Origin of the sequence: Pseudomonas ulcerans (assembly GCF_036324125.1) — a bacterium.
In the GTDB taxonomy this organism is placed as follows: Bacteria; Pseudomonadota; Gammaproteobacteria; order Pseudomonadales; family Pseudomonadaceae; genus Aquipseudomonas; species Aquipseudomonas ulcerans.
This window is the reverse complement of record NZ_JAZDQN010000012.1, coordinates 57,402-115,072: the sequence shown is the minus strand read 5'-3', so window position 1 is coordinate 115,072 and position 57,671 is coordinate 57,402. Positions and strand designations below refer to the sequence as shown.

The 57,671-nt window shown below is 64.1% G+C and carries 43 protein-coding genes (1 of these 43 only partly in view); 18 read left to right on the top strand and 25 right to left on the bottom strand.

Annotated features, from left to right (window positions below; genetic code table 11):
• The 6 genes from V0R59_RS13690 to V0R59_RS13665 form a co-directional block, all read left to right on the top strand.
• Positions 1–879, top strand: the 3' portion of a protein-coding gene (locus V0R59_RS13690; RefSeq protein ID WP_330074787.1) for an acetyl-CoA C-acyltransferase. The gene continues 324 nt to the left of window position 1, outside the view; the window shows 879 of its 1,203 coding nt (coding positions 325–1,203); the start codon falls outside the window, past its left edge; its stop codon occupies positions 877–879.
• Positions 880–1,190: 311 nt separating this feature from the next.
• Positions 1,191–2,165: a WD40/YVTN/BNR-like repeat-containing protein gene (locus V0R59_RS13685; protein WP_330074786.1), complete on the top strand. Its 975-nt coding sequence runs from the start codon at positions 1,191–1,193 to the stop codon at positions 2,163–2,165.
• Positions 2,166–2,276: 111 nt separating this feature from the next.
• Positions 2,277–3,485: a helix-turn-helix transcriptional regulator gene (locus V0R59_RS13680; protein WP_330074785.1), complete on the top strand. Its 1,209-nt coding sequence runs from the start codon at positions 2,277–2,279 to the stop codon at positions 3,483–3,485.
• 130 nt (positions 3,486–3,615) lie between these two features.
• On the top strand, positions 3,616–5,016 hold the full coding sequence (locus V0R59_RS13675) for a DUF1329 domain-containing protein (RefSeq protein WP_330074784.1): 1,401 nt from the start codon (positions 3,616–3,618) through the stop codon (positions 5,014–5,016).
• 118 nt (positions 5,017–5,134) lie between these two features.
• Entirely contained in the window at positions 5,135–6,175 is a 1,041-nt protein-coding gene (locus V0R59_RS13670; RefSeq protein WP_330074783.1) for a Rieske 2Fe-2S domain-containing protein, read from the top strand.
• Positions 6,176–6,221: 46 nt separating this feature from the next.
• Positions 6,222–6,395 (top strand): hypothetical protein, encoded by a 174-nt coding sequence (locus V0R59_RS13665; protein WP_330074782.1) that lies wholly within the window; start codon positions 6,222–6,224, stop codon positions 6,393–6,395.
• 128 nt (positions 6,396–6,523) lie between these two features.
• Here the strand turns inward: V0R59_RS13665 and V0R59_RS13660 are convergent, their stop codons facing one another.
• The 4 genes from V0R59_RS13660 to V0R59_RS13645 all read right to left on the bottom strand — a co-directional run bounded on the left by V0R59_RS13660 (position 6,524) and on the right by V0R59_RS13645 (position 10,765).
• Positions 6,524–6,982 carry a hypothetical protein gene (locus V0R59_RS13660; protein ID WP_330074781.1) on the bottom strand — a complete coding sequence of 153 codons (459 nt, stop codon included), beginning with the start codon at positions 6,980–6,982 and terminating at the stop codon, positions 6,524–6,526.
• A gap of 266 nt (positions 6,983–7,248) precedes the next feature.
• On the bottom strand, positions 7,249–8,439 hold the full coding sequence (locus V0R59_RS13655) for a hypothetical protein (protein ID WP_330074780.1): 1,191 nt from the start codon (positions 8,437–8,439) through the stop codon (positions 7,249–7,251).
• A 92-nt stretch (positions 8,440–8,531) separates the two neighbouring features.
• Entirely contained in the window at positions 8,532–8,993 is a 462-nt protein-coding gene (locus tag V0R59_RS13650) for a VOC family protein (protein WP_330074779.1), read from the bottom strand.
• Between the two features lie 149 nt (positions 8,994–9,142).
• Positions 9,143–10,765, bottom strand: coding sequence for an NADP-dependent glyceraldehyde-3-phosphate dehydrogenase (locus V0R59_RS13645; protein WP_330074778.1), 1,623 nt, complete (start codon positions 10,763–10,765; stop codon positions 9,143–9,145).
• A 137-nt stretch (positions 10,766–10,902) separates the two neighbouring features.
• Between V0R59_RS13645 and V0R59_RS13640 the strand changes: the two genes are divergently transcribed.
• Positions 10,903–13,149 (top strand): putative bifunctional diguanylate cyclase/phosphodiesterase, encoded by a 2,247-nt coding sequence (locus V0R59_RS13640; protein ID WP_330074777.1) that lies wholly within the window; start codon positions 10,903–10,905, stop codon positions 13,147–13,149.
• Between the two features lie 24 nt (positions 13,150–13,173).
• On the opposite strand, the gene V0R59_RS13635 is transcribed toward V0R59_RS13640, so the two are convergent.
• Complete coding sequence (locus tag V0R59_RS13635; RefSeq protein WP_330074776.1) at positions 13,174–17,271, bottom strand: leucine-rich repeat domain-containing protein; 4,098 nt, start codon at positions 17,269–17,271, stop codon at positions 13,174–13,176.
• Between the two features lie 126 nt (positions 17,272–17,397).
• Between V0R59_RS13635 and V0R59_RS13630 the strand changes: the two genes are divergently transcribed.
• Complete coding sequence (locus V0R59_RS13630) at positions 17,398–17,625, top strand: hypothetical protein (RefSeq protein ID WP_330074775.1); 228 nt, start codon at positions 17,398–17,400, stop codon at positions 17,623–17,625.
• Positions 17,626–17,658: 33 nt separating this feature from the next.
• Here the strand turns inward: V0R59_RS13630 and V0R59_RS13625 are convergent, their stop codons facing one another.
• Both V0R59_RS13625 and cprA read right to left on the bottom strand, forming a co-directional pair.
• On the bottom strand, positions 17,659–17,973 hold the full coding sequence (locus tag V0R59_RS13625; RefSeq protein ID WP_330074774.1) for a DUF7693 family protein: 315 nt from the start codon (positions 17,971–17,973) through the stop codon (positions 17,659–17,661).
• Between the two features lie 112 nt (positions 17,974–18,085).
• Positions 18,086–19,222, bottom strand: coding sequence for a cationic peptide resistance protein CprA (gene cprA / locus V0R59_RS13620; RefSeq protein ID WP_330074773.1), 1,137 nt, complete (start codon positions 19,220–19,222; stop codon positions 18,086–18,088).
• A 345-nt stretch (positions 19,223–19,567) separates the two neighbouring features.
• Here cprA and V0R59_RS13615 point away from each other — a divergent pair, with 345 nt between their 5' ends.
• From V0R59_RS13615 to V0R59_RS13605, 3 genes are all read left to right on the top strand, one after another.
• On the top strand, positions 19,568–20,608 hold the full coding sequence (locus V0R59_RS13615; RefSeq protein WP_330074772.1) for a hypothetical protein: 1,041 nt from the start codon (positions 19,568–19,570) through the stop codon (positions 20,606–20,608).
• Positions 20,609–20,642: 34 nt separating this feature from the next.
• Positions 20,643–21,737, top strand: a complete 1,095-nt coding sequence (locus tag V0R59_RS13610) for a metal-dependent hydrolase (protein WP_330074771.1) — start codon at positions 20,643–20,645, stop codon at positions 21,735–21,737.
• Positions 21,738–21,840: 103 nt separating this feature from the next.
• A complete protein-coding gene (locus V0R59_RS13605; RefSeq protein WP_330074770.1) occupies positions 21,841–29,124 on the top strand; it encodes an RHS repeat-associated core domain-containing protein in 7,284 nt (2,427 codons plus the stop codon).
• Positions 29,125–29,127: 3 nt separating this feature from the next.
• On the opposite strand, the gene V0R59_RS13600 is transcribed toward V0R59_RS13605, so the two are convergent.
• From V0R59_RS13600 to V0R59_RS13550, 11 genes are all read right to left on the bottom strand, one after another.
• Positions 29,128–30,282, bottom strand: coding sequence for an alginate O-acetyltransferase AlgX-related protein (locus V0R59_RS13600; RefSeq protein ID WP_330074769.1), 1,155 nt, complete (start codon positions 30,280–30,282; stop codon positions 29,128–29,130).
• The gene (locus V0R59_RS13595) at positions 30,282–31,697 is read right to left on the bottom strand and encodes an MBOAT family O-acyltransferase (protein ID WP_330074768.1); all 1,416 of its coding nucleotides are present in this window, start codon (positions 31,695–31,697) and stop codon (positions 30,282–30,284) included. The genes V0R59_RS13600 and V0R59_RS13595 overlap by 1 nt, the downstream gene beginning before the upstream one ends.
• Before the next feature lie 18 nt (positions 31,698–31,715).
• The gene (locus tag V0R59_RS13590; RefSeq protein ID WP_330074767.1) at positions 31,716–32,378 is read right to left on the bottom strand and encodes an alginate O-acetyltransferase AlgF; all 663 of its coding nucleotides are present in this window, start codon (positions 32,376–32,378) and stop codon (positions 31,716–31,718) included.
• Positions 32,375–33,034: an SGNH/GDSL hydrolase family protein gene (locus V0R59_RS13585; protein WP_330074766.1), complete on the bottom strand. Its 660-nt coding sequence runs from the start codon at positions 33,032–33,034 to the stop codon at positions 32,375–32,377. Before V0R59_RS13585 ends, V0R59_RS13590 begins: the two co-directional genes overlap by 4 nt.
• Positions 33,035–33,055: 21 nt before the next feature.
• Positions 33,056–37,054, bottom strand: a complete 3,999-nt coding sequence (locus V0R59_RS13580; protein ID WP_330074765.1) for a cellulose biosynthesis protein BcsC — start codon at positions 37,052–37,054, stop codon at positions 33,056–33,058.
• Positions 37,030–38,226 carry a cellulose synthase complex periplasmic endoglucanase BcsZ gene (bcsZ, locus tag V0R59_RS13575; RefSeq protein ID WP_330074764.1) on the bottom strand — a complete coding sequence of 399 codons (1,197 nt, stop codon included), beginning with the start codon at positions 38,224–38,226 and terminating at the stop codon, positions 37,030–37,032. The genes V0R59_RS13580 and bcsZ overlap by 25 nt, the downstream gene beginning before the upstream one ends.
• A gap of 3 nt (positions 38,227–38,229) precedes the next feature.
• The gene (gene bcsB / locus V0R59_RS13570; protein ID WP_330074763.1) at positions 38,230–40,524 is read right to left on the bottom strand and encodes a cellulose biosynthesis cyclic di-GMP-binding regulatory protein BcsB; all 2,295 of its coding nucleotides are present in this window, start codon (positions 40,522–40,524) and stop codon (positions 38,230–38,232) included.
• Positions 40,521–42,746: a UDP-forming cellulose synthase catalytic subunit gene (gene bcsA / locus V0R59_RS13565; protein WP_330074762.1), complete on the bottom strand. Its 2,226-nt coding sequence runs from the start codon at positions 42,744–42,746 to the stop codon at positions 40,521–40,523. Before bcsA ends, bcsB begins: the two co-directional genes overlap by 4 nt.
• Positions 42,743–43,714, bottom strand: a complete 972-nt coding sequence (bcsQ, locus tag V0R59_RS13560; RefSeq protein WP_330074761.1) for a cellulose biosynthesis protein BcsQ — start codon at positions 43,712–43,714, stop codon at positions 42,743–42,745. The genes bcsA and bcsQ overlap by 4 nt, the downstream gene beginning before the upstream one ends.
• 656 nt (positions 43,715–44,370) lie before the next feature.
• The gene (locus V0R59_RS13555; protein ID WP_330074760.1) at positions 44,371–46,362 is read right to left on the bottom strand and encodes a peptidase U32 family protein; all 1,992 of its coding nucleotides are present in this window, start codon (positions 46,360–46,362) and stop codon (positions 44,371–44,373) included.
• Between the two features lie 113 nt (positions 46,363–46,475).
• Positions 46,476–46,856 carry a RidA family protein gene (locus V0R59_RS13550; protein WP_330074759.1) on the bottom strand — a complete coding sequence of 127 codons (381 nt, stop codon included), beginning with the start codon at positions 46,854–46,856 and terminating at the stop codon, positions 46,476–46,478.
• 146 nt (positions 46,857–47,002) lie between these two features.
• Here V0R59_RS13550 and V0R59_RS13545 point away from each other — a divergent pair, with 146 nt between their 5' ends.
• From V0R59_RS13545 to V0R59_RS13535, 3 genes are read left to right on the top strand one after another with little or no spacing between them, the layout of a single operon-like run.
• Positions 47,003–47,245 (top strand): hypothetical protein, encoded by a 243-nt coding sequence (locus V0R59_RS13545; protein ID WP_330074758.1) that lies wholly within the window; start codon positions 47,003–47,005, stop codon positions 47,243–47,245.
• Positions 47,242–48,036 carry an exodeoxyribonuclease III gene (locus tag V0R59_RS13540; RefSeq protein WP_330074757.1) on the top strand — a complete coding sequence of 265 codons (795 nt, stop codon included), beginning with the start codon at positions 47,242–47,244 and terminating at the stop codon, positions 48,034–48,036. The genes V0R59_RS13545 and V0R59_RS13540 overlap by 4 nt, the downstream gene beginning before the upstream one ends.
• Positions 48,037–48,039: 3 nt before the next feature.
• Positions 48,040–48,561 (top strand): cupin domain-containing protein, encoded by a 522-nt coding sequence (locus V0R59_RS13535; RefSeq protein WP_330074756.1) that lies wholly within the window; start codon positions 48,040–48,042, stop codon positions 48,559–48,561.
• A gap of 68 nt (positions 48,562–48,629) precedes the next feature.
• On the opposite strand, the gene V0R59_RS13530 is transcribed toward V0R59_RS13535, so the two are convergent.
• The 4 genes from V0R59_RS13530 to V0R59_RS13515 form a co-directional block, all read right to left on the bottom strand.
• Positions 48,630–49,154: a class I SAM-dependent methyltransferase gene (locus V0R59_RS13530; protein ID WP_330074755.1), complete on the bottom strand. Its 525-nt coding sequence runs from the start codon at positions 49,152–49,154 to the stop codon at positions 48,630–48,632.
• 524 nt (positions 49,155–49,678) lie between these two features.
• Positions 49,679–50,158, bottom strand: coding sequence for a hypothetical protein (locus V0R59_RS13525; protein ID WP_330074754.1), 480 nt, complete (start codon positions 50,156–50,158; stop codon positions 49,679–49,681).
• Positions 50,139–50,783 carry a DUF6036 family nucleotidyltransferase gene (locus tag V0R59_RS13520; protein ID WP_003117289.1) on the bottom strand — a complete coding sequence of 215 codons (645 nt, stop codon included), beginning with the start codon at positions 50,781–50,783 and terminating at the stop codon, positions 50,139–50,141. Before V0R59_RS13520 ends, V0R59_RS13525 begins: the two co-directional genes overlap by 20 nt.
• Before the next feature lie 38 nt (positions 50,784–50,821).
• Positions 50,822–51,820 (bottom strand): DNA-binding protein, encoded by a 999-nt coding sequence (locus tag V0R59_RS13515; protein ID WP_004374698.1) that lies wholly within the window; start codon positions 51,818–51,820, stop codon positions 50,822–50,824.
• A 182-nt stretch (positions 51,821–52,002) separates the two neighbouring features.
• On the opposite strand from V0R59_RS13515, the gene V0R59_RS13510 reads away from it, so the two are divergent.
• Positions 52,003–52,962 (top strand): site-specific integrase, encoded by a 960-nt coding sequence (locus V0R59_RS13510; RefSeq protein ID WP_004374696.1) that lies wholly within the window; start codon positions 52,003–52,005, stop codon positions 52,960–52,962.
• A gap of 28 nt (positions 52,963–52,990) precedes the next feature.
• On the opposite strand, the gene V0R59_RS13505 is transcribed toward V0R59_RS13510, so the two are convergent.
• Positions 52,991–53,278 (bottom strand): hypothetical protein, encoded by a 288-nt coding sequence (locus V0R59_RS13505; RefSeq protein ID WP_016487034.1) that lies wholly within the window; start codon positions 53,276–53,278, stop codon positions 52,991–52,993.
• Between the two features lie 315 nt (positions 53,279–53,593).
• Here V0R59_RS13505 and V0R59_RS13500 point away from each other — a divergent pair, with 315 nt between their 5' ends.
• Complete coding sequence (locus V0R59_RS13500) at positions 53,594–54,208, top strand: DUF6088 family protein (RefSeq protein ID WP_004374692.1); 615 nt, start codon at positions 53,594–53,596, stop codon at positions 54,206–54,208.
• A gap of 36 nt (positions 54,209–54,244) precedes the next feature.
• On the opposite strand, the gene V0R59_RS13495 is transcribed toward V0R59_RS13500, so the two are convergent.
• Complete coding sequence (locus V0R59_RS13495) at positions 54,245–55,621, bottom strand: heavy metal sensor histidine kinase (RefSeq protein WP_004374690.1); 1,377 nt, start codon at positions 55,619–55,621, stop codon at positions 54,245–54,247.
• A gap of 2 nt (positions 55,622–55,623) precedes the next feature.
• Positions 55,624–56,301, bottom strand: a complete 678-nt coding sequence (locus V0R59_RS13490; RefSeq protein ID WP_004374688.1) for a heavy metal response regulator transcription factor — start codon at positions 56,299–56,301, stop codon at positions 55,624–55,626.
• A gap of 206 nt (positions 56,302–56,507) precedes the next feature.
• Here V0R59_RS13490 and V0R59_RS13485 point away from each other — a divergent pair, with 206 nt between their 5' ends.
• Together V0R59_RS13485 and V0R59_RS13480 are read left to right on the top strand one after the other, a co-directional pair.
• Positions 56,508–56,867, top strand: a complete 360-nt coding sequence (locus tag V0R59_RS13485) for a co-regulatory protein PtrA N-terminal domain-containing protein (RefSeq protein ID WP_004374686.1) — start codon at positions 56,508–56,510, stop codon at positions 56,865–56,867.
• A gap of 166 nt (positions 56,868–57,033) precedes the next feature.
• Complete coding sequence (locus V0R59_RS13480; RefSeq protein ID WP_043242880.1) at positions 57,034–57,591, top strand: cupredoxin domain-containing protein; 558 nt, start codon at positions 57,034–57,036, stop codon at positions 57,589–57,591.
• The last annotated feature ends 80 nt before the right edge of the window (positions 57,592–57,671 follow it).

Genomic DNA, 57,671 nt, shown 5'->3' with positions numbered 1-57,671 from the left:
ATGCGCATTGCCATCGGCGGCGGCGTGGAATCGCTGTCGCTGACCCAGACCAAGCACAAGAACAGCTACCGCGCCCAGTCCCGGGCGGTGCTGGAGGTGATGCCGGCGGCCTATATCCCGATGCTGGAGACGGCCGAGATCGTCTCGCGTCGTTATGGCATCAGCCGCGCCGCCCAGGACGAGTACAGCCTGCAAAGCCAGCAGCGCACGGCGGCGGCACAGCGTGCCGGGTTGTTCGACGACGAGATCGTGCCGATCGAGGTCGAGCGCCTGCTCTTCGACAAGGACGGCCAGCCCGCAGGCCATGAGCGGGTGCGGGTGGAACGCGACGAGTGCAACCGCCCCAACACCCGCCTGGAGGACCTGGCAGCGCTCAAGCCGGTGTGGAAGGATGGCAAGTGGGTGGAGCAGGGCGAGTTCATCACCGCCGGCAATGCCTCGCAGTTTTCCGATGGCGCGGCGGCCTGCCTGCTGATGAGCCGGGAGGAAGCCCGGCGCCGCGGACTGACGCCACTGGGGATCTATCGGGGCATTGCCGTGGGTGGTTGCGCACCTGAGGAGATGGGCATCGGCCCGGTGGTGGCGGTGCCCAAGCTGCTCGCGCGGCATGGCCTGCGGGTCAGCGATATCGGCCTGTGGGAGATCAACGAAGCGTTCGCCTGCCAGGTCCTGCATTGCCGTGATGCGCTGGAGATTGCCCCGGAGCGCTTGAACGTCAACGGTGGCGCCATCGCCATCGGCCATCCGTTCGGCATGTCCGGGGCGCGGATGGTCGGGCATGCGTTGCTGGAAGGACGGCGGCGCGGGGTGCGCTTCGTGGTGGTGGCGATGTGCATTGGGGGCGGGATGGGGGCGGCGGGGTTGTTCGAACTGCCTTGATTCTCGCTTGCCAGAGATAGGCACGGGTATCTACACATCTCGGTCGAGTGAAACGCGTACCTTGTGGGAGCGGGTTTACCCGCGATGACTGCAGTGAGCTCACCATAGCAATCGCGGGTAAACCCGCTCCCACAAGGTCCTCGCTGTCCTTGACCGAGATGGATGACAAGGCCGGTCCTTGCACCCTGGCTACCCCATTTGGACGATGCCCTGCATGACCACCCGGTCGGATGATCCTCCGACAACCAAGAACAAGAGGATCACCCGATGAAGCCTGCACCGTGCCCGCATCTCTCGTCCGGGAGCCCGTCATGCGCAATCTGATTGGCTACCTCATGAGCGCCATCGTCATCGCCGCCGTGGCCTTCGCCTTCGCTCCCCGCCAACCGCCGGCACCGGCTTCTACCGGGATCAACGCCGATCGGGTCCAGGTCAACGCTTTGCTGGCCGATGGTCCGCAACTGCTGGGCGTTGGCGAGCGCGGCACGATCCTGCGCAGCGAGGACGGTGGCCTGACCTGGCAGGCCAGCCAGGTCGCCGGCGGGCGCGCGGCGACCTTGACCGCCGTCGCCGCCCTCGGCCCCGGCCTGCTGGTGGCGGTGGGGCACGACGGCTGGATCCTGCGCTCCACCGACGGGGGCCTGAACTGGCAGGAAATCCGCTACGACGCCGAGCTCGGCGAACCACTTCTGGGGGTGTGGAGCAGCGACGGCCGGCATGTGGTGGCCTATGGCAGCTACGGCAAGTACCTGGAGTCCAGCGATGCCGGCGAACACTGGACGGCCCGGGAAATGCCCGGCGACGGCGCTCATTTCAACGGTCTCGACGGTGGCAGCGATGGCCGCCAGATGTTGGTGGGCGAACAGGGCCTGGTGCTGCGCTCCGCCGATGGTGGCCAGCACTGGCAAAGCCTCGACGCCTTCTACAACGGCTCGCTGTTCGGCGTCGTGCGCCTGTCCGCCGAGCGCTGGCTGGCCTACGGCATGCGCGGCCATGTGTTCATCACCCGCGACTTCGGCGACAGCTGGCAGCGCGTCGATGTCGGCAGCAACCAGCCGATCTACGGTCATGCGCTGCTGCCGGGCAACCAGGGCCTGGTTTTGGTGGGCGCCGGCAGCCGCCTGATCCGCCTCGATGCCGCTGGCGCGGTGCAGGACCGTTCGCAGCGCTTCGGCCTCGGCACCCTGACCTCCGCCGTGGTGCTCGGTGCCCGGCACCTGCTGGTCGCCGGCGAACGCGGCGTCTACCAGGGCAACGACAGCGGCGCCCTTGCCGCCGCTCGCTGAAGCCTGCTATCACACCGCGGGGCGCTTGCCTTGCCTGCAACGCCCGCGCACGTCACCACGATAAAAACAATGATGCGGGCTCCGGGAGGCCGGGCCCGTGGGGGACTGACCATGCACACGACGATGCCCAACGCCCGGGTCCTGGAAGAGATGGGGCTGGCGCTGGCCGACTACGAGCACCTGATTGGCACCATCTACGAGGCCGCGCTGGACACCCGGCGCATGACCGAGGCCCTGCAGCAACTGCGGGCGTTGTTCCAGGCCAATTTCGTCACCCTGATCCTGCGGGTCGCCGACGAGCCGTTTCTCTCGCCGATGATGGTCGCCGGCGATATCGAGCTGGGCGAGGGCGGGGTCAACCATTACGCCTACTACGCCAAGTCGACGCTGTTCGACAGACTGCCCACCGACCAGGTGTTCACCATCGACGACCTGATGAGCGAGGCCGAGTGGCTGGGGTCGTCGTTCTACCTGCTGTATTGCGAGCCCTATGGCTGCCACCAGATGCTTGGGGTCGATATCAGCATGCCCGACGGCGGCGTGCTGCGCCTGCGCATCAACCGCCAGCGCGAGCAGGCGCGTTTCGCCGAGGCTGAGCGCGCCATGTGCGCGATGCTCATGCCGCATCTGCGCCGGGCCCTGCACATGCATTCGCTGCTGGACCGCAGCGAGTCCCTGGGCAGCCTGTACAGCCAGACCATCAGCCGCCTGGCAGTGGCCACCATCGTCCTCGACGAGAGCGGCAGCGTGCTGCAGCTCAATCCGGTGGCGCGGGAAATCCTCGACAGCAACGACGGCCTCAAGCTGGTGGGCGGGCGCCTCGAAGCCACCTATCCCAGCGACAACCGCGAGCTCAGCCGCCTGGTGCGCAACGCCTTCACCCGGGCGCGGCAGGGCGAAGGCGACAGCGTGGGGGCCGAGGCCATGTCGGTGTCGCGGCCGTCCGGGCAGGTCAACCTGGGCGTGGTGGTGGAACTGATCCCGTCCCTGGAGCTGCTGGACGGCAAGGGCAAGCCGACGGTGATGGTCTACGTGCGCGATGCGGTGGGCAAGTCGCTGGTCAGCAACGTGGTGACTTCCCAGCTCTACCACCTGACCCCGGCGGAAACCGCGCTGGCCCTGGAACTGGCCAACGGCCTGTCGCTGGAGGAAGCCTCGGAACTGCTGAATATCCGTCGCAACACGGCGCGGGCGCACCTGCGTTCGATCTTCTCCAAGACCGGCGTGCGCCGGCAGACCGAGTTGGTGCGGATCATGCTCAACAGCGTGGTCGCCCTCGGCCAGGCGGGCAGCCTGCCGCTGCCGGCGAGCGCCGTCTGAGGGGACGCCGCCACACCCTGGGGCGGGTGTGGCGGCCGGTAAAAATGCGTTAGTCCGCACGGACGATGCTGGCGCTCCGAGCCCCTGCCGATACTGGGCTCCCGCTATCGGTAATCCAAGGAGAACAACAATGACCGGCAGTATCCTCGCCCCCCGTTGCCTGACCGCGTGGACGCGCCGCGCCACCCTGGCGGCAACCCTGGGCAGCGTCTTCGTCGTCCCGGCCCAGGCCGCCCCTGAAGACGTGGCACGCCTGGGCAGCGAACTGACCTGCCTCGGCGCGGACAAGAGCGGCAATGCAGACGGCAGCATTCCCCCGTATTCGGGCAAGTGGCTGGGCGTGCCGCCCCAGGTGGATTTCAAGGGCACCGGCAACCACCCGGTCGATCCATACCCGGACGAGAAACCGCTGTTCGTGATCACCGCGAGCAACCTGGCGCAGTACGCCGACCAGCTGTCCGACGGCCAGAAAGCCCTGTTCAAGCTCTACCCCGGCACCTTCAAGATGCCGATCTACCCCAGCCACCGGGACTTCCGCTACAACGACGCGGTATGCCAGGCGACCCGGGAAAACGCCGCCATCGCCAAGCTGGTGGACGACGGCGAGGGGGTGGTCGGCAAGACCGGCGGCACGCCGTTCCCGGTACCGCGCAGCGGCCTGGAACTGCTGAAGAACGCCTCGACCTTCACCCTGCGGGCGTGGACCGAGGAATACATCTCCGACAACGCCTACGTGCTCAAGGACGGCAACATCAACTGGGGCCGGGTGCACTCGCGCAACCTGGCGCCGGCGCTGGAGCCGGGCAAGATCGGCGACACCACCGGCAACTCGTCCTTCTACCTCAACGAAACCCTGCTGCCGCAGCGCGACAAGGGCGAGATCAACACCGGCACCGAGTTCTGGAACGACAAGACCGAACCGCGTCAGGCCTGGCGCTACGACCCGGGCACCCGTCGCGTGCGGCAGTCGCCGGGTTATGGCTTCGACATGTCGTTCCCGGGTAGCGGCGGCTCCATCACCGTCGACGAGGTGCGCCTGTTCAACGGCTCGGGCCAGCGCTACGACTGGAAGATCGTCGGCAAGCGCGAGATGTACATCCCCTACAACGCCTACCGCCTGCATTCGCCGAACCTCAAGTACGCCGACCTGCTGACCCCGGGGCATATCAACCCGGATGCCATGCGCTACGAGAAGCACCGGGTCTGGGAGCTGGAGGGCACGCTCAAGCCCGGTTACCGCCACCTGTACGGCAAGCGCAAGCTCTACATCGACGAGGACACCTGGTTCCCCATGCTCGCCGACAACTACGACAACCGTGGCGAGCTGTGGCGCACCTCGATGGTCAACTATTTCTACGCCTATGAAAGCCAGGGCCAGCAGGCCGGGGTAGGGCTGTATCACGACCTCAATGCCGGCAGCTACCTGGCGTTCAACCTGATCAACGAACAGCGCAACGGCTACCAGTTGAACAAGCCCGGCTTCAGTCCGAAGGACTTCGGCCCCGAGGCGGCGCGTCGCTTCGGCCAGTAGCGGCGCAAAGCGCCGGTCTAGTCCAAATGAAGGATGAAGACCGTGCGCTTCCTGCCCAATCATGCCCTCCATGAATTCCCCCCTTTTTCCTGGGGACTAGCCGAGGAACAACAAGAAAATGACCAAGCTCGCAGAAATCTCCCTCGACAGCGCCCAGCGCACCCACCGCTATGCCCGCGGCTGGCACTGCCTGGGTGATGCGGCCGACTACCGTGACGGCAAGCTGCACACCCTGAACATCTTTGGCACCCGCCTGGTGGCCTTTGCCAACAGCGCAGGCGCCATCAGCATCCTCGACGCCTACTGCCCGCACATGGGCGCCGACCTGTCCCAGGGCACCATCGAGAACGACCGCGTGGTCTGCCCGTTCCACCACTGGAAATACGACACTGCTGGCAAGTGCGTTGAAATTCCCTACTGCAAGCGCATCCCGCCGAAAGCCAAGACCCGTGCCTGGCTGACCTGCGAGGAAAACAACCTGCTGTTCATCTGGAACAACCCCGAGGGCCAGCCACCGAAGGACGGCGTGGTCATCCCGCACCTCGACGTGATGGACAGCGACGAGTGGATCCACGAGTGGAACATCGACACCATGCTGATCGAGACCAACCCGCGGGAGCTGGTCGACAACCTGGTGGATGCCCAGCACTTCGGCCCGGTGCACGGCACCCCGACCAAGTTCTTCTCGAACATCTTCGAAGGCCATATCGGCCACCAGATCTTCCACGGCGACTCGGAGCGCCTGGGCGGTGACCTGATCGCAGAGTCCGCCTACTACGGTCCGGCGACCCACTTCACCCACCTCAGCTCGATGTTCGGTGATGTGCGCATCCACGCCATCCTGCTCAACAGCCACGTGCCGGTGGGGCCGAACAGCTTCGAGCTGCGTTTCGGCTGCATGGTCAAGCGCGTGCCGGAGTGGAGCGAGGAGCAGAACCGCGAGGTTGCCAAGGCCTATGTCCATGGCAACCGCGACTCGTTCTACCAGGACGTGGACATCTGGAAGCACAAGATCCGCATCGACAAGCCGGTGCTGGCCGAGAACGACGGGCCGGTGTACCAGCTGCGCGAGTGGTACGAGCAGTTTTTCACCGACGAAGAGCAGGTGCCCGCGAGCATGGCCGAGCGGCGCGAGTTCGTGACCGTGGACGAGCGCTGAGCCCACTGGAGTCCACCATTCAACCCGCATCAGGAGAAAGCCGACAATGAAAACAAAAAGCCTTCTTGCCTATTGCATTCCCTTGTTGATCCTCGTGTCGGTGGTGCTGACGGTGCTGGTTTCGGTGCCGGCAGAGCCGCTGAGCGTCAAGGCCTGCCGGCAGTTGCCGGGGTGTGTGGCGGTGGTGCCGGCGTTTCAGGGGTGGCCGAGCATGCGCTAGCTGCACGCCGGGAGGGTTGCACCTTGTGGGAGCGGGTTCACCCGCGATTACGGTGGTGAATTCACTATCGCAACCGCGGGTGAACCCGCTCCTACAAGTCCCAGAAAGTCAACGAGTCATGTTTTTTTCTACTGGCCACCACCCGATCCGCTACCGGTACCCGTGCCAGAACTACCCGTGCCGGAACCACCCATGCTGCCACCTTCACCGCCCATGCCGGTGCCTGCGCCGGGACTTGAGCCCGTGCCCGATCCCCCGGTACCTGATCCACCCACACCCGAACCACCGCTACCGGTTCCGCTACGCCCGGTCCCGGGCTCCGATCCAGTGCCATTCATCAGCGTCTCTGGCCGTTTGCTGCGGTCTGTACCGTCTGTAGTCGCGCCACCCTGGCGCCCTGGGTCGCTGCCCTGCATCCGCGGATCGGTGCTACCCGGTGCCGGGATCTCCGGCGGCACGCCCGAGCCCATGCCCGGCGTGCCGGGGCTGGTCGGATCAGGATTGGGATTGGTCGGCCCGGTATCGGCCAGTGCATGGCCACCCAGCAGGGCGCTGAAGAGCAGGGCGGCGAGTGCTGTACGCTTCATGATCGAACTCCTTTTTCGCGAGGGGTACCGAGTGTGGTGTTTCGCAAATACGACCATAATTCGCGGCGCTTTTTGCGCTCATGCTGCGTTGTCGCTCCTCGCCGTAGCTAGGCTACGACTCGTCGCGCCGCCTTGCCTGAGCGCAAAAATCACTCGCGGATTATTGGTCGTATTTGCAAAACACCACACTAGGTTGGGTCGCCCCCGCCAGGGCAAGGTGCGATCAGGGTGATGCCTCTGGCGACCAATGGCGCTTCGCTATATGCCTATTCCCGCTCGCGCATGAAGAAGCCCGCCACGTACTTGCGGAAGGTGTCCAGGCTCTTGAAGTCGGCATAGCGGCGGAAGTTCTCCACTTCCGGTTCCGGTCCCAGCGGCTGTTCGGTCAGCGACACCGAGAGCACCCGGTCCTGGTCCGAGCTGAGTACCAGTTCGTCCATCACCTGGCCGCCGATCACCGGGCGGCGCATGGTCACTCGCACGCCCTTGCTGGCCATCCAGTCGATCAGCGACACCAGCATCTTCAGCGGCTCGCGCTCCTCGTCGCGGTACACCGGGAACAGGTGACCGCGGGACAGCACCGGCACGCTGGCGACATGGATCAGCTCATAGAAATGGCTGCCGGCACTGGTGGGCGAGTAGATGGCCAGGGCCAGCAGCGGGCCCGGGGTGCGGCTGCCGCCCCAGAGCAGGTGGTGGCCCTGGAAGTCGAAGCCGTCCTCGCTGCGTTCGTTGTAGACCTTTCGCGCCTTGATCTGGCTGACGCAGTCCAGCAGCAGGCCATGGCGGCGGTGTTTGCCGAACACCGTGGATTCCCGCAGGCGCGCCTTGAGCATCATCATGTGCTTCATGTCCAGGCGGGTTTCCAGGTAGTTGCTGGCCGGCACCCGCTCGATCAGCGGGTAGCGTCCGGCAACGCCGCGCAGTTCGGCGAACTGTCCGGTCAGGTCCTTCTTCAGGTGCGTGGCATAGACGTTGAGGCCGCTGGCCTCGATCCAGGTCAGCAGCAGCGAGAGCAGGCGGTGCTGTTCGCGCTTGTCGCCGCTGCCATTGCCTGCGACGGCGTCCTCGCTGGCGCGGCGGAAATCGCCGATCAGGCGCAGCGGGGCGTCCGGGGCGAGCCAGGCGGCGGGCGGGGTGTCCTGGCTGTCCTGCTCGCCGGCGTCGCGCTCGTCCTTGATGAACGGGCAATCGGCGGCGTGCTCGGCGGTGCCGGGGTTGTTCTTCAGGAACAGGGTGCCGGTGTGGCTGTTGAGGGTGACGTTGAGCACCGGCATGGCTTTCGCCTGGCAGTCGCAGGCCAGCCAGTGACCGGCGGCGCGGACCTTCATCAGCAACTGGTTGGCCTGCAGCAGTCGCGGGCCTTCCAGGGTGCCGCGGTTGAAGCCGCGCAGCAGGTCGTCTTCGGCCGGGGTGAGGCTGCGCACCAGGGCGGCGCTTTTTTCGATGATTCGCATGGATGTCCTTGTTAGTGGCCGCCGTGCAGCCATTCGCGAGCAAGCTCGCTCCCACGGAAAAGCGCGAGCTTGCTCGTGAACCGAGCCGAAAATCAACCGCCGAACAGCTTCGCCGCCCGTGCGCGGATCTCTTCCACCGACAGGTCTTCCTTGTGCGTGGAGATGAACCACAGGTTGCCGAACGGATCCTTCACCGAGCCGCTGCGGTCGCCGTAGAACTGGTCCTGCACGGCGCTGACCTCGGTGGCGCCGGCCTTGAGCGCCTGGGCATGCCGGGCATCGACGTCTTCGACGTACAGGTGCAGGCCCACGGATACGCCGGGCTGCGACTGGCTGGCCACCAGCGCCGCCTGGTCGCAGGGCTCGGCGAGCATGATCGAGGAGTCGCCGATCTTCAGTTCGGCATGGCCGATGCGCCCGTCAGGGCCTTCGAGACGGAACATCTCGACCGCGCCAAACGCCGCCTTGTAGAAATCGATGGCCTTGTGGGCGTCCTTGATGCCCAGGTAGGGGGTGATGCTGTGCGCACCTTCGGGGATGGGTTTTGCTGCCATTTGCGTGTTCCTCCTGTAACCAAGCAACGGACAAACCCGGCGCCGACGCGTCGGGTGTAGACCTGTATATTTGTACAGGAATGGCGAATGCGCAAACCGAATTGCGCATTCGCTGGACAGGCGGGCATCGACAGGGCCCGAACGGCACCTCAGAAGATGTAGTCGGTGGTCAGGAAGCTCGACTCGCGGTTGCGGATGATGTCGCTGATCAGTTCCTTGTTCGCTTCCTGGAAACGGGTCGCCACCAGGGTGCGGATGGAGAAGGTGCGCAGCGCGTCATGCACCGACAGGGTGCCTTCGGCGGAGTTCTTGCGGCCATTGAAGGGGAAGGTGTCGGGACCGCGCTGGCATTGCGCGTTGATATTGATGCGCCCGACCTGGTTGGCGAAGGTGTCCACCAGCAGGCCGATGTCCCTGGAGTTGGTACCGAACAGGCTGAGCTGCTGGCCGAAGTCGGAGTCCAGCACGTAGTCGATCACCGTCTGCAGGTCGCGGTACGGCACAACCGGCACCAGCGGGCCGAACTGCTCCTCGTGGTAGACGCGCATCGCCGGGTTCACCGGGTAGAGCAGGGCAGGGTAGAAGAACGAACCGCGGCTCTGCCCGCCACCGGGGTTGAGCACCTTGGCGCCATGGCCGAGGGCGTCGTCCACCAGGCCGTTGAGGTAGTCGATCTTGCCCGGCTCCGGTAGCGGCGTCAGGCCGACGCCCGGGGTCCAGGGCATGCCCGGCTTGAGGGCGGCCAGCTTTGCCTGGAATTTCTCCAGGAAAGCATCCACCACCTGCTCGTGGACGAAGAGGATCTTCAGGGCGGTGCAGCGCTGGCCGTTGAACGACAGGGCGCCGGTGATCGCTTCGTTGACCGCGTTGTCCAGATCCACCTCGGGCAGCACGATGCCAGGGTTCTTCGCGTCGAGGCCGAGGGCGGCACGCAGGCGGTGCGGGCGCGGGTGCAGCTTCTTCAGGTCGCTGGCGGCCTTGTTGGTGCCGATGAAGGCGAACACATCGACCTTGCCGCTGGCCATCAGCGCACTGACGGTCTCGCGGCCGCGGCCGTAGATGACGTTGATCACCCCGGCCGGGAAGCTGTCGCGGAAGGCTTCCAGCAGCGGACGGATCAGCAGCACGCCGAACTTGGCCGGCTTGAACACCACGGTGTTGCCCATGATCAGCGCCGGGATCAGGGTGGTGAAGGTTTCGTTCAGCGGGTAGTTGTAGGGCCCCATGCACAGCGCCACGCCCAGCGGTGCGCGACGGATCTGGCCGAGGGTGTCCTGTTCCAGCTCGAAGCGGCTGGAGCGGCGATCCAGCTCCTTGAGCGCGCCGATGGTGTCGACGATGTAGTCGCAGGTGCGGTCGAATTCCTTCTCGGCGTCCTTGAGGTTCTTGCCGATTTCCCACATCAGCAGCTTGACCACGGCCTCGCGCTGCTGGCGCATGCGGCCGAGGAAGCCCTCGACATGGCGGATACGCTCTGCCACGCGCATGGTCGGCCAGGCCCCGCGGCCCTTGTCGTAGACATGCACGGCGGCGTCCAGGGCGGTGAGGGCGGTGTCGGCGTCCAGCAGTGGCGCGCTGCCCAGCACCACCTGCTGCTCGCTGCCGTCCGCCTGCTTCAGCCACACCGGACTGCGCACCGTGGCCAGCGGGCCTGCCCAATGGCGCAGCTCGCCATTCACCAGGTAGTCGCGCTGCTCCAGCGGCGCACCCAGGCGATACGCCTCGGGAATCTCTTCGGCAGTGGGAAACAGCGAATCCAGCAAACGATCCATGGCACGACACCTCTTTTTCTTTGAATGGTGAAACGTTTCAGTCGAGCATAACGCCGGCCGACAAAAAAAAGCCAGCATGCCTCAATATTGTTTTGCCATCGCCGATAACCTTGGAAACGGACGCAAGCAGCCGGCGTATGACGACAAGAACCCTTGCCCTGCAACACCCCCCTCGCCACCTACCCACCCGCGTGCGCTCCACCGCTTATCGTCTGCTGCCCATCGGTTTCGCCGTGATCGGCATCGGTTTGTCCGTTGCCCTCGGCCGCCTCGATGTGCAGCGTCAGGAAAGCGAGTTGATCGCCACCGCGAGCATGCGCCTGTCGGGCATTCGTGCCGGATTGGAGGCGCAGATGCGCTCGGCCTTTGGCGAGACCGAAGGAATAGCGCAGTTGCTCAGTGCCGATGGTGACATCTCCACGGCACATTTCCATGACATGGCGCGCCAGGCCATGGAATCGGTGTCCTATATCCGCCATATCTCCCTGGCACCCAACGACGTGATCGCCGATGTCTATCCGCTGCAGCGCAACCAGAGCGTGCTCGGTCTCGACTATCGCGTGCTGCCGTCGCAGTACCCGCTGGTGCGTCGCGCCCGCGACAGCCAGGAAGCGGTGCTGGCCGGTCCGGTGCAGCTGTACCAGGGCGGCAGTGCCCTGGTCTACCGGCGGCCGGTGTTCCTCAAGGGGCACAAGGGCGTGCGCCTGTATTGGGGCAACGTCTCGGTGGTGGCGGATATCGACAGCCTGCTGCGCGCTGCCGGGGTCGCCGAGGATTCCACCTTCCGCCTGGCCTTGCGCGGCGCGGACGGCGAGGGTGCTGCAGGGGCGATGATCTGGGGCGAAGCGGCGCTGTTCGAGGATTCCGCCGTGACCCTCAACGTCGATGTGCCCGGTGGCACCTGGCAACTGGCGGCGATGCCGCGCGGGGGCTGGTCGTCGCTGAGCCTGTTCGGCTCGCCGCTGTTTCTCTTCGCCCTGTGCACCACCGGCCTGTTCAGCCTCTTCGTCGCCCAGCTGAACCGCAGCAACCGCCTGATCAACCAGCGCAACGCCGAACTCAAGCATTCGCAGGCGCAACTGGAGCGCCTGGCCCACTACGACGCCATCACCGGACTGCCCAACCGCGTGCTGTTCCTGCGCCGCCTGGAACAGGCGCTGCAGGCGCCACGGGCGCAGATGGCCGTGCTGTTGCTGGATATCGATGGCTTCAAGCAGGTCAACGACAGCCTCGGGCACGCCTTGGGCGACCTGCTCCTGGAGCAGGCGGCGCAGCGTCTCGGCGCCGGCATCGGCCTGGACGACACGGTCTGCCGCCTGGGCGGTGACGAATTCGCCTTTATCCTCACCCGCGCCGACAACCTGGACTACGTCACCCGGGTGGTGGATGGCCTGCTGCGTGCCTTGCAGCGCCCGTTCGACCTGAAAGGCAATGCGGCCTTGGTCAGCGGCAGCATCGGCATTGCCCTGTGCCCCGAACATGGTGATACCAGCGAAAGCCTGATGCGCCACGCCGACACCGCGATGTACGCGGCCAAGGAGGGCGGGCGCAATGCCTGGCGCCTGTACCACGGCGACATGACCGCGCGCCTGCAACAGCGCCTGGGTCTGGAGCGGGCCCTGCGCCGGGCCCTGGAGCAGCAGGAGTTCGAACTGTGGTACCAGCCGCGCATCGACCTGTTCAGCGGTCGCGTCGAAGGCGCCGAGGCGCTGCTGCGCTGGCGCGATCCGCAGCACGGGCTGGTTTCGCCGGGAGACTTCATTCCCCTGGCCGAGCGCACCGGCTTGATCATTCCCCTGGGCGAGCAGGTGCTGGAGCTGGTGTGCAAGCAGGTTCGCCTGTGGCGCGACCGGGAAATGCTCCCCGGCCCGATCGCCATCAACGTCGCGGCCTTGCAGATCGAGCGCAGCGACTATGTCGCCAGCCTCACCGCCGCGCTGCAGCGACATGGACTGGAGCCGGCGCTGCTGGAAGTGGAAATCACTGAAAGCCTGCTGATGGAAAGCCAGCAGCACGCCTGCGAAGTTCTTGCGCAACTGCAGGCCTTGGGCGTGGCGACGGCGGTGGATGACTTCGGCACCGGCTATTCGTCGCTGGCCTATCTGAAGGCCCTGCCGATCAACCACCTGAAGATCGACCGGGCCTTCATCAAGGACCTGCCCCAGGGCGAGAACGACGTGGCGATCACCCGGGCGATCATCGACCTGGGACATGCCCTGGGCTACCGGATCACCGCCGAGGGCATCGAGACCCATGCCCAGCACCAGTTCCTGCGCAATGCCGGGTGCGACCACGGCCAGGGCTACCTGATCGGCCGGCCGATGCCGGCGGAGCGCTTCGAGCACTGGCTGGCCGGCGAACGCTTCACCGCCGTGCAGTACTGAGCCGCGCGCCGCCGGCGCGATCACTCACCAGCGCAGCGGGTTGCCCTCGGCGATGCCGCGGGTGAGGTCGTCGAGCAGCCGCCCGCGCTCGCGTTCGAGCTGGCGGCGCAGGTGGTTGGCTTCCTCCAGGTACTCGCCTTCGCTCAGCAGGTTCTCGGCATCGAGCAGTTGCGCGTTGGCCTGCTCCCGCAACTGTTCGAACTCGGGGTGGTAGCGCTGCTCCAGGTGCCTGACCCAGAAGCGGATCACCGGTTCGCCGTCATTGCCTTCGGCGAGCAGTGCATCGCGGCCGACGGCGGTGTTGCCGTCGATCAGGCGCAACTGGTGGCGTACCACGCTGGTCCAGTTGCCCTGGAGCTGCGCCGCTTCCCGTTCGACGCCGGCCAGGTTGACCGGCTCCAGAGCCGTCGGTGCGATGTGCATGCGCAACTGCGGGTCGCTGCCCAGGCGTTGCAGGGTCAGGGCGCGCAGTGCCTGCAGTTGTGCCTCGCCCAGGTTCGGCAAACGCGCCACCAGGGCCTCGTCGAGGGCCAGGCAGCGCGCACTGTCCACCGCCACGCGCAGGTAATGCTCGCTCTTGAGTCGCGGTGTAGCGAAGGGTTCGGGCCGTTCCAGGTCGGCGATCTGCTCGAATTGCAGCAGGCTGCCGGCATCGAGCCGACGCACCATGGTGCGCGCTCGCGGACTGGATTCCAGCCACGGCAGCATCGCGCGGAAGCGTCGCCGCGTCGTGCTTGGTGCTGCACCGTAGAGAGGGTCGTCGGCCACCCGGCGCAAGTCGCGGCGGTACTCCACCGGCATCAGCCGGCCGAGGCGTTCCCAGCACGCCAGGGTGGCATCGTCGGCGTCGAGCAACAGCGTGGTGTAGTCATCCTCGGCCACCAGCAGGTCGATGCCGGTGGCCTCGTAGTGCGCTTCGATGCGATTCAGCGAGTCGTTGTCCAGCGGGTTGTATTCCAGGCCCATGGCGCGTTGCACGGGGGGTGTCAGTTGCGCTTCGAGCCCCTCGGGCAGGCGGTTGATCAGGTTGGAGGACAGGTCGAGGTTCTGCAGGTGTGGCAGCTCGCCCAGGTGTTCGGGAATGCGCCGCAAGGAACAGTCGAACAGGTTGACATCGCGCAGGTTCGGCGCTGCGGTGAGGTCCGGCGGGCTTTGCAACGGGTTGCCGGAAAGATTGAGGTGCTCCAGTTGCGGGTATCCGGCCAGGGCCTCCTGGGAAATAGACGACCAGCTGATGGCGTTGTCGGTCAGTTCCAGGTGGCGCAACTGGGCGCCGAGTCCCGCCGGCAGGTGCCTGAGCTCCAGGGCGCTGGCCCATACCGCACGCAGGGGCGGCAACTGGCTGAGCAGCAGGCGGGGGATGTTGCGCAGCGGATTGGAGCTCAGGTTCAGTTCGTCGACATGGGCGAAGGCGTTGCCCAGGTGCGGCAGCATGGCGAAGTCCTGGTCGTCCAGGCCGATCGACGACAGGTCCAGTTCGCCCGGCGTGGCCTGGTTGCGTTGCCAGCAGCGGATCAGGCTGTCCCGCGCCACGGTGCGCAGCGGCGCCGCGGAGGCCCACTGGCCGAGGGTGGTGCGCAGGTAGTCCAGCTGGCGCTCCAGGTTGCGCAACTCGACATGCGCCACCTGGCCGGCGTCGTGCCACTGTTGCAGCGCAGCGCGTGCCTGTTGGTCGCTGAGGCTGGGATACAGGCGCCGATAGCGTGTCAGCAGTCCGTCCGCGGAAGGGCGTGCGGGCGGGTAGTGCGCCGGTGGCACCACATCGAAGCCGCCGAGCAGGCGCCCGTCGTCAGGCCAGCCGTCGGTCTCGCCTGACCAGACCTGCCCACGGGTGTATTCCGGATAACTTTGCGCCTGGCCGACGATCATGTCCTTGAGGGCCACGGGCTCGTCCTGCAGTTCCGGGACCGCCTGCCGTATCGCTTCGAACAGATCCTCCTGCGCGGGTTGTGCCGTGTCTTGCAGTAGTGCGCGGTAGCCGTCGCGAGTCTTGAGGATCAGCCGCGCATCGCCGGCGAAGCGATCGCCGGCACGCGCCAGCAGCGCTCCGGAGGGATCGCCGGTACGCAGGTCGAGGCGACAGTCGGCGGGCCAGCCAGCTTGCCGGGGCAGGCCGAGCAAGGCCAGGCGTTCGCTGTCCGGGCTGGCCCGATCCGGGCGATAGATGCCCTCGAACGCTGCTTGCAGCGGGTCCTCGGCGGGCAACCCGGCACGGAGGCGTTGCAAGGTCGGCAGCAGTCGCGGCGGCAGCGGGGCATGCTTGAGATAAACGTCCAGCAGTTCGTCGCGGCCGATGTCCTCGATACGGCTGGCCAGTTCCAGCTCCGCGTCGCTGTAGTCCGCCACCTTTGCGCCGAGGCGGCGCAGCAGGGTCTGTCGCGGCCATTGCAGCGGATGTTCATGTGCCATGTGCCAGGCGCCTTCGCCGTTGTGTTCGAGGACGGGCTGGAATGCCTCAGGGTCCTGCGGGTGCTGGATGCACCAGCGCTGGCCGTCGGCGTGGGGACGCACCGCGAAATGCCCGTCGTCGAGGCAGACATGACGCTGCTCGCCCGACGCCAATAGGCCGAGAGCGTTGACCCGGGCGTCGGCGGGCGGTTCGACGCGGTAGGGTTGCAGGTCGCCATTCCACAGGCGCGGCGTGCCGTCCGGGCGGATCACCTCGATCAGGTTGCGGGTGAACTTGCCGGCGTAGTGCAAGGCCACGCCCGTGGCCACAGCGGTGGCCAGGCCCAGCGCCACGGCCTTGGCGTGGTCGAGGGCGGCGTCGATATCGCCTTGCTCCCAGGCCTCGACGCCTTCGTAGACGTCGCCAAGGATCTGTGCGGCGAACACCAGCATCATCAGGCTGCCCGCCGCCGGCACGAAGAACGCGGCCACCCCGAGCAGGTCCAGGCCCAGCGACTCCCAGTAATGCAGGCGGCGCTGGCGTGCCGCCTCGTCGACCTCGGCGCTGGGCACGGCCAGGTGCCGGGCCTCATTGAGCAGGCGGCGGTGATGACGATCCTGCAGCCAGGCGAACAGTTCGCTGTCGATGCTGGTTTCGACCCAGTGCAGGTCCGTTTCCGCCGGTGCCTTCCACAGGGTGGAGCGCTCGGCGGGCAGGGTTTGCCCCGTCAGGTTGCGCTGCAGCACGCTGGCGAAGTGTTCGACGCGATCCTGCTGGATGTACCCGAAGAAGCGCTGGCGGAACGCCGGCTGGCACAGCTGGCGCAGCAAGGCCTGCTGGCACGCGACCAGCGTCGGGTAGCGGAGCAGCGCTTGCGGCTCGCCGGGCAGATAGAGGAACACCGCCAGCGAATCGGCATGGGGATGGATCACCAGGGCCTCCAGGACATCGACGCCGAACAGGCTGAAATGCGTGCAACGCAGCGGAGTGTCTTGCGGCGTTGCGTCCAGCAGGCGTTGCACCTGATCGTGATCCGCGTGTGGCTCACGCATGCGCGCCAGCAGCAGGTCCAGTTGCAATTGTTCACGCCGGGCCTGGATCGCCAGGCTGTGCACGTCCTTGCGGCCGAAGATGTCGTTCAGGTGCGCCTGGTAGCGTCGGCCAAGGTCGAGGTCATGGCATTGCTCGGCGAACTGGGCCGCAGTGAAGGGCAGGGAATCGTAGTGGTAGCGAGGGTAGCCGTTGGACCAGGTGACACGGAACTCGCCGAGGATCGCCACGCTCTCCGGCTGCATTTCCTGATCTTTCTCGAAGTTCTGCAGGGCGGCCTCGAACAGCGGTTCAACCCGGTGGTTGAGGTCCGTGGCAACGGTGCCCCAGTTCCAGTCGCGGCTGAAACGCACGAAATGCATCCTGCGCAGGTCGCCGCCGTTGAGGCCGAAACGCTCATGCAGGCGCTTGAGCAGCAACGGCTCGGCGAAGTCGGGAACGGCGCGCAGGTCGGCCATGGCCCTAGCCAGGGCGAAGGTCAACCTGCGGGTTCGCCGTTGTGCCTGGTCGACGGCGTGGCGCAGTTCTGCGGGAGCACCGTGGAACCAGGTGGCGTTGGAGTGATCGTCCAGATGCTGCAGTCGTGCCAGCTGGTCTGGATGCAGATGCTGCAGCCAGCGGGGCAGGCGCTCCTCTACGACGAGGTGGTGGAAGCCAGGTTTTCCGAAGGTGTTTTCGTTCATGTCGGGGCACTCCTTGTGAAGGAGCGCCAGCACATCGCGTCTGCGCGCGGCGGCGGTGGCACATAGTTATCCCGTGCCACGGCTATAGTGACAGGAACCGAAGATTTTCAGCCGAGGAGCGTGTCCATGGCCCTGATCAGCCGCGAAGTCTGGTGGTTCGAACCGCCCAAGCCGGGACAGACCGAAGCCGACCTGCGCTGGGGCTTCCTGGAGATCCACAGCGACCGGCCGCCGCGTTTCGTCGATGAGCGGCCGACCGACAGGCAGATGGCGGAGCGCAAGAGTTGCCGGCATTTTCCGGTGGAGGAGGAACTCACCGCAGCACCAGCACCAGAAAGCAAAAAAGATGGGTAGGTACCGATGCCGCGATGAGGCCCTGACGTTCAATCAGAGCCCCCGCAACATCCCCTCGACCTGCTGCCGCTCCCACACGCTCATGAACTCCACCGGATTGGTCCCGTACGGATGCGCGGCATCGTAGATATAGGCCGCGCCCTCGGGATCGTAGCAGCGGTCGCAGTAACCCAGGCCATCGCCATCGTTGTAGAGGGTGAACACCCAGCCATCCACTTCCACGGTCAGCAGTCCGTTGCGGACCTGCGACCAGCTTTGTTCGCCGATCCGTCGCAGTGGACGGATACCCTGGGCGATGTCGCGGAGAATCTGGTAGGCCTCGCGGGAGGTCAGGGCAGGACTGTTCAAGATGGGGGCTATCTGGCGGAATTCGCGGGCAAGGGTACAGCAGGCACTCGGTGAATTCACTCGCTATCGCGTGCCTGCGATGTCTTTCCTGATAGAACTGCCAGGTTTCTGTCTATTTGAAATCCCATTGCATTTGCGTGGCGATGCTGATGTCGCGGGACGAACGCACGCACACGTCTAGGTAGTCGGTGAAACGTGGCGGCACGGCGATGCCTTCCTCCAGCAGCCGGCTGTTGTCGAACAGGTAGTTGAGGTCGGCGAAGCCGCTGTACAGGCGCAGGGCACGCAGGACCAGGCGCGGGTTGGCCGGGCCGATGCGCGATTCGAAGTCGCCGGCCAACTGCTTGAGGTCGTCCACGCCGATCTTGCGATAGCGTTCGCCGACCGGCATGGCGCCATTGGCAAGGGCAAAGGCCTGGTCGATCTCGCCGAAGGTGCAGGCTGCCTGGTGGCCGGCCGAGATGTGGTAGAGGTTGTGTTCCAGGCGTGGTTTCAGCGTCAGGCCGATCAGCGCTTCGGCGCAGTAGTCCACCGGGATCACGTCGATCTGTTCGTCGAGGCCGCAGGTGAAGCTCTCCAGGGCGAAGCCCATGCGGAACACCCAGAAGATGCTGCCCGAGGCCTGGCAACCCAGGGTGCGATGACCCACCACGATGGAAGGCCGCGCCACCACCAGCGGCAGCGACGGCAGTTCCTCGCTCATACGCCGCTCGATCTCCGCCTTGGATGCGGTGTAGTCCACCAGTTGCTCCTCGCCCCGCGGGAAGGCCCAGGACTCGCTGATCGGCGATGCCTGCTGCGGGCCGCAGCACATGGCCGTGCCGACATGCAGGAAGCGCTTGAGCCGCTTGCTCCGGCTCATGACCTCGGCGAAGGCGAAGGTGCCCTCGACGTTGACCGGCCAGATGGTCGGGTTCTTCGAGAACGAGGCCACGGCGGCGCAGTTGATCACCCGCTCGACCAGCATCAGGCGCGGGGTTTCCCGGGGCAGCCAGGTGGTGTCGAGGAAGTCGCCGAGGATGATCTGCTCGCTGCCCAGGCGCTGGCACGCGCTGTCGTCGACACCGTGCTGGAGCAGGTTGTCGCGCAGGCGTTGCAGGCCCTGTTCGGGGCTGTCGGCGCGTACCAGGAAGGACAGGTTGGCGCCATGGCCCTCGGCGAGCAGTCGGGCGGTGACGGCACCGCCGAGAAAACCGGTGGCGCCGGTCAGGAGGATGCGTTCGTGGAAAACGATAGGGGCGGCTTGCATGTTCATAGGTGTCCTGGGAAGTGTCGGTTACCCATGTTTCAAGGCCTCATGCCGGAACGTCTGGATTAACCACGGGGGTTGTTGAAGTTCAACTTCCGGGCGCGTGGGATTGTTCGCCCGATATTGCTCGCGGAACGTCGAAGTTGGCTGTAAGCCTTGAATTACCTGCCTGTCAGTGGATGGCTGGCGCGGCCATGATCACTGTGGAGAGGGGACTTTTCAATTAAACAGAATGGTCATTCGGGTGAAACAATCTTTATGAAGTCACCCGCAGATCATTGATTAAATTGGTGTCATGTGAAAATTTCGAAAGTTGCTTTCAATGCCTGTCAACGGGAAGCGCAAATGAAACCAGTCAGTTGGCTGTTGTTTGTTCTGTTGTTCATCGTCCGCGCTGCGCTTGCGCAGGATTGCGAGCGTGCCGTCGGCAGCGATTGCCTGCGTGCGTTCGATCTGCCTGGCGCGGCCGGTCGCCTGCATTACTACAGTTCGCGCGGTCCGGGCGAGGGCATGCCGCAGGCGGCGCTGGTGGTGCTGCACGGTCATCCGCGGGATGCCGGTCGCAGTTTTGCGGCCGGTCTGGAAGCGACCCAGGCGGCGGGTCAGTTGCCCGATACCCTGGTGATCGCGCCGCTGTACCAGGTCGGCGACGCGGCGCGCTGCCATTCCCCTGGCGTGCCGGCGGCCCGCGCCGGGGACGCCTTGTGGACCTGCGCCAGTTGGCTGGCGGGCGAGCCTTCCCTGGGGGCGCATCCCGTTTCGGCGTTCGCTGCGCTGGATGCCTTGGTGGTCGAGCTGGTGCGGCAGTGGCCCGGACTGCGGCAGATCACCCTGGCCGGCTTCTCCGCCGGGGCGCAGATGCTGCAGCACAGCATCGGCTTTGCCGCGCCGCCACCGGCGGGTGTCGAGGTGCGCTACGTGATCGCCGATCCGGGCAGCTGGTTGTATTTCGACCCGCTCCGGCCGGTGGCCGGCGGGGCAGGCTATGCCTTTCGCCAGCCCGCGCCAGGCTGCCCGGGATACGACGACTGGAAGTACGGCACCCACGCGCTGCCTGCCTGGTTGCCGCGAAGCGCCGCCGAGGCCAGGGCTCGCTATGGGACGGCACGGATCGATTACCTGGTCGGCGAGCGCGACGACAGTGCGGCGAAGGGCGCCTACTACCGCGTGCTCGACAAATCCTGCGCCGCGCAGCTGCAAGGGCCTTTCCGCTTGCAGCGGGCACAGGCCTACGTGGCCTACGAGAAAGCGCTGCTGAAGCCGGTGCAGCCACGGCGGATGGTCGTGGTACCGGGCTGCGGGCACGACGTGAGCTGCGTACTGACGTCGCCGGAAGCGCGGAACGTGCTGTTCCCGGCGGTGTCTTCCAGCCAGCCGCTGCGCTAGCATCTAGCTCTTTGCCATCCTCAAGGGGAAGCCATTGGATTCATTGACCCAGGCCGTATTGGGCGGCGCCATCCAGGGCGCAGTGCTTGGCAAGGTGCAAGGGCGGCGGGCGTTGCTCTATGGGGCCGTGCTGGCGACCCTGCCGGACCTCGACGTGGCGATCCGCTACGCCGACCCGGTGTCGAGCATGACCTACCATCGCGGCTTCTCCCACTCGCTGTTCGTCCTCACCGGCCTGGCCTTGCTGCTGACCTGGCTGACCCTGCTGCTGGTCCGGCGCCGCCGTCCCGATGCAGGCTACAGCGGCCCACGCCTGTTCCTCGGGCTGTGGCTGGTGCTGATCACCCACCCCTTGCTGGACGCCTTCACCGTCTATGGCACGCAACTGCTCTGGCCCTGGCAGCCCACGCCGCAAAGCTGGGCGGCGGTGTTCATCATCGACCCGCTGTACACCGTGCCCTTGCTGCTCGGGGTGATCTACGCTGCGGTGCGCGGCATGACCGACCGGGCCAGGGTACTGCTCGGCGGCCTGTTGCTGGCGAGTTGCGCCTACCTGGGGTTCGGCCTGCTGTCCAAGAGCATCGCCGAACAACGCTTCCATGCCGCGCTGAGTGCCCAGGGGATCCAGGCCAGCCAGTTGCGTGCCGTGCCCATGCCGTTCAATACCTTGCTCTGGCGAGTGCTGGCGAAAACCCCGGAGGGCGACTACATCGAAGGGGTCAGTGGCCTGTTCGACGATGACCCGCCAGAGTGGCAGCGCCTGCCGCTGAACCCCGAACTGGCGCAGGTGCTGGAAGGCATGCCGTTGCATGAACGGCTGCGCTGGTTCACCGGTGACTGGTTGCGCTACGACGTGGTGGGCGATGCCCTGGTGGTCAGCGACCTGCGCATGGGCGTCCCCGGCAACTACACCTTCCGCTTCCGCATGGCCGGCTGCGACCCGCAGGGCCGCTGGCAGGCGCAGACGCCCAGCTCCTGGCCCGGGGCCGGCGTCGATTCGATCCGTGACGGCGAGGCCCTGGGGCTGATCCTGCGGCGGATCTTCCAGCAACAGCCCGCGCTGCCGCTGGCGCAGTGGAGCGCGCGCGGGTTCGACGCTGCCGTGCCAGAAGGTGTGTGCGCGAACTGAGGCTGGAGTGCCGCCTAGCGGAACTGATATTTCTGTCAGTTGTGGCGAGTGGCCTGGCGTCGCGTAATGGGTCATCAAGACCCACCGCGCGGAGCAGCAGGCCATGGACCCAGCCACCTGGAAAAGCAACGGCAGCATCGATTCGGATCGCAGTGCACTGACCAGCACCCGCCTGCAGGCGGTGGTGATCGACAAGATGACCGGTGAGTTGCTGGAAAGCACGGTCTTTACTCCGAGCAAGCCGCGTCTGGGCCAGTATCAGTGGCCCAAGGATTTCGCCGACCATATCAACCGACACCTGCAACTGGCCCGCGCCGGTGAATTCAGCGCCGAGGGCCTGGTCACCCTGGAAAGCAGCTACAAGAACGAGTTGTGGGCGGCACCGGGGGTAAAGGTGTTCGCCACCCACCTGCGCACCAAGTTCTGGGAGTCCATCGGTCGCTTGAGCGGCAATGTCGACCTGGACGACGATCATGTCCTCGTCACCGAGGTCCGCAACAAGCACACCGACACGCTCTACGAAACCCTCGCCTACAAGCCGGGTGCGATGACCAGAGACTTCTGGCCCAGGGAACTGGCGACCTTCATCAACGAACACAGCCTGTTCGTCGCTGCCGGCAAGGAAATCTCCGGCGAGCATGCCGTCGCCCTTACCACCGGCAGCGTGCTGTATTCGCCGATACGCGACCGCAGCTTGAACGAGGTGCATGCGCCGGTCGGCTCCGATCTGTCTTTCAGGCTATTGATCGAGCGCTGGACGGACGTCGGGCAGATCCGTTCCGACCGCGGCTGCCTGGCGGGCCGGCAACTGACCGCAGTGGTGATCGACAACGGCAGCGAAGAGATCCTCGAACGTACCAGCTTCACCCCGCCGGCGGCCAAACGGGGTTACTCCAGCTGGCCCAAGCTGTTCGCCGACCACATCAACACGCACCTGAAGCTGGCGCGGGCCGGCAAGTTCGATGCTGATGATCCCGGCACGACCTGGAGCACCTACAAGAACAGGCTGTGGGCCGCGCTCCCGGGAACCCGGGTCTTCACCACGGCGCTGCACGCCGATGCATGGGAGGCCGTCGAGACCATCAGCGGCGCCGACCTGACCCTGAAGTCGGTGGTCACCGTGCAGGCCTGCAGTGCCTTGACCGGCAAGGTCTACGAGACCGTCAACTTCACGCCGGCCAAGGACCGGCTGGAAGCTGCGCAGTGGGCGCAGGACCTGGCCAGGTACATCAATGCCAACAGCCAGCTGTTGCGTGCTGGCCGACCATGGCGAAGCGATGAACACCCGGCGGCGACCATCCAGGCGGCCGACAATGACACCGATATCTGTTATCCGTCCTCGATGCTGGACAAGAACTCTATCTGGGTACCGAAAGGCTCGGGCCTGGCGGTCAGGCTGGTCACCCGCTCCTGGCAGAAGTCCGCCCTCGGCATCGATTCGGACAGGGCGGCGCTGGAAGGGCGGCCGATCACGGCGGTGGTGATCGACAGCGTCTCGGAAGAAATCATCGAGACCACCCGGTTCGTCCCGGACAAGGCGCGCCGAGGCTACCAGCAATGGCCGAAAGACTGCGCCGAGGCAATCAACCAGCACGCGCGCTGGATGCGCGTTGGCGACTATGACGCGGCGACCGGCTTCAGCACCAAGGAAAGCACCTGGGACAACTACCTGTGGACCCTGTCCGGCACCCGCGGCTTCATCGTCGGCTGCTGGCATGCCGGGTATTGGGAAAACATCGGCAGCCTCGGCGGCGGCGACCTGGACGTGAAGTCGGTGGTCAGCGTGCGGGTGTGCAGCCGGGTTACGGGCAAAGTCTACGAAACGCTGAACTTCGTCCCGGGCAAGGAGCGCCTGGCCGTGGACCAGTGGACCCAGGACCTGGCCAAGCATATCAACCAGCACAGCCAGTTCCTCCGCGCCGGTCGGGAGTGGACTGCCAAGGAGCTGGATGCGCAAAAGATCAAGAGCGAGGGACAGGAGCTGTTCTACCCGAGCGGCAATGGCAGCGGCGCCAACCTGCTGTGGGTACCGAAGGGCTCGTTGTTGAGCGTCGAGATCGCCGGCGATCGCTTCCAGGTGGCGGCGCCTGCGCCGGCGATCCCCTATCGGGTGGAAGTGGACAACTTCAGCGGCGTGTATTCGTGCAAGGTGCCGTTGGCGAGGTTGGTGGGAAACAATGGAGCAGGGCCGGAGCTGGAACTAGAGCTGGATGTTTCCAGGAGTCGAACGGAGCTGGTCGTGAGTTCATTGTTCATCGCTGCTGAAATGGACACCTCTAACCCCGCAGATGTAAAACTGAAGCAGACTATAAGCCTGAAGACGTCAAATGGGATTTATCATTCGATCTCGCGAAGTAATGCCGATGATAAAACCTTCGTCTTGGGTGATGTCAATCTTATAGCCAGCGCCAGCGGGTGGGTCGTCGAATACAAGGACGGGCGTCGGGAGTATATGCGCGAGGTGAGGTGTTTCAGGGAAGCACTCGATAACTACCACAAACAAGAGATCTATTTTCTTCCTGACCGGATAGAAACGCCTACGGGTCTTGGTCTGAAGCTGGAATGGGAAAACTCCAGCCTGACCTCTGAGCTGACAAGTCTGGTTAACAGTCTTGTCGATTCCAGAGTGGTTTCACCCGTGATGGCAGTACTCAAAAATATCAAGGATGACTATGGCGTTTTATTGGCAAAGGGGTCATATACGAAGACTTCGACGAAAGTGACAGTGTTTCCCGATCGAAATGACCGAAAAGTCGTGTGTGATATGTTGTTTGAAGACTTTGATTTCGAAAAGAAATACGCGCTCGAGAAGTTCGGGGCAAACCCGATAGCGTTCGATAGTGCAGTGCTGAAAAAGGTGAAGTTCAGCTACGCGAACGGAGATGTTTCAACGCTGAGTTTTCACTACAAGAACAAGCAACTGGCAGAAGTACATGCCGTGGAAAGTGGTGGTTGCGACAAGCTGACCTGTGATGCCAACAACAGGGTAACCCGCCATGTTCGTTCGGTACCCGGCACCGAGGACAGGGTCTGTACTTATGCCTACGACGATAAAGCCAGGAAAACTACGGTCAGCAAGGAATGTGGAAGTTTCAAGGGGAGCGAGGAATATCACTATGAAGCCAAGACCAACCGGTTGTGCCGGCATGTCATGAAAAACGCGGGTCATGAAGTGGCCAGGGACTATTCCCAGGTGCAGGACGCCAAGAGCAAGACGCTGGTCATGACAGCGAAGACCACCTATTCCAAAGGCACGGCGTCACGCTCGGAAGTTGTGAAGGTAACGCTGGACGAACATGGGAACGTCATCAAGCGTGAGGAAGATGGTCTTGTTACGGAGTGGACTTATTATCGGGGTGATCCGGAAGTCAAGGAGAAAAAGATAAAGTCGACGCGGGTGGAGGCGCAGACGTCCGGGACGGGCCTCATATTCGGCTGGGCCATTGACTATTTCAACCCGATAGGCTGGTGCAACAACATCTTCAACGACAAGGGACTGACCTGGGGAACGGACTATGAGCGGGAACTCTATTTCGCTCCGCGGGCGACGAAACACGACAAGAAGACATTCGGCTTGCCCCTTGAGCTGAACTATCCCGGCGATCTGCAGTTCTTCACCCGTCATGTCGAGTCCGAACGGGTGTACACCATGAATGGCGATCAGCGGGTGGATCTGAAGTGGACGTTCTACAACTACGCGACCCTCAAGCACTACGAGGGTGACAAGAAGCCCGTGTCGATGGTCATCGACAAGAAGATTGTCTTTCACGACCCCGTTTCCGCCGACCACAAGAAAATGGACAGCCATGCCGGTGGCGAACGGTATACCTACAGCTATCACACCGACATGAAAAAGTCGGGTTGCTATGGCGATCCCAGGTCCACCGAAGTTGTCCTCTTCGACAAGAGTGGCAAGGACATCGCCAATTCAAAGCGCGAGGAGAGCTACGCCACCTCGACCCAGCGCAACGACAGCTCCACGCATATCAGCTACGAACATATCATCGAGGAGAGCGTGACCAGTTCCGGTCTGACGACCACATTGTTCAAGGACGTGCTGACCGGCCAGGTACGGCGCGAGATGTACTTTGGAGAAGGCCAGGACAAGTACCTGGACTATGACGCCCACGGCCGCCTCAAGACCGTGAAGTTCCTCAAGCAGAGCCACAGCGACGTCCTCCGGACCTATACCCATGGCTACTACCGCCACGGCGAGCTGAGCCAGGCGGTGGTGAGCTCCGATGCCAACAGCGTGCGCAACATCTTCGACCAGGCCGGCCGGCTGGTGCAGCACCAGCGCTTGATCAGCGCCGCCACCGGCTGGCGTACCCTGCAGGCTTATGGCTACGACAGCCTGGGGCGCGAATCGCAGTGCATCGAATACGACCATGGCGCCGACGGGCGTTTCCTCAGCCGTTCCGTCACCACCATCAGTTACGACGACTGGGGCCGGGCCAACAAGGTGAAAACCGACGGACTGCGCCGCTACAGCGACTACGACCCCATCGCGCTGAGCCTCACCGAGTGGAGCGAGGATGCAGACGGCAAGGTCGATGGAGGCAAGACGGTCACCCACTTCAATGCCAATGAAACCCCTGCATCGATGCAGATCCAGGACGCCGCCGGCAAGGAGCTCGGCAAGCAGGGTTTCGCCTACAACAGCAAGACCGAACTCAGCAAGATCAGCAGCAGCCAGGGCGATACCGCGTACGAATACGACGCCTTTGGCCGCACCACCGTGGTGACCCAGCCAGGGGCGACCTTCAAGAACAGCTATCCCGCCCACACCCTGGCGCCCATAGCCACCGGCGCCTCGATGCAATGGAGCAAGGACAAGCAAGCGGTGAACCTGGACCTGGGCAAGCAGACCGTGGACCTCTACGGCCGCGTCACCCAGTTCGAGCGTGGCACCTTCAAGCAGGCCTACAGCTACAAGGATGGCGGGCACTTCGGCACGCCGACAGCCGACAGCACGGCGGCGGCGATGAACCAGCCTGCGCAGCAGTGGCTGGAGCTGCAGGAAGTCGGCCTGTGGGTGCGGGAAAGCCACACAGGCCAGGTCTCCGGTGACACGCTGGGCACGCGCACCTGCTATTCGCTGCAGGGACGTGTGCTGCGCAGCATCGATGCATTCGGTCAACAGACCCATTACCACTACAGCGCCGAGGGCCATCATCGGGCCCAGGCCAGCAGCCAGATGAGCAGCCTGGTGCTGCGTGACGTACGGGGCCGGATCCGTGAAGAACGCACGCAGTGTGCGGCCTCCGGGCATCTGGTGACCACGACCTACAGCCACGATGCCCTTGGCCGCGAGACGGAACGGCGCATCGCGGTCAACGGTTTCGACGACCTGAGCATCCAGCGCACCTATGACGACAACGGCCGGCTGAAGCGATCGCTGACCCGCACGGGCAGCAAGAACACGGTGATCCGTGACGAACACTACACCTACGCCACCAGCGGCAGCCTGCTCGGCTACACCTGCAGCGGCTCGCACAAGCCGGTGACCTGTGGCTTCGAACAGGAGCAGATCGATTTCGAGCACGATGTTGCCGGCGGCGTGAGCAAGGCCACCCTGAAGGTGACCAAGGAAGCCTATGGCACCCATAACGTGATCAACACCTGCACGTACGCCGGCAAGGGCATCAGCGCCGAGGAACTGAGCGAAATCAGCCTCAAGCGCCAGGGCCAGGATTCGGGGCGGATCATCAGCTTCGGCAACGACAAGCGCGGCCGGCTGGAGACGCTGAAATGGGTGTACGGCGACACCACCAGCGCGGACTACAAGCTGGTCTACAACGCCCAGGGCCGCCTGCACCAGATCGAGGACGTGAAGAACCAGTACACCACGGCCTACACCTATGACATGGCCGGCAAACTGGTGGGGCGCAAGGACAGCAGGCACACGGTCGACCTGCTGTATCGCCACGACCGGCCCTATGCGCAGATCCGCCAGAGCCACGCCAGCAAAACGGTGCAGCGCATGGTCCTGCTGAACCAGAGCGACGCCTGCGAGTTGCAGCGCATCGATACCAGCAAGGCCGGTACTGCCAGCGGCAGCGCCCACACCCTGGAGATCAAGGATGCCCATGGCAGCATCATCGCCAGCTACGACCTGGCCGGGAACAATGCGCGCTTCTTCAGCTACACCCCCTACGGCGAACGGTCGACCTCCCACGATGACCTGTCATGGCGCGGCTTCAATGGCGAGGTGCTCGACCCGGAAATGCTCGGTATCTATCACCTGGGGCACGGCTACCGGGTCTACAGCCCGTGGATGATGCGCTTCACCAGCGCCGACAGCGAAAGTCCGTTCGGCGCGGGTGGGGCGAATGCGTATGCCTACTGTGGCGGCGACCCGGTGAACTACTGCGACCCCAGCGGCCACCAGGCCATTGGTCGCTACACCCATTCGGAGAGGGCCTATTTCAGTGATCCGCTGGTCGAGGCGATCGTCACGGGGGTGATCGGCCTTGCCCTGGGCGGTGCCGGCGGGCTCGCCTCGTTCGGGGTCATGGGCGCGGTGGTCTCGGGTGGCCTGAGCGCGGCGGCGACCGGCCTGGGCATCGGCGCGATCTATGTCGGCAAGAGTAACCCCGACCTGGCGGGGGTGATGCAGATGCTGTCCTTCGCCCTCGACTTCGACGGCACCTTCGGTAGCGTCGCGTCCCGACCGGCCCGCGGCGCCGGGATCTATCCGCGCGCCGGCGGGGGCATGGACATGCCGGCCTACGGCAACCTGGGGCGCGCACCACAGCCAGCGGCAGCCCCGCAGACACACATACTCAAGACGCCGTCGGGGGCAGACCTGTTCCTGCTGCATTCGCACCCGAAAAACAAGACGCTGCTGATCGACGCCCACGGTAGCTCGTTGAAAGGCATTACCTACGAAGACGGCACGATGCCGCCGAAGCGCTTCAACACCAGTGTCACGTCCGAGATAGGTTTCTACGCCGACCATGGCTTCACGACTCCCTTCCCCCAAGGCAAAGGTTATCCGCAGGTGCTCGGTGGCGGGGCTCCTGCGGCCAACTTCTACCGCAAGGACTATCCCAACTACCTTCTCCATGAGCTGGAACCCGAATTCGTGGCCCGGGAGTTCAACATGTCGTTGAGCGATGCGACGCTCCTGCGCGAAGACATCGGGAAATACATCATGGAGGGGAAGGGTCAGATGGACTATCTGACACCGCTCAGGCCGATTGCGCTGGACCACGTGTTCGATGTACTGAAACGCGAGGGATTCACCTACCAGACCGTCCTCGGCCTGCACTGCCGGGGTTCGCGTCATCACTCGCGCTGGCACAACATCGCTCGCATGGCGATCAGAAAGGGAATCAACTCGATGGCGGCAACCACCGGGCGACCACCGGTATTCCTGCCGTGAGGCTCAGTGCAGGCCGATGTCGCTGCCGCCCGGGGTCTGCAGGTCCCGCTCCGGAATCTCCCAGATCACCAGCTTCGGCGGGGTCTGGGTGAAGGCCGGGCTGTCGAAGTAGGCCCTGGCCGCGCCGGAGAACTCGCCGCCATCCTTGGCGAAGTTACCCACCGGTGCCGCCAGCGCCTGCTGCAGGAAGCCGGCGAAGTTGGAATTGCGCGAGAACGAGGTGCCGATCAAGGCTACGTTCGGCAGGTTGTCGTCGCCGAACAGGTCGTCGAGGTTGTCGCCGTCGCTGTCGGCTTCCGGAGTCTGCTCGGCAATGACCGAAGCCGCCACCTGCTCCTGGGGCGGCTGGTACTGCGCCGGCAGCCAGTCGAGCCCGGCCAGGCGCACCAGGTCACCGGGACGCACCGCCGGGGCTTGCTGGCTGACACTGAACTCGCGCTTGGGCGTGGCTTCGAAGCCGAGCCCATGGATCTTCTCGCCGATCGCCAGCGCCGCCGCCCGGGCGCCGGCCTCGCTCCAGTGGGTGTCGAGGCGCAGGAAGGCCTCGGCACCGAGCGGTTGCAGGGCAGGGGTCAGGTCCAGCACTGAGACGCCGGCCGCCTGCAACGTGGCCGTCCAGGCGCGGATACGCGGCTCCAGGCTGGCCGGGCGCGGTAACTCGCACAACTGGGTCGCAGCGATGCGGCTCTTGTCCGGTACCACGCTGACCAGCAGATCGATTCCACGCTGCTTCAACCGATCACGCAGGGCACCCACCGCCTCGGCCTTGGCCCGGGCGTTGTCCGCGGCATGCCGGTTGAGCTTCAGCTCATCGCTGATGAACAGCCAGCCCGGGCAACCCTGGCGCACCCGTGGCCCGCTGTCGCCAAGCAACAACCAACTGCCGCCGCGCTCCAGCTGCGCGGCATGCTCCGGCAGCGGCGCCTTGGCCAGCTCCTTGGCAATGCGGTGGGTGATCTCGCCTTCGAGCACCTGGTCGTTGGACAAGGCCTTGCCCGGCAGCAGTTCCAGCTTGCCGCTGAACAACAGCCAGCCACAGGACAGCAGCCCGGCGGCAAGGAAGGCGGCAAGGACGGCACCGGCCAGCGGGCTGGTACGCAAGGCGATGTCGCTCGGCGGCGTCGGCGCCGTGGACGGCGGTGGGGTCTTGGTCGTCATCAAAACTGGAAGTACAGGAAGGGCACGGCATCACGGCTGGCGATCAGGGAGAACGCCAGGAGGAAGCCGGCCACGGGCCAGAGGGCAGCCAGCACCGCGTACAGCGCGCTGTGACCGTAACGTTGTTCGACACGCGCCTGGTACAGCGGCGCAATCACGCAGAACACCCCCAGCGCTGCCGCCAGGGCATGCACCGGGCGCACGCTGGCGGACAGGGCCTCGCCGAGGGCGAAGCCGTGCAGGCCGAACTGGCCGCCGTACATGGCCAGCGCGGTGGCGAAGTCCGGGGCGCGGAACAGGGTCCAGGCCAGGCACACGAACAGCAGGGTCAGGCTGTGCGATAGCGCCTTGGGGATCGCCGGCAGGCTGGAACGGCTCCAGGCCCGGTCGATGCACAGCGCCACGCCATGGGCGGCGCCCCAGAGCAGGTAGTTCCAGCTGTCGCCGCCATGCCAGAGGCCGGCGATGGCCATGGTCAGGAACAGGTTGCGGTAGGTGTTCCAGGTGCCGAAGCGGTTGCCGCCCAGGGCGATGTACAGGTAGTCGCGCAGCCAGCTGGACAGCGACAGGTGCCAGCGCCGCCAGAAGTCCTGGATGCTGCTGGCAAGATAAGGCCGGTTGAAGTTCTCCGGGAAATGGAAACCGAGCATCAGGCCCAGGCCGATGGCCATGGCGCTGTAGCCGGCGAAGTCGAAGAACAGTTGCAGCGAATAGGCCAGGCAACCCAGCCAGGCGTCGAGGAACGACGGGTTTTCCAGGTGGAAGGCGATGTCCACCAGCGGCGACAGGGTGTCGGCCACCAGCACCTTCATGCACATCCCGATCATGAAGCGCCGCGCACCGAGGGAGAAGTTCTGCCAGTCGAAGTAGCGCTGGTTCAGCTCGCTGCGAACCCAGTCGTAGCGAATGATCGGCCCGGCGATGGAGTGGCCGAACATCGAGATGTAGGTGGCGAAGTTCACCAGGCTGCGTTCCACCGGCACGGTATGCCGGTGCACGTCGACCAGGTAGGAGATCGCCTGCAGCACGATGAACGACAGCCCCGCCGGCAACGCCACCCGCTGCCACTCCAGCGGCAGGTAGCCGTAGTGGCTGATCAGCTCGCTGTAGGTGGCGGCGAGGATATTGGCGTACTTGTACCAGCACAGCACCAGGGTATTGAGCACGATCAGCGCCGCCAGCAGGCGTACCCGCCCGCGGCCGTCCTCGCGGCTGCGGTCCACCAGCAGGCCGCCGGCCCAGGCGATCACCGTCAGCACCACGTGCAGCAGCAGGAACAGCGGGCTCAGCCAGCCATAGAACAGCCAGCTGCCCAGCAGCAGCACGACGTTGCGTCCGCGCGCCGGGCTGAGTGCATAGACCAGCATGAACAGCGGCAGGAACAGCGTGAGGAACTCAAGCGAGGCGAAAACCATGGTGCGGCGGACGTCCTGTCAGTTGGCCAAGGTGTCGGTGGTACCCAGCAGGCGCGGACCTTCGGCCCCCGGCACCAGCATCACGCTGTAGCGCTCGCCGGCCTTCAGCTCGCCCAGGTCCAGTGGATTGCCGACGTTGGCGTTGGCGCAGACCAGTTGCACCGAGAGCTTCACCGGGTTGATCGAGCGGCGCTGCACGCTGCCGTCGGCGGCGTCCTTGAACAGGTCGGCCGTGCGTCCGGCCGGACGCAGGGCGGCGCCCTGGCAGGCCGGGTCGAGGCTGACGAAGGCCAGCGAGGCCTTCAGGGCGTTGAAGTCGTCGGGCTGTTCGCGGACCACGCGCTGGCTGATCTTGCCGCCGTCGTCGAAGGCGAACACCGTGGCGAATTCGCCCGGCGCTACCTGCAGGTCCAGCGCCGAGCTTTGCCCGGCGCGGCTGAGGGTGCCCTTGATCGCCTTGTTGGCCGGCACCTGGAGATAGTCGGAGACCTTGCGCGTGTCGTTCAGGTCGAGGCTGGCCTTGGAGCCGCTGGCTTCCATCTTCAGTACGCCGGGAGCGACATTGACGAAGCGCAGGAACGCCGAGTCCTCGCTGGGACCGGTGGGATAAAGGGCGACTTCGGCGCTGGCGCTGGCCGCAGCGAGCACCAGGGGCAGGGCGAGGAGGGTGCGCAGGCTCATTTCTTCGCCCCTTGCACCGCCGGGGTTTTCACCAGGGCGTCGGTGATGGCCTTGCTCCAGCTGGTGTAGCCCATGGCGGTGAAGTGCTGGCCGTCGATGGTTGCCCATTGGCCCTGCCTGGCGAAGCTCAGCGAGTCGATGTAGTCGCACGGCGCGACGTTGGCGGCGAGGAACTTCGAGGTCATCTCGACGCGGGCGTAGGTCTTGCCGTACTTGCCGCCTTCGGTGCCCCAGCCCGGGCCGACCCACACGCACTTGGCGCCGGTTTCCTTGATCGCCTTGGTCAACTGGGTGGTCTGCTGCCAGATCCAGGTCTTGGGGAAGGCCGGCTTGGTGTAGTCGGCCATGGTATCGCCCATCACCACCACGATCAGGTCGGCCTTGTCGGCGGCCACCAGCTGGCCCACCGGCTGGGTGGTGGCCTTGTTGCCGAGCACTACGGCCTTGTCCTTGTTGCGGCGTTCGGCACCGCCGCATTCGCCGGGCACCACCTTGGTCCAGTCGCCGGCCTTGGAGCCGCAGACGCCCAGGGTGTGGACCTGCGCGCCCTGTTGCACCATGTTGTCGTGCAGGCTCTTGATCAGGTAGTCCGGGGTAGCCAGGTGGCTGTCGCCGATCATCAGGATCGTCAGGCCAGCGAGAAGGGAAGCAGCCATGGTGAATTCTCCTTGTTTGGCTTAATTCGAATAGGGGGAACGATAAGGACTGACGGGCAGGGGCATGGCCCCGCCGGCATCGTCGAACAGGTAGCGCAGGTACAGGCCACCGGTGAACTGGCGATAGTCGCGGGCGTTGTCGAGGCCCAGGCTGCCGCCGAAGAAAAAACCGTCGCCTAGGCGGTATTCGCCGTTGGCGCCGAGCGAGTAGCCTATGCCGGTCTTGTTCTGCGATTCGTAGCGGGTGCGAACGTTACTGCCGGGGAATACCCTGTTGTACAGCGTGGCGAGGGTTTCCAGAGCGGCCTGGGCATCCTTGTCACGGTAGTAAGGAGCCTCTTCCTGCTCGATATGTTGCATGCCGACCGAGCTCTGGATCTGGTAGCTCCAGTTCGCACCGCGCTGCGCCCAGGCGAAAGGCAAGCCGATGGCGAAGAAGGTGTGAGGACTGAAATAGCCGCCGCTGCCATAAGTGAAGGCGCTCTGGTTGTCGGCATAGCTCGATGCCGACAGGCTAAGGCCGCCGGTGAGGCGCGCATCTTCGTTGTTGAACAGATACCAGTAGATGCCACTGCCCAGTTCTGTGCGCTCATTGTCGTCAACCTTGGTCCCCAGCAGCTTGGCCCAGCCTGCGTAGGCGTAGGCACCAAAACGCTGGTTGTCGTAGCTGACCTGGCCGCGCAGGCCGTTGGCGGTAACGCCTCCCCATTGCACGTCGGTGCGGGCATCGCGGGCGCCAGCGAAGGAAAGCAGGCTGTCGGTCATAGCCCGCCGCGACACATTGAGGTTGTAGCGGAAGTTGCTGTTCTCGGCGAACGGCCGGTCAAGGCTGATGCCGCCCACCATGCTGGTTTCGCGGAAACCCAGCGGTGTGGTGCCCAGATCGGCCTTCAGGCCCAGGGATGTTTTCTCGTAGGCCACCGCAAGGCCAACGCCGTCGTCCTTCTGGGTGCCGGCGCTGTCATGCGTCAAGCTGTAGATCTCTGCAAGCCGTACGGCATCGTCCTGGGCCAGCACCGTCTGGGCCCGGTCGCTGGTGAAACCGCCGAAGCGCAGGTTGCTATTGCTGCTGGAGTGGAAGCTGCCAGCATTCAATGAGACCGGCGTCACCCTGAGTGCCAGGCGGTCGTCTCCCAGCGGGAAGCTGATCTCGAATGGCGTTTCCACGTCGGTGATCTTGCTCAGCCCCTCTTCTCCGTTGTTCCCGCGAATGGTCAGGCCCTGCTTTATCTGCGGGCTACGGGTTTCACGCAGGCTGGCCAGTTCGGTCTCGATGGCCGCCCGCGGGTCCGGGTTGACCACCGCGCGTTCCGGCTCGTCCACCGGCACCGCGCGGCGACGTTGCCCCGGCTCGTCATCACGGCTGGCAAGCAGCACCGGTTCGTCGAAGCGTTCCTCTTCACGCACCTTGCTTGCGGCGGCGCGGGTCTTGCTCTGTACCCGCGCGGGTTCGGGAATCTCGTTCAGGGCCATGTCGCCCAGGCGCGAGGCCTTGCGCTGGCCGGGCTCGCCAACGAAGGGGTTGGCGGCAATGGCCTGGCCGAACGGATTGTCGACGAACTCTTCCTTCGGCGCCTGCAGGGCCAGGGCCTGGGCATACAGCTCCTGGGCCCGGCCGAGCTGGCCGCGGCTCTTGTACCAGGCCGCCGCGGTGGTCAGCACCTGCGGGTTTTCCGGCGCCAGTTCAAGGCCACGCTCAATGGACTTTTCTGCCAACTGCGGTTGGCCGTTCTGCTGGTAGGCGATGGCCGCGCCCATCTGCACATCGGCGTTGTCCGGTTGGCTGGCGAGCAGCGGCTGGAACAGGTCGACGGCCTTCTGCGGCTTGCGGTTGTCCAGGTACATCCGTGCCAGCGACGACACCGCCTGGGCATCGTCCGGGCGCTGCGCCAGGGCCGGGGCGAGGGTGTCGTAGGCGGCCACCAGGTCGCCTTTCTCGCGCAGCAGGTCGGCCTGGCGCACGGTGTACTGGAACAGCAGGTCGTCGTAGCTGCGCTGCTCGGCGGCACTCAGCGGCAGGCTGCGGGTGTCGCGCAGGATCTGGCTGACCTGGACATCGTCCCCGGCCTTGAGCAGGGCACCGCCATAGGCGATGCGCAACGCCGGGCTCGGCTTGCTGCTCTGGGCAATGGCGTTGCGCAAGAGGGCCACCGCACGGTCGGTGTAGCCGATATCGATATAGGCGCCGGCCAGCGCGGCGTACAGGTCGGGGCTGCCGCTCACGCCACCTTCTGCGCGTTGCAGCAGGTTCAGGGCCTGGCTGCGCTTGCCCTGCTTGGCGAGGGCCGAGGCCTGGCTGGCCAACTGACGCAGTTCGATCTCGTCGGCCAGGCTGCGCATTGCGGCGCTGCGCTGGCTGGCGGGGATGCGTCCGAGCAGTTGCCCGGCTTTCTGCCATTGCTGCTGGCGGCTGGCGAACAACGCGCCGGCATACAGGGCATCGGGCTTGTTCGGGTTGGCCTGGACCAGTTCGTCCATGGTTTGCCGGGCCTTGTTCGGCACGTCGCTCTTCAGGTAGAGCTCGGCGAGGTCGGAGCGCGTCCAGGGGTTCTGCGGATCGTTGCGCACTGCATCTTCCAGGGCCTTGAGCGCGCCGGGCAGATCGCCGCGGCGCTCGGCGTCCTTGGCCTGGCCGACGGCGATCGCCGCGCGCAGCTTGCCCAGGTCGCCAAGGCGCTCGCGCTGGGCGTCGCTGAGGTTGTTCATCAGGCGCTGGGCTTCGCCGAGCTTGCCGTTCTGCGCCAGTACGCTGACCAGACCACGCAGGCCGTCGGGCTGCCCGGCGTCCAGGGCCAGGGCCTGGCGGTAGGTGCTTTCGGCGCGTTCGAACTGGCCTTCGGCGGCCTGCAGGTCGGCCAGGTTGAGCACGCCCTGGACTTCCCGGGGATTGCTCGCGATGGCCCGTTGCAGCAGTTCGCGGGCCTTGTCCGCATCGCCGTTTTCACGGGCGGCGGCGGCTTCGTCGAGCAGGCTCCAGTAGCGGTTGGCCTGCAAGGCGGCCTGCCAGCGGCTGCCGCCACCTTGCTTGAGGGCCTGGCGGAACAGCGCGTCGGCGTCGGCCAGGCGCTTCTGGCGCTGGCGCACCAGGCCGAGGCCGCCGAGGGCGTCGGCATCCTGCGCGGCCTCGCGCAGGCGGGCCTGGAACGACTGCTCGGCGGCGACCAGGTCTTCGCCTTCGAGGGCCTTGAAGCCGCGTTGCAGATGGGGGTTCTGCTGGTAGGTGGATTGCGCCTGGCGCTGGCCGGTGCGCATCTGTTCGCGGACTTCCTCGTCGTCCGGGTAGACCTTGAGGTAGTCCTCGAACAGGGCCATGTCGGCCTTGTTGCCACCGAGCCAGGACAGACCCTGGCGCCAGGCTTCCACGGCCTGGCTGCCGATCGCCGGGTCGTCGCGGTACGAGGCCAGGCGGCGCAGACCGTCGGCGCGCGTGCTTTCGTTGCTCAGCAGCAGCTTGGCCAGGGCCAGCTTGGCCCGGCGGTTGTCGCCTTCCTGGCGCAGCAGGCGCTCCAGGCCCTGGCGCGCTTCCTGCCAGCCGCCTTCGGTGTAGCCGAGGGTGCTGTAGAACTCCAGGGCCAGGTCGCCTTGCGGGGCCTTGCCGTCGAACAGCTGGCGGTAGGTGTCCACGGCTTTCTCGCCCTCGCCGGACTCCACCTCGACCCGCGCCTGGTTGAGACGTTCGCCACTGGCTTCGCCGTGCAGGCGGATTTCCTGCTCCAGCAGCAAGGCCTGGCGGGAATCCGGATGGGCGCTCTGCAACTGCTGCAGGTAGCGCTTGGCAACGTCGGGACGCTTGCCGTCCAGCTCGATCAGGCCGAGGTTGTAGATGGCATCGGCCTGCTGCGGCTCGATCAGCAGCAGCTTGCGCCAGGCCTCGCTGGCGCGCGCATTGTCCTTGCGCGCCTGCCAGTACTGGCCTTGTTCGAGCAGGGCCTTGCCGTTCTCGCTCAGTTCGGCGTGGGCGCCGTTGTGGATCAGCGCGGCCAGCAGGCCGACGGCTAGGGTTTGGCGGCGCGCGCGCATGAAGTCTCCCAGAGAGGTTGCAGCTTCCCGTCGGCGAGGAAGCGGTAGTGCTCATCCATGTAGCCAAGGGCGAACAGGCTGAGCACCACGCTGTAATAAGGGGGTTGGCGGTTTTGCACGGCTTCGCGGGTCAGGCTCTGCGCCAGTTCGGCGTCGACCCGGGCGCGTTGCCATTGCTCCAGCCACGGCTGCTGGCGGGCCTTGAAGTAGGGCAGCAGGGCGGCGGAGAAGCCGAAGTTGGCGGCGTTGCTGGTGCTGCCGCTGTGCACCATGACCTTTTCCGGCGGAGTGCCCTGGGTAGCCACCACCCGTGACATGCCGTCGAGGCTGTCGAGTATCGGCTTGGCCAGCGGGTCGCTGTTGGGTGTCAGGCCGGCCCAGAGGTACACGCGGATGGCGTCGTAGCTGCCCAGTTCGCCCTTCAGCGGGTCGACGATGAACATCCCGGCGTCCGGCCCGGTCCCGCGATAACCGACCCAGTCGGCGACGAAACCGTGGTGCGCGGCGCGCTGCATCAGGCTGCCGGTGCTGCGGGCAATCTCGTTCCACGGGCCCTGCGGGTCGACGCCGGCCAGGCGGCGCAGCACCGGCACCGGCAGGTAGCTAGGGTTGAGATGCCAGAGGTGATCGGGCTGGGCGAAACCGAACGCGCCCGGCAGCAGCATCTTGCCCAGGCCGGGCAGGTCCGCGACTTCCCTGGCCTTGATATTGGCCAGCAGCAGGCTGGCTTCCTTGGCGTAGCTGTCGTCGTTCCACAGCCGTGCGGCCTCGCTCAGGGCGTAGGCGAACCATAGGTCGGCATCGGAAGCGGAGTTGCTGTCGAGCAGGCGCCACTGGCCCTTGTCGTCCTTGCCCCACCACCAGCCGGGCAGGTTGTTGCCGATGTCGCTGCCGGCCAGATTGCTCTTGGCCCAGGCCCAGAGCTTGTCGAAGGCGGCGCGGTCATTGGCCACCAGGGCGAAGAACATGCCGTAGGATTGCCCCTCGGAGGAGCTGTGCAATTGCGGGGTGCTGGCATCCAGCACCCGGCCGTCGGCCTGGATGAAGTGTTCGGTGAAGCTTTGCCATAGCGGCCAGTCGGCCACGCCGCACTGTTCGGCGGCCTGGCTGGTCGCGGGCAGCAGGGCGGCGCCCAGAGCGACTGCCAGCAGGGTTTTCAACGCGGTCTTCATCACTTACTGATCCTTCAGCCGGCGTCGGGCAATGGCCCGCAGCGAGAAATAGGCCGCGCAACTGACCAGGGCAACACCGGCCACGGTCAGTGCCAGCAGCAGCAATACATGGCGCGACAGCACCCATTGCAGGTATTTGAACGGGCTCAGCTGGCCGACGTAATAGTCTTCATCGGCTACCAGCGACTGGATGTGCCGCCCCTTGATCACCGCCAGGCTGCCTTGCAGGGCCTGGGTGTAGTGTTCGCCGCCGATCAGCGCGTCGGTGACTTCGCCAAGCTTGTCGGCCTGCGGACTGGAGAGCAGGACCACGCTACGACTCTTCTGCAGCGGCGACTCGAAGCCGCTGACATAGGAGCTGCCGTTGTCGCTGCTGAAGGTCAGGGCGCCACGGGCCTTGCGCAGGTTGGCCGCCGGGTCCGGGCTGATCCACTCACGCAGGCGCAGCGGCAGGTCGGAGAACTCCACGTAGCGTTTCGAATCTTCGCTGCGGCTGGGCAGGAACTCGGCCCATTGCTTGAGCAGCGGCTGGTTCTGCCCCGAGGCCAGGACCAGCAGGTCCTTGTCGGCGAACTGGCCGACCTCGTCGGCCTGGGCGACCCGCACTGCCGTCGCCGGATAGCCGGTAGAGTCGCCGAAGCGCCCGAGCACCGTGAGGTAGGCGTTCCAGTCGGCCGGGCCGGCGTTGTCCGGCAGGATCACTGCGGTCTGCGACAGGTCGGCGAGGCGGGTGAAGGGGAAGCCGCTGTCCTTGAACACGCCGAGGTTGGGCATCGCCATGAAGTGCTCGTAGCCGCTCAGGTCGAGGGTCGAGTCCGGGTCGATGGCGCCGCGCATGTTGTCGATGATGATGTCGCCGCATTCGCCCTGCTTGGTGTAGTCGTACATGAAGCGGAACTGCAGGCGTGATTGCAGTGCTACCGAATCCAGCGGCAGCAGCATGCTGGTTTCGCGCACCAGGCTGTCGTCCTGCTTCAGCATCGCCAGCAAGCTGGCGCCGGCGCCCATTTTCTCGATCGACGGCAGGTTCATCGAGCGGATGAAACGGTCGTTGAAGCTGACCATCAGCGACGAGTTGCTCGAAGTCTGCTGCGGCGTGTAGCGGTACTTGAGGTTGAGGCGGGCGCCGTCCTCGCGCCAGTTGAACAGGTCGGGCGGCAGGCGCAGCGGCACGGTGATCATTGCCGGGGCGTAGCCGGAAACGTTCATCTGGCGTGGCTCCGCCAGTTCGCCGAGGCGCACCGGGCGATCGCTTGGCAGCCAGTTGGGGGCGTCGTAGGGCTGGCGCGGCAGGATGTCGACGGCGTCGATCTTCACGCTCTGCCCGGACAGGCTGCGGCTGCCCAGCACCAGGGCAGTGGCGGCCTGCTTGATCTCTTCGCTGTCGCGCCCGGCGATGACCAGCAGCTTGCCGAAACGGTCGTTGGGGTTGCTGACCAACGACAAGGTCGGACCTTCCACCGCCGGCAGGTCGAGTCCGGCCAGGTGCGAGGCCTCGCGGCTGTCGACCAGGACGATGCCGTTGCCGCTGGCCGGCAGGCCCTGGACCAGGGTGGAGAAGCGCGCGCCGCGGTAGCTGGCCAGTGCGCCCAGCCACGACGACACCGCGCCGGCAGCTTCCAGGGTGGTGTTGTCCGGTGCGGCGGCGAACACCAGGGGCATCGCCAGGGCACGCCGGTCGCGGCGGTCGAACAACGGCAGAGGCAGGTTGGCCAGGTCGTTAGGCAGCTCCACCTGGGACACCTGGATGTTCAACTGACTGTCGCTGCCGATCTTTGCCCACAGGCTGGAATGCAGCGGGTCTTCGCACTGCATGGTGTAGTGGCCAATCAACTGCACGCTAAGGCGGTTGAACTCGGTGATCAGGTAGGGCGGGATCTCCACCGTCTGCTTTTGCAGGGTGCCGGCGCTTTCCTTGGGCAATGGCAGGCTGGCGGCGACTTCGTCGTTGACCAGGATGTTGATCTGTGAAAGCTCGCTGAGCAGCGCCGGTGAATAGCTGTATTGCAGGGTGAGTTGGGCCCCGGTGACCACTTCGTCGGCGCGCATGTCGAAGTTCACCGTGTCGGCCGACTCGATGCCCTTCAGGCTCATGGTGTAGTCCTTGCCCAGTTGCTTGAAGGTCATGCGGTAGCCGGGCGACGTGCCTGCCGAGCTGACCGCTGCTTCCGGCGCCGCTGCTGCGGCCACGGGCTCCTCGGCCTGGGCTGCGCCGGCCAGCAGCAGGGCGCAGGCGAGCAGGGCACGGCGATGGCGCGGCAGGTGGGCGGGGCGGGTGGTGGCAGCCTGGAAGGTCATTGGGTTTCCACTATGGAGTCGGAAGGAGAGTTCGGGTTCTTGCGGAAGTAGCGGCGGTGGCGCAGCGCCGCCAGGGTCGCCTGGGCCAGGTCGTAGATACCGCGCAGGCCGACCTTGCCGACATCGCGCAGGGCATGCAGCGGGGTGTCGGACTTGGCGCTGCCCCAGGTCGAGGCCCAGGTATCGGCGCGGGAGAAGGTCAGGCGGACCATATCGCTCTGCTGGCGCAGGGTCAGGTCCTTGAAACGCATGCCGGCCATGCCGTTGCGCGAGAACATTACCCGTGCCGGCAGCTCGCAGGCCTGGCCGCCACGGTGCAGGGTGACGCGTACCTCCATGTCCTTGTCCAGGGCCAGGTCGGCCGGCAGCCTGACGCCGACGCCGCTCTGCGAGAAGTCGAGGGTGGTGGTGTCGATCACGCGGCCGTCCGGCAGGCCCAGGCGCACCGGCAACTCGGCGTGTACCCGGGGCTCGGTGCGCACCTGGCGGCTTTCACTGGCCACTGCTACCGCGGCGCTGGTCATGATGACGTTGTAGAGGGTCCAGCCGAGGTTGATGAGGATGGTCACCGCCGCGTCCGGGTCGCCGACGATCAGTTGCACGATGCCGCAGCCCAGGCCGACCAGGTTGAGCGCCAGCAGGACGATATAGGGCCGGGCCAGCTTCCAGTCGAAGTAGTCCTTTTCGATGATCCCGCCCTTGTCGGTGACGTTGAAGCCACCGACCTTGGGGTTGATCAGTGCCACCAGCACCGGACGCATGATGTACCAGGCCAGTACCGACTCGTAGACCTCGTTCCAGAACGAGTGGCGGAAGCGCCCCTGGATTCGCGAGTTGGTCAGGCTGGCGTGGATGATATGTGGCAGCACGTAGGCGGTGATCATCATCGCCGAGGCCTGGAAGACCTTTGCACCGAAGATCAGGTAGGCCAGCGGAGCGGTCAGGAACACCAGGCGCGGCAGGCCGTAGAAGAAGTGCGCCATGGCGTTGGCGTAGCAGACCCGCTGGCCGAAGTTCAGGCCCTTGCCCATGAAGGGGTTGTCGGTGCGGAAGATCTGCGCCATGCCGCGGGCCCAGCGGATCCTCTGGTTGATGTGTCGCGACAGGCTCTCGGTGGCAAGGCCGGCGGCCTGGGGAATCGCCAGGTAGGCGGTGTTGTAGCCCTTGCGGTTGAGCTTGAGGGCGGTGTGGGCGTCTTCGGTCACGGTCTCGACCGCCACGCCGCCGACTTCCAGCAGATGCGTGCGACGGATCACTGCACAGGAGCCGCAGAAGAAGGTGGCGTTCCACAGGTCGTTGCCGTCCTGGATCAGGCCGTAGAACAGCTCGCCCTCGTTGGGCACCGAGCGGAAGGTATCGAGGTTCTTCTCGAACGGGTCGGCGGAAAAGAAGAAGTGCGGGGTTTGCAACAGCGCCAGCTTCGGATCCTTGAGGAACCAGCCCATGGTCACTTGCAGGAAGGAGCGGGTCGGCACGTGGTCGGCGTCGAAGATCGCCACGAACTCGCCATCGGTGACCTTCAGCGCTTCGTTGAGGTTGCCGGCCTTGGCGTGGTGGTTGTTGTCGCGAACGATGTAGTTGACCCCGATCTGCCGGGCGAACTCGCGGAATTCGTCGCGACGACCGTCGTCTAGCACATGGACGCGCAGTTTGTCGCGCGGCCAGTCGATGGCCTGGGCGGCCAGGACGGTGAGTTTGACGATGCTCAGTTCTTCGTTGTAGGTCGGCACGAATACGTCCACCACCGGCCATTCTTCAGGTGGCGTGGCGAGGATCTTCGGCTTGCGCTGGAGCGGCCAGGCGGTCTGCATGTAGCCGAAGGTGAGGATGATCAGGGCGTAGGTCTCGGCGGCCACCAGGCCATAGCCGAAGAACATGTCCAGCCAGTTGTCGAAGCCGAGGGTGTCGGTGAGGCGCCAATACACGTAGCGCAGGGTCGCCAGCAGCGACAGGGCGATCATCGCCATCACCGGCAAGCGCCCGGGCACCTTGCGCAGAACCAGCAGGCAAACCAGGCACAGGCCGGCGAAGGCGAGCTGGCTTTCGAGATCCAGCGGGGCGCTGACCACCGCCGCCAGCAACAGCAGGCCGACCACTGCGGCGGCGATCTTCAGGCTGAGTTTGAGGGCACGGGGCAGTTGCTCCATCCGGGAAACCCAGGCATGCGCCCGCGCTCTCCTGGACGTCGGCAGCTCCGGCGTCGGTGTGAGTCGGGCGGTCATGAGGCGCTGGTTTCTTGGCGAAGCTGCTCGAGATGCTGAGCGAGTTGATCGGCGACGCCGCGCAATGCCAGGCCGGCCGGGCTTTCGGCCGGTTGCTGGAACAGGTCGTACTCGAAGGCAAGGGCCTCGCCGACCTGCGGGTCGAGCGGAACGGCAGCCAGCCATTGGCTGGCCAGTTGCTGCTGCAGCACGGCACTCATGTCCAGGCTCAGCGGGCTGCGCTCGTCCACCTGGTTGACCAGGAAGTGGCAGCGCCCGGCGGGCAGCGGCGCGAGCCAGGCCTGGAGCTTGTCGAGCACCAGGTACGAGGCCGCATCGGCCAGGGTCACGGCGAGCACCTGGTCGGCGATCGCCAGCACCGGGTGCAGCCAGGGCGAGGCGCCGCTGGGGGTGTCGATCAGCAGCAGGTCGTCCTTGCCCAGGTCGAGGTCGGCCAGTTGTTCCATCAGGAAAGCCGGGTTGCTCGCCAACTGCGCTTCGAAATCGCGCTGGTCGGCGGCGTTGCTCGGGCCGAAGGGCAGGCAGTCGACGCCGGTGGCACTGTGGCAGAGCACCTCGCTCCAGCCGAGGTCGTGCAGGCGGGCCTGGTTGATGCCGGCGCTGGCGCGGGGCAGTTGCAGGTGGCTGACCAGGGCGTTCTGGGCATCCAGATCAAGGACCAGGGTGCGTCCGCCGGGCCGTTGCAGCAGTTTGCCGAGGGCAGCGACCAGGGTGGTCTTGCCGACGCCGCCCTTGGCCGAGAGCACGGCGATCACCCGGGCTTGTGGACGCTGTGCCGACTGCGCGCGCAAGGCGCGGTCAAGGGCACGGCGATTGTGCGCTTCGGCCTGGGCGCGGCGTTCGCGGGCGAGGGCCTGGAGGCGCTGGCTCAGGGAGCCGCTTGGCGCTTCCACAGGGGCTGCGACAGCGGCGGCGAGCGGTGCTGGAGCGGGAAGCGAGGCACTCGCCGCCGGCGCGACGACCGGCATGGGTGCTGCGGCTACGGGTACGGACGGTCGCTTGAGCTCGACCAGGTTCCTTGCAACGGCCTTCACTGGCGGATTCGGCTCGGCAACGGGGGCCGCCGGCTCGAAGTACTCGAATTCAGTGTTTATTTCCTTATAACTGTCAGCACTTGCTCCGAAGCGATGGAACAGATTTCCAATATCGTCTGCTTGACTCATATATGTACTTCCAGCCTACGGCTATCTGGACTACAGAAGGGCAGATCAGGACTTCCAAGTGCGTAAGGGTGTGATATCAAAATAATTGTGTCAATAAATTGTGAACTTTGATTTGCAGCTTTCACATCGTGAAAGCAACAGAAAAGAAGCGCCGTATTTTTGACTTTATTCTGAGCCGCTCTAGCTCGGCCTGCGTCCTGTGCATCGGCCGGGAATCCCAAAAGTTGAGAAAAACCTGAGGGCTTCCCCTAGCGTGTTTCCGGGGGTTTGGCCTGAGGTCGTGTAGGAAAAAGCGTACAGATGATAACAAGATTTCCTACAATTTGCGCAAAGAGCCGCTTGTTACCGGTCGGATCGGAGCACGGAGGAAAGGCGTAACGCCATCATTGCGGGGGCTGGCAGAGCCAGCCTCCACAGTGATGGCGTTGAGATGGCACGCAAAAACAGTGCCTGAAGGCGCCTCAGTGAGGCGCGCGGGGAATGGTCTTCATCAGGTCTTCGGCGCTGATATGCCCGACGACGGCACTGCCCGGCTGCGGCAGGTCGAGGATATGGCCCTTCATCTTGCCGATCACATGCATTTCGCAGGGCTTGCAGTCGAACTTCAGGGTCAGCACTTCGTCGCCATGGACCAGTTGCATCGGCGCCACCTTGGTGCGCACGCCGGTGACGCCCTTGGCCTGTTTCGGGCACAGGTTGAAGGAGAAGCGCAGGCAGTGCTTGGTGATCATCACCGGCACTTCACCCGGTTCTTCATGGGCCTCGTACGCGGCGTCGATCAGTTCCACGCCATGCCGGTGGTAGAACGCCCGGGCCTTCTCGTTGTAGACGTTGGCCAGGAACGACAGATGCGATTCCGGGTACACCGGCGGCGGCGTGGTCTCCGCCTTGCGTCCGCCGCGCGGATGGGCGGCGACGCGCGCTTCGGTCAGCGCCTCGATCACCTCGCGGCGCAGGGCCTTGAGCTGCGAGTTGGGGATGAAGAACGCCTGTGGCGCATCCAGCTCGACGGCGTCGGCGTGGTATTGGGTAGTACCCAGCTGGCCAAGCAGGTCGTGCAGCTGTTCCAGCGCCTGCTCGGGCTTGTTGGCGGCGCCGAACGGGCCGTCCAGGCGTGCGCTGGCACTGATGCCTTCCTCGCTGGTGGCGGTCAGCTCCAGGCCGTCCTCGCGCAGGCGGGCGACCCAGGACAGGCCGATGCGGCGCTCGGCGGAGGTCTTCTGCAAGGCCTGCTGCCAGTTGTGGTCGAGGTTGCGGCTCAGTGGATGGTTCGGCCGCAGCTTGTACAGGCCGTCCGGCATCTCGTTGGGCTCGACGCGGTAGCGGTAGCGCTTCTCGCCGTCTTCGTCGAACTCGCCCTTTGGTTCGGCGATGTTGGCGCGGAAACCGACCACTTCGCGCTTGACCAGCACGTTGAGGCCGTCACCGTTGGACAGCGGCTCGTGGGTGACCACCTGCAGGTCGCGCTTGCCGACTTTCTCCACGGTGCCCACCAGCAGGCCGGTGAAGGTCGGCGAGTCGAAGGCGCCGATGTCGATCTTGCGCTCGCTGACGAAGTAGTCGGTGCTGCCGCGGTGGAAGGTCTTGTCCGGGTCGGGGACGAAGAAATGCGCGGTGCGGCCGCTGGACGCGCGGGCCAGGTCGGGGCGATCTTCGAGGATATTGTCGAGAAGCTGGCGGTAATAGGCAGTGATGTTCTTCACGTAGCCCATGTCCTTGTAGCGCCCCTCGATCTTGAACGAACGCACGCCGGCATCCACCAGGGCACTCAGGTTGGCGCTCTGGTTGTTGTCCTTCATCGACAGCAGGTGCTTCTCGTAGGCGATCACGCCGCCTTTTTCATCCTTCAGGGTGTAGGGCAGGCGGCAGGCCTGGGAGCAGTCGCCGCGGTTGGCGCTGCGCCCGGTCTGGGCGTGGGAGATGTTGCACTGGCCGGAGAAGGCCACGCACAGGGCGCCGTGGATGAAGAACTCGATCGCCGCGTCGGTTTCGTCGGCGATGGCGCGGATTTCCTTGAGGTTCAGCTCGCGGGCCAGCACCAGCTGGGAGAAACCGGCCTGGTCGAGGAACCTGGCCCGGGCCAGGGTGCGGATGTCGGTCTGGGTACTGGCATGCAGCTCGATCGGCGGGATGTCCAGCTCCATGACGCCCAGGTCCTGCACGATCAGCGCGTCCACGCCAGCGTCGTAGAGCTGGTGGATCAGCTTGCGCGCCGGCTCCAGCTCGTTGTCGTGGAGGATGGTGTTGATGGTGGTGAAGATCCGCGCGTGATAGCGCCGGGCGAACTTCACCAGCTCGGCGATCTCGCTGACTTCGTTGCAGGCGTTGTGCCGCGCGCCGAAGCTCGGGCCGCCGATGTACACGGCGTCGGCGCCATGCAGGATGGCCTCGCGGGCGATGGCGACATCGCGGGCAGGGCTGAGCAATTCCAGGTGATTCTTGGGCAAGGACATAGTGTTTTTTTAGGCTTTGGCACGGTCAAGGCGCGCATTGTAGCCGCGAAATGTCCTACGGGCATCCCAATGCTGCCCGATGGCGGCCCCGCAGGACGCGGGACCGCGGTCTGTCAGGCCTTGGCGGCCATGGCGGTGACTTCAACCTTCATGCCTTCGACGGCCAGTTCGGCCACGCCGACGGCGGCGCGCACCGGCCACGGGCTGCTGAAGAAACGCTGGTAGACCTCGTTGAACGCGGCGCGCTCGGCCATGTCGGTGAGGTAGATGGTCAGGTGCAGGACCCGGTCCATCGAGCTGCCGGCTTTCTCCAGGGCCACCTTCAGCGCCTGCAGGGTGCATTCGCTCTGCGCGGTGATGTCGCCCAGTTCCAGGCTGCCGTCGGCGCGGGTGGGGATCTGGGTGGACATGAGGATGCCGTTGAAGGCGGTGACGTCGGAAGAGATCGACTCGGGATCCGGGTCGGGGATGTAGGTAATGTCCTGGTTGGCCATTGGATTCTCTATGGGAGGTAGTGCACGGCCAGACAGTGTACGGGGTGTGTTGCATCCAGGCGAATAGGGGCGTTGCCATCAAGGATTGAACGTCGTTCACCTGCAAGGGCTCTGAACCCATAGGCACCCCGATCGGACACAAGGCCATGAACGACAAACCCCATCGCCCGGAACTCCAGGCCTGGCACGACATGCTGCTGGACGACGGCTACCGCCTCGACTCACCGGACGCCTGGCACGCCAGCCTGCTGCAAGGCGCCGAGGCACTGCTTGCCAGCGGCGTGGTGGACTGGGACGAATACATGGCGCTCAAGGCGCTGGCCAACGGCGGCCATGCCCGCGCCCTGGAAGATGCCCTGGATTCACGCCTGGCGGACCCGGACGCATGAAGCCGCTGAAGATCGCCACCTTCAATATCAACGGCATCCGCGCCCGCTTGCCCAACCTGCTGGCGTGGCTTGCGCGGGAACAGCCGGATATCGCCTGCCTGCAGGAACTCAAGGGTGTGGATTTCCCCACGCAGCAATTGGCGGAGGCAGGTTATGGCAGCTTGCACCTCGGCCAGGCTTCGTGGAACGGCGTGGCCATCCTTGCCCGCGATGCCGAGCCGCTGGAGATCCGCCGCGGGCTGCCGGGCATGGAGGGCGACAGTCAGAGCCGCTACCTGGAGGCCGCCGCCCATGGCGTGGTGGTGGGCTGCCTTTACCTGCCCAACGGCAACCCTCAGCCTGGGCCGAAGTTCGACTACAAGCTGGCCTGGTTCGAACGCTTCATCGAGCATGCTCAGGTGCTGCTGGACAGCGAGCATCCGGTGGTCCTCGCCGGGGACTACAACGTCGTGCCGACGGACCTGGACATCTACAACCCGCGCTCCTGGCTCAAGGACGCGTTGCTGCAACCGCAGAGCCGCGCCTGTTACCGGCGCCTGCTCGACCAGGGTTGGACCGATTCGTTACGCCATCTCTACCCCGACGAGCGCCTGTACACCTTCTGGGACTACTTCCGCGAGCACTGGCCGAAGAACTCCGGCCTGCGCATCGATCATCTGCTGCTCAACCCGGCCCTGGCGCCGTATCTGAAAAATGGCGGGGTCGATGCCTGGGTACGCAACGAAGCCAAGGCCAGCGACCATGCGCCGGCGTGGATCGAACTCGGGCGCAGCAAACGCAAGGAGACTTGAGCGATGACTGGATTTGGCCCGCTGGACGATGTCCGGCGCCTGCAGTTCCACGACGACGGCGCCACCCCCAACAGCCACTTGCCGGTGCTGCACTATCACCTGCGGCCGCAGGGCGGCAGCGACGCGGCGGCAGTGTTCGAAGCGCTGTTCCAGCGCAATCACTGGACGCCGCTGTGGCGCGCAGGGATCTTCGATTATCACCACTACCATTCCACCGCTCATGAGGCGCTGGCCGTGGTTCGCGGCGAGGCACGGGTCACCCTTGGCGGTGCGGCGGGGCAGACCTTGAGCATCGGCGTGGGTGACGTACTGGTGCTGCCTGCGGGCACGGGGCACCGCTGTGTCGAGAGCAGTCGTGACTTTCTGGTGGTCGGGGCGTATCCGCGCGGGCAGGAGGACTACGATATCCAGCGCCCTGGCAGCGCCGGTCTTGCCGATTCGAAAGCCCGGATCGCCCGGGTCGCCTTGCCGGAAGCCGACCCGGTGGCGGGCCCTGACGGGCCGCTGGTCAGCGCTTGGGCATAGGTATGGTCGACGCAGCTCCTACCTGGACCGCGCTGTATGGGGAGTTTGGGTGGACCGGAAGATGTGTCTCAGGCGACTCGGGCGGCAAGCAATAGCGACGCCGGCTTGCCGGTGTCGGGATGCAGCGGCTCGCCGAGGACTTCGAGGCGCAGGCCATTGTCATTGAGCAATGCGACCCAGCTTTCCAGGGTGCGGAAGTACCACGGTGCCGGGTCGCGAAAGGTGGCATCGAAGCCGGCCCATGAGCCTTCGCGCCAGCCATCGGCGTAGGGCGCATCACCACAGGCGACATGCGGATGCAGGGTCTGGATGACCAGGTGGCCTCCGCGGTTCAGCACCCGGGGCAGGCTGGCGGTCAGCCGCTCCAGTTCCTCTGCGCCGAACAGCGAGAAATTGCAGGCCACCAGGTCCACCTGGCGCTCGGGCGGTTGCTGGCTGAACGCGGCGTAGTCGAGACACTGGTAGTCGCCCGCCGGATCCGCTGCCTTGGCCGCTTCCACCAGCCTGGCGGTGGCATCCACGCCCCAGGCACGAATGCCCAGGCGTTGCAGGGCGCGGCACAGCCAGCCCTCGCCACAGCCGAGGTCGAGCACACGGGGTCATGCCGAGATAAAGGAAAATTAGGACATACGCGCTGCAACTGATTGTATTTAAATATCTTTCTAGCGTCGCTAAGTTACTCAGGATGGGCTTTATAGGATTTTATAGTCAATTATAGAATCGGCTCTGAACGCCTGATTGAAGTTATGCCGAGGTAAGGGGGGAATCAGGGGTATGCCGAGATGAGGCAAAAATTAGTGCATTCGTTCTGTAACTTGCTGTATTTAAACGAACAGAATGGAAGTCCTGCTCAAGCGAAGGCGCGCTTAGCGCAATGGCTTCAGCCTGATACCGCTGAGGATCAGTTCGGCCTGCTGCGAATTAAGTAGGCCGATCTGGAGTTGGCAAAGGCACCGGGGTGTCGGTATCAAGGCTCTGAGCCCAGGTCTCGACCAATGCGTGATCGATCACCAAACCCTCGCTCACGTCGGCTAATGCCTCGCGTGTTAGATCAGCGAGTCGTTGGTCGTCATTTGTTGAGTTGGCCATTCCGCGTCCATTTTGCCGTGCCCTGCTGCTAGCTTACGGGCGTTGGCTCTGAATAGCCCGTCTTCACGCCCTGGGTGGCGGCGTAATGGCGGGTTTGGAAAGCCAGGACATCCTGCATCTGCTTGCTGACGTCCTCTTCAAGCCCCCATTCATAGGCCAGCTTGTCGAGTTGGTAGCGAGAGACAAGCTGGGTCGCACGAGGTGAGCGTTCTGCTGGTTTCAGGTTCGACCAACTGCTGACAAAGCCTTTTAGGTGCGCGGCTTTGTCCGTTGATACACAGGGAAAGCGACGCAGCAGGTCGACGAGATAGAGGGCACGCAGCTTCTGTTCAGGCTCGCGCAGCTTGCCTGCCACTTCACGCTGCAGTACTGGCACGAGGTCGCGCTCTTCGTACCACAACTGCTTGGCAAGCTCCACAAGAGCATCGGACGCAACTTGGCTAAGACGCTGCTGGGTGACAGTCTCCAGGAGCGTGCCAAAGCTTTGTTTACGATCCAGACGTGGCATCTCGCCCATCCTCCAGGTACTTCGCTATGACCAGTTTCAGGCAGCCTAGCATTGCGCTTCGGTTGCCCACGGCATAATCGATTGCCTCTGTTGCCAGTGTAACAAACTGGCCGACATCGACACGGCCACATTCGATGAGCTGTTCGATATCATATTGATCGTTTTCCGTAAAGCGGCCGAGCTTGGAGATGGCCAGATCCACGCCGGCGGCAACGAAGATATGCAGCGGCTGCTCACCCTCGAAACCCTCCATCGGGATGGCGCGCTCGCGGTAGTCCTCGTGCAGTGGCCCGAGGGCATTGGTGTAGTTCTGGTCCAGGTACACCTGCAAGTCGCGGCCGTCGCCGTCCTCATAACCCTCTGGCGGTGTGTAGACGGCCATGATCTCGTCCTTACGCAGCACGCGGGCCGCCTCGATCTCCGCATCGATGTCCGCGCTACCACGCGCATGGGTGAGCAGGTGCACCGCGCAGCCGCCGAAGACGAAGACTTTGAGCGAGCCTGGCGGATTGCCATCCAGTAGCGGCAAGGCCCGGGCGAACAGATTACCAATGGCCTGGCCCAGTGGCGTAGTCAAACGGACAGGTTCCGCAGCCCCCTCATTGGTAGTCTCAAGTAGTGTCATCTTCACCTCCGCTCAGCGCATAGGCTCAGTGTGCCGGTTCATGTGCTACATGCGCCATCGCTGTTCGCAAGCGGTGCCCCGAGTAGCTTCAGCTGTGTAGTGGCTTCGACCAAGCGCTTCTGCAGGCCCTGCGTCTGCTGCGCCTGAAGCGCGGAGGCTTCGCTCAGCCGGGACACCTCCTCCTGCAATGTGCGACAACGCTGATCAAGGGCTTCATTCGTGCGTTCGGAGCCGGCCAGCGTGCTCTGCAGAGCCTCCAGGGCCTGAGTTTTCTGCGCCACTAGCTGTTGCTGTGCATGTCGCTCTTTTTGCAACTGCCGCGCCTCGGTGAGCAAGCGTGCATTGTCGCGGTTCAGTTGCGTCAGCTCGTCCTGCTTGATTATCAAGGTCTGCTGCAGTTGCCGCAGTTCTAGTTGCAGTTGTTGTACCTGCGACTCGTGTCGGCGTTGTTCCTGCTCACGCTGTTCCTTGCTGGCCTGTCGGTAGTGCTCCAGGGTGTCGCGCGCATGTCGGTGTTTTTCCTCCAGCGAGTGGATCTGTGCGTCGCGATCCTTGTGCCGCTCCTCGAGGTCACGATTAGCCTGCTGTAGGCGGGCGTTCTCGATCTCGGCCTGTTGCCGTTGCTCGCGTGCCTGCTGCAACTCGTGATGAGTGGTCTGAAGCCGTTCCGCGTCGAGCGCGGTCTGGCCTTCCAGTTGTTGGATGCGGCTTTCGGCCTGTCGAAACCGATGCTGGTAATCGAGCCGTTCGCGGGCCAGTTGTTCGCGCTCCAGGGCCACCGCGGCCTGCGCCTCCTCCTCTAGCTGATCTGCCAGTTGGCTGACCAGATTGGCCAGCTGTTCGCTGAGCGGGATCGAAGCCGCATCCCGGCCGCGCTCGGCGTCTTCGAGCTCTTTCAGGTAGCGGTGAATGGTGGTCTTTGAACCGGTGTTGCCCAGCTCGATGCGCACCGCATCAATACTGGGGTGGGCGCCGCGGGCGAGGAGGGCATGCCTGGCTTTCTGCACGACAGCTTTGTTGATTCCACCACGGGCCATGACGGAGCCTCCTAACGATTTCGTTCTGTGGTACATACCATGTAGATACATAGCACTTTATCAAGAATTTCCCTTATTTTCTACCAATAATCTAGAATTGGGTAATCATGAATTATCCAAGGTGATGCGGTGTTTTTGTCGTTTGGCAGTCGCTCACCGGTACACCAAGGGGATGCGCTCAGATGAGCCAGGAGATCGAGCGGTACCTGCAGGCCGGCACTCGTGCCAACACCCGGCGGAGCTATCAGCAGGCGCTTGAGCACTTCGAGGTGACGTGGGGTGGCTTTCTGCCGGCGACTAGCGATACAGTCGTGCGCTATCTGGTCGATCACGCCGCCACCCTGTCCAGCAATACCTTGAAGTTGCGCCTCGCGGCGTTGGCGCAGTGGCATGTCAGCCAAGGCTTCCCGGATCCGACCAAGACTCCGCTGGTCCGCCAGATCCTCAAGGGCATTCGTACTTTGCACCCACGCCAAGAGAAGCAGGCCGAACCTTTGCAGCTGCGCCAGCTCGAACAGTGCGTGTTGTGGCTGGAACAAGCTTTGGAGCAGGCCCGCGCGGAAGACGACTTGCCACGGCTACTGCGCTGTTGCCGCGATCGCGCTCTGATACTGATCGGCTTCTGGCGGGCCTTTCGCAGTGATGAGCTATGTCGCCTACAGGTCGAGCACATCCAGGTGCGGACCGGGGAGGGCATGCAACTGTTCCTGCCCTGGAGCAAAGGTGATCGGGACAACCAAGGCCAGACCTTCAACGCGCCGGCGCTGGCCAGGCTGTGCCCAGTACAAGCCTACGTCGACTGGATCAGTCTTGCGGGTATCGCACGCGGGCCGGTATTCCGTGGAATTGATCGCTGGGGGCACTTAGGTGAGCAGGGCTTGCACCCAAATAGCGTTGTCCCACTCATGCGCGCCGTACTGCAGGCAGCAGGGCTGCCTTCGGAGCTGTACAGTAGCCACTCGCTGCGCCGCGGGTTTGCCACCTGGGCCACCCGCAGCGGCTGGGATATCAAAGCGCTGATGCAGTACGTAGGCTGGAGCGATGGGCAATCCGCATTGCGCTATGTCGAGAGCACAGGAGTGTTCCCTGGGCAACTGAGTGCGCTACAACACATCTCAAACTGGCCCGAGGGACTGCCATAAGACCGCCTTCCGCGGCCCCGATCTGCACCTAGCTGCGCACTGGGAACACCAGCTCGTCATGTGCGGTGCAAATGAGTCGATGATCCAGCACATGGAAAATTGCAGGGTTCTTGGCATCCTGGGCACCCACAAAGAAGAGGTAACTGCGGGATGCCTGCTTGTCTTTTTTGGCTTTTATGTTCTCTTGCCGGGCTATTTCCAGCTCATTTTTCAGTCGCCCGCGGGCAGCTGCTGACCACTCGCTCCAAAGGACGACCACCTGGTAAGGCGTTAGTTTTTTCTCTTCCCATTCGCCCGCGTTGAGTGAAATGGTCAAGTGTTCATGCTACAAAGACGCGCTGAGGGAACGCTGGTCGAGGCAGTCCAGGTTGTACTGCCTGCGAGGCTGAATGGATCCAATGACTGGACGATGGAGAAGCTGACCGAGCTGATAAGGGTCTATGACCGGGACGAACGAGTCTTGGGCTACGACTTCCAAACGGCATCAGGCCAGACCTACTCGCACAGAGATTGCCTGTACTCACAGGACGGAGCCAAGCACCAGGTCTATTGTTCGATGATGTGTCCCGCATGAGATGGTCGCCACCTCTGGTGGTTCTTGGCAGGGCCACTCACGAGGTTTGACAGGACAATGAAGGCTCTTCCCGAGAAAATCCTGGACATCATTCAACAGCTTCCAGAAGGTGAGGTTCTGACACCTAGCAGATTCCTGCATCATGGTTCTCGCCATGCTGTGCAGCGAGGACTCTCTCGCCTGGTCGAAGGTGGAAAGCTGTTTCGCGTTGCTCGGGGCATTTATGTTGCCGCAGTCGAAACTCGGTTCGGCGTGCGCCCGCCGGCACCGGAGAAGGTTGTCCACTCGCTGGCTAATGCGCTGGGTGAAGTGCTGGTCGACCACGGGGCTCGTGCCGCGAATAAATTAGGGCTGAGCACACAGGTTCCAGTTCGCTATGTCTTTCTAACCGACGGACGCTCTAGGGAGCTTCAGGTAGGCAAGACCACCGTGTCGATTCGGTATGCGCCTCGATGGTTGATGGCTCTAGGCGCTACTGGAGCGGGGGAAGCCATTCGAGCATTGGATTGGATTGGCGAGGCAAGCGTGGGGTATGCCGTTTTCAAACTTCATAAACTACTACCCGAGAGCGAATGGGGTGATCTGGTGTCAGCTCACCGCTCGTTACCTATCTGGATGGCGAATGCAATCTGCGCTCAGTCGAGTTGCACCCACCCTGTCAAGTTGGGCTAGCGGTTTAGCTGTAGCCTACTTACCGCCAGATCGGCATCATCTGGAATGGGGCAATTCGATGTGAAAGCCCGTGAGGCCGGCGGCTGAGGTGCACCAGATGCGGCCTTTGTGAGCCTCAATGATGGATCGGGTGATGGCAAGTCCGAGCCCGGCGTTGCTCGGGCTTCCCTCCCGCCGAGCGGGGTCGACCCGGTAAAAGCGGTCGAAGAGCTTCTCTAAATGCTCTGAGCTAATTGTGTCCCCTGGGTTCTCGATGCTGAAGGTTGTGGAGTCCGCTGTCTCGCGGATCAAAACCGAAATTGTATGTCCCACCGGCGTGTAGCGCAGTGCATTGGACAGCAAGTTGGAAAGTGCACGATCAAGCATCAGCCGATCTCCCAGCACTTGGCCTGTGCCTGTGAGCGATAGTTCAATGCCATGTTCTTCGGCCAGAAGGTGGTAGTAGTCAAACAGCTTGAAGACTACGTCAGCCAGTTCGATCCTGGCCTGCTCGGGGATGATCAGGCCATTATCAGCCTTGGCCAAGAAAAGCATGTCATCAATCATCCGAGACATGCGCTTCAAGTCCTCCAGGTTGGAGTAGAGATTCTCTTCATAGGCATTGATATCGCGTTTCTTGCTCAGCACCACCTCGGTGTGGGTCATCAGGTTGCTAACGGGCGTGCGTAGCTCGTGGGCAATGTCGGCCGAAAAATTGGAGAGCCTAACGAAGGCATCCTCTAGCCGAGCCAACATCGCATTGAAGGAGAGAACCAGTTGCTGAAGTTCCCGCGGCACTGGTTCGAGAGGGATTCGCTCCTGTAACGAGCGAGCGGACATCCCGGAGGCCACATGAGTGACTTGCCGCAGAGGCCTAAGGCCGCTGCGAGCAACCACCCAGCCGAGTGCGGCACTGAACAGGGCGCTGATGACCAATCCAATCCAAAACCATCGTTGCAGCGTGTCGAAAAAGTGTGTGTGATTGGTGACGTCAAGAATCAGCAACGCAGTGAGCGGCTCAGCCTGATCGGCTACCGAGATTTGCTCCGTCATGCCACGGTACATGTGTTGGCCGTTCTGCCACTCCCACATGCTCTGCTCATTTGCACGTCTGAAACGCTCAGGTACTTCGACTGCTCTGGGGTCGGAAAACAGTACAGAACCGTCACTGGCCAGGATAGTGGCGGCCAGATCCTGATGGGCTCCCAGCAAAGCTCGCAACTGCGGTAATTCTTCCGAAAGGCTCGCTTCACCGCGAGCATTGTTGAGGATATGTTTGGCGGATTCGAGTTTCTCCACCAGGGCCTGCCGATCCAGCATCTTGAAGTGGTGCTGGCTGAGCATATTGAAACTCAGCCCTGCTACCGTCAGGACTGCAATTACCGCGGACATGAACATCAGGCTCATGCGTGCGGTCAGCGAAAGGTGCTTCATATTCACTCCGGAGCATCCATCATGTATCCCATGCCGCGGGCGGTATGAATCAGCTTGAGATCGAAATCGTCATCGATTTTTGCGCGTAGCCGGCGTACCGCAACCTCAATGACATTGGTGTCGCTGTCGAAATTCATGTCCCAAACCTGAGAGGCAATCAGCGACTTCGGGAGCACCTCGCCGCGCCGGCGCAGTAGCAGTTCCAGCAGTGAAAACTCCTTCGCGGTCAGGTCAATTCTTTTCCCGCCACGGATCGCACGCCGCTTCATCAGATCGACTTCCAGATCGGCAATTTTCATGGTGGTCTGCGTCGGCGAACCATTACCTCTGCGCAACAGCGTTCTGACCCTGGCCAGAAGCTCTGAGAAAGCAAATGGCTTGATCAGGTAGTCGTCCGCACCCAGCTCCAACCCTTTAACGCGGTCTTCCACACCATCGCGTGCCGTCAAGAACAGTACGGGGACGTCTTTTCCTGCTGCGCGCAACATGCGCAGCACTTCCCAACCGTCCAGCCCAGGCATCATTACATCCAGAATTAGCAGGTCATAGGCTTCGCTAAGTGCATGCTGAAGGGCATCTGTACCGGTCATAACCCGGTCGACATTGAACCCAGCCTCGGTGAGACCTTGCTGGAGGTACGTACCGGTTTTGGGTTCGTCTTCAGCTACCAGTAGTTTCATGTGTGCAGACTCCAAAAGTCGGGTGGCCTGAGTTTGCAGGCAAACCGCGGCCCCAACCAGAAGCTTACGAAAATGTAATTCTGACTTCAGCTCACTGACAGGGTGGCTTGTCTAGGGTGCAAGCATGAGTACTAGGTTGTGCTCTCGGCCCTCGACAGACCAAAAGCAGAGGTGCCGGCCATAGTTTGCACTGATGGAGACTGCCCATGAAATCGCTGAAACCTTTGCTTCTGGTTGGTTCGCTACTGCTGTCTTCCATGGCTTGGGCCGAAGGGGGCAGCGACCGTGTAGTCGAGCGCATCCAGCAGATGCGCGACAAAGCAGAAGCCGTGCTGATCCAGGCGGAGAAGGCCCCGGTCGGCGAGCGGCATGTGCACATGAAGGAGCATATGAACATGCTCGAAGACATCATGAGCCAGCTGCACAACGAACATCCCGCGCCAAACATGTCTGCCGAAGAGCATCTGGCCTGGATGGAAAAGCATGACAAGCTGGTAGACGACGTGCTGGCTCAAATGATCCGCGAGCACAAGCTAATGATGGCCGACAAAGAGTGCCATCGATAAGGATTTTCCCATCTTCCAGGCCTTCCGTGATTGCTCCTTTGGCCTAGCGGCGCCTTTATGGCGCCGTGCTTTTTCCCAGCTGACGCAATTGTAGTTTTGGGGTCAGCGGCCTGGCAGCAAGCGGGGAATAGCATGAGATTTCCAGCACCCATCTCGAGGTCTCACCATGAAACGCTTACCCCTTAAACTGCTGATCAGCACTCTGTTCATCAGCACCACCTTTCCGGCATTTGCCGAGGTCGGCGGCAGTAGCAATGGCATTGGGCAGCAGGCCCAGGCGACGCCAGCGACTCGTACCATCTTGGTAAAGATGGACGACATCAACTACAGCCAGAAAACGATCGATGTGAAGCCAGGTGAAACCGTGCGCTTCGTTCTGAAGAACGAGGGCGCGTTGATGCACGAGTTCAACATCGGGCAGGCAGCGTCCCAGCTGGAGCACCAGCGCAAGATGGCGTCCTTGTTCAAGGACGGCACACTGACCCCGACCGGCATGGCCGAGCGCATTGTCTGGCATGAGCGTTATGGCACGGGAGACTCCAACCCTCCAGGCTATCCGGAAGTCATCAAAGCCAAGCATGACGACCCGAACGCGGTTCTCGTCGAGCCCGGCACAACCAAAGAGTTCGTGTGGACCTTCCCTAAGGCGGGCAGTTTGAGCTTCGCCTGTACATTGCCTGGGCATTACCAGGCGGGGATGGTCGGTGAGTTTGCTCTGCGTTAGTCCGGCATCGGTGCTACCCGTTGGCCGCGAGCTGGGTAGCACCGATCTGACGAACCTTACTGCGATGTAGTTTTCACGTC

Bases quoted from the DNA above. Each gene is read 5' to 3' on its own strand.
- V0R59_RS13685 (WP_330074786.1), top strand. From the start codon at position 1,191: ATGCGCAATCTGATTGGCTACCTCATGAGCGCCATCGTCATCGCCGCC.
- V0R59_RS13550 (WP_330074759.1), bottom strand. From the start codon at position 46,856: ATGGCCAACCAGGACATTACCTACATCCCCGACCCGGATCCCGAGTCG.
- V0R59_RS13615 (WP_330074772.1), top strand. From the start codon at position 19,568: ATGAAACCAGTCAGTTGGCTGTTGTTTGTTCTGTTGTTCATCGTCCGC.
- V0R59_RS13655 (WP_330074780.1), bottom strand. From the start codon at position 8,439: ATGCGAATCATCGAAAAAAGCGCCGCCCTGGTGCGCAGCCTCACCCCG.
- V0R59_RS13485 (WP_004374686.1), top strand. From the start codon at position 56,508: ATGAAATCGCTGAAACCTTTGCTTCTGGTTGGTTCGCTACTGCTGTCT.
- V0R59_RS13670 (WP_330074783.1), top strand. From the start codon at position 5,135: ATGACCAAGCTCGCAGAAATCTCCCTCGACAGCGCCCAGCGCACCCAC.
- V0R59_RS13525 (WP_330074754.1), bottom strand. From the start codon at position 50,158: ATGCCACGTCTGGATCGTAAACAAAGCTTTGGCACGCTCCTGGAGACT.
- V0R59_RS13535 (WP_330074756.1), top strand. From the start codon at position 48,040: ATGACTGGATTTGGCCCGCTGGACGATGTCCGGCGCCTGCAGTTCCAC.
- V0R59_RS13555 (WP_330074760.1), bottom strand. From the start codon at position 46,362: ATGTCCTTGCCCAAGAATCACCTGGAATTGCTCAGCCCTGCCCGCGAT.
- V0R59_RS13645 (WP_330074778.1), bottom strand. From the start codon at position 10,765: ATGGATCGTTTGCTGGATTCGCTGTTTCCCACTGCCGAAGAGATTCCC.
- V0R59_RS13480 (WP_043242880.1), top strand. From the start codon at position 57,034: ATGAAACGCTTACCCCTTAAACTGCTGATCAGCACTCTGTTCATCAGC.
- bcsQ (WP_330074761.1), bottom strand. From the start codon at position 43,714: ATGCCGGTCGTCGCGCCGGCGGCGAGTGCCTCGCTTCCCGCTCCAGCA.
- V0R59_RS13605 (WP_330074770.1), top strand. From the start codon at position 21,841: ATGGACCCAGCCACCTGGAAAAGCAACGGCAGCATCGATTCGGATCGC.
- V0R59_RS13510 (WP_004374696.1), top strand. From the start codon at position 52,003: ATGAGCCAGGAGATCGAGCGGTACCTGCAGGCCGGCACTCGTGCCAAC.
- bcsA (WP_330074762.1), bottom strand. From the start codon at position 42,746: ATGACCGCCCGACTCACACCGACGCCGGAGCTGCCGACGTCCAGGAGA.
- V0R59_RS13665 (WP_330074782.1), top strand. From the start codon at position 6,222: ATGAAAACAAAAAGCCTTCTTGCCTATTGCATTCCCTTGTTGATCCTC.
- bcsB (WP_330074763.1), bottom strand. From the start codon at position 40,524: ATGACCTTCCAGGCTGCCACCACCCGCCCCGCCCACCTGCCGCGCCAT.
- V0R59_RS13650 (WP_330074779.1), bottom strand. From the start codon at position 8,993: ATGGCAGCAAAACCCATCCCCGAAGGTGCGCACAGCATCACCCCCTAC.
- V0R59_RS13590 (WP_330074767.1), bottom strand. From the start codon at position 32,378: ATGAGCCTGCGCACCCTCCTCGCCCTGCCCCTGGTGCTCGCTGCGGCC.
- V0R59_RS13660 (WP_330074781.1), bottom strand. From the start codon at position 6,982: ATGAAGCGTACAGCACTCGCCGCCCTGCTCTTCAGCGCCCTGCTGGGT.
- V0R59_RS13675 (WP_330074784.1), top strand. From the start codon at position 3,616: ATGACCGGCAGTATCCTCGCCCCCCGTTGCCTGACCGCGTGGACGCGC.
- V0R59_RS13640 (WP_330074777.1), top strand. From the start codon at position 10,903: ATGACGACAAGAACCCTTGCCCTGCAACACCCCCCTCGCCACCTACCC.
- V0R59_RS13585 (WP_330074766.1), bottom strand. From the start codon at position 33,034: ATGGCTGCTTCCCTTCTCGCTGGCCTGACGATCCTGATGATCGGCGAC.
- V0R59_RS13500 (WP_004374692.1), top strand. From the start codon at position 53,594: ATGAAGGCTCTTCCCGAGAAAATCCTGGACATCATTCAACAGCTTCCA.
- bcsZ (WP_330074764.1), bottom strand. From the start codon at position 38,226: ATGAAGACCGCGTTGAAAACCCTGCTGGCAGTCGCTCTGGGCGCCGCC.
- V0R59_RS13495 (WP_004374690.1), bottom strand. From the start codon at position 55,621: ATGAAGCACCTTTCGCTGACCGCACGCATGAGCCTGATGTTCATGTCC.
- V0R59_RS13630 (WP_330074775.1), top strand. From the start codon at position 17,398: ATGGCCCTGATCAGCCGCGAAGTCTGGTGGTTCGAACCGCCCAAGCCG.
- V0R59_RS13515 (WP_004374698.1), bottom strand. From the start codon at position 51,820: ATGGCCCGTGGTGGAATCAACAAAGCTGTCGTGCAGAAAGCCAGGCAT.
- cprA (WP_330074773.1), bottom strand. From the start codon at position 19,222: ATGCAAGCCGCCCCTATCGTTTTCCACGAACGCATCCTCCTGACCGGC.
- V0R59_RS13600 (WP_330074769.1), bottom strand. From the start codon at position 30,282: ATGACGACCAAGACCCCACCGCCGTCCACGGCGCCGACGCCGCCGAGC.
- V0R59_RS13635 (WP_330074776.1), bottom strand. From the start codon at position 17,271: ATGAACGAAAACACCTTCGGAAAACCTGGCTTCCACCACCTCGTCGTA.
- V0R59_RS13580 (WP_330074765.1), bottom strand. From the start codon at position 37,054: ATGCGCGCGCGCCGCCAAACCCTAGCCGTCGGCCTGCTGGCCGCGCTG.
- V0R59_RS13595 (WP_330074768.1), bottom strand. From the start codon at position 31,697: ATGGTTTTCGCCTCGCTTGAGTTCCTCACGCTGTTCCTGCCGCTGTTC.
- V0R59_RS13490 (WP_004374688.1), bottom strand. From the start codon at position 56,301: ATGAAACTACTGGTAGCTGAAGACGAACCCAAAACCGGTACGTACCTC.
- V0R59_RS13545 (WP_330074758.1), top strand. From the start codon at position 47,003: ATGAACGACAAACCCCATCGCCCGGAACTCCAGGCCTGGCACGACATG.
- V0R59_RS13540 (WP_330074757.1), top strand. From the start codon at position 47,242: ATGAAGCCGCTGAAGATCGCCACCTTCAATATCAACGGCATCCGCGCC.
- V0R59_RS13680 (WP_330074785.1), top strand. From the start codon at position 2,277: ATGCACACGACGATGCCCAACGCCCGGGTCCTGGAAGAGATGGGGCTG.
- V0R59_RS13520 (WP_003117289.1), bottom strand. From the start codon at position 50,783: ATGACACTACTTGAGACTACCAATGAGGGGGCTGCGGAACCTGTCCGT.